Origin of the sequence: Polaribacter sp. Hel1_85 (assembly GCF_000766795.1) — a bacterium.
In the GTDB taxonomy this organism is placed as follows: Bacteria; Bacteroidota; Bacteroidia; order Flavobacteriales; family Flavobacteriaceae; genus Polaribacter.
Genome location: NZ_JPDS01000002.1, coordinates 581,716 through 639,386, shown reverse-complemented (window position 1 = coordinate 639,386; position 57,671 = coordinate 581,716). Strand labels below are relative to the sequence as shown.

General features: G+C 31.4%; 30 protein-coding genes (2 of these 30 only partly in view). 17 read left to right on the top strand and 13 right to left on the bottom strand.

Features of this window, described 5'->3' with window-relative positions; genetic code table 11:
- A protein-coding gene (locus tag PHEL85_RS09930; RefSeq protein ID WP_036824590.1) for a TonB-dependent receptor crosses the window boundary here: on the bottom strand, positions 1-1,614 show its 5' portion. It extends 1,533 nt beyond the left edge of the window; only the first 1,614 of its 3,147 coding nucleotides appear in the window; the start codon lies at positions 1,612-1,614; its stop codon lies off the left edge, out of view.
- A gap of 310 nt (positions 1,615-1,924) precedes the next feature.
- Here PHEL85_RS09930 and PHEL85_RS09925 point away from each other — a divergent pair, with 310 nt between their 5' ends.
- From PHEL85_RS09925 to PHEL85_RS09865, 13 genes are all read left to right on the top strand, one after another.
- Positions 1,925-3,451, top strand: coding sequence for an alpha-L-fucosidase (locus tag PHEL85_RS09925; RefSeq protein WP_081965117.1), 1,527 nt, complete (start codon positions 1,925-1,927; stop codon positions 3,449-3,451).
- Between the two features lie 3 nt (positions 3,452-3,454).
- On the top strand, positions 3,455-4,657 hold the full coding sequence (locus PHEL85_RS09920) for a putative glycoside hydrolase (protein WP_052108531.1): 1,203 nt from the start codon (positions 3,455-3,457) through the stop codon (positions 4,655-4,657).
- Between the two features lie 31 nt (positions 4,658-4,688).
- Positions 4,689-6,626 (top strand): sulfatase, encoded by a 1,938-nt coding sequence (locus PHEL85_RS09915; RefSeq protein ID WP_052108530.1) that lies wholly within the window; start codon positions 4,689-4,691, stop codon positions 6,624-6,626.
- A 17-nt stretch (positions 6,627-6,643) separates the two neighbouring features.
- Positions 6,644-8,584 (top strand): sulfatase, encoded by a 1,941-nt coding sequence (locus PHEL85_RS09910; protein WP_081965116.1) that lies wholly within the window; start codon positions 6,644-6,646, stop codon positions 8,582-8,584.
- A gap of 101 nt (positions 8,585-8,685) precedes the next feature.
- Entirely contained in the window at positions 8,686-10,158 is a 1,473-nt protein-coding gene (locus PHEL85_RS09905; protein WP_036824587.1) for an arylsulfatase, read from the top strand.
- A gap of 124 nt (positions 10,159-10,282) precedes the next feature.
- Positions 10,283-11,467 (top strand): DUF6786 family protein, encoded by a 1,185-nt coding sequence (locus tag PHEL85_RS09900; protein ID WP_036824585.1) that lies wholly within the window; start codon positions 10,283-10,285, stop codon positions 11,465-11,467.
- 2 nt (positions 11,468-11,469) lie between these two features.
- Complete coding sequence (locus tag PHEL85_RS17370; RefSeq protein ID WP_052108528.1) at positions 11,470-13,338, top strand: alpha-L-fucosidase; 1,869 nt, start codon at positions 11,470-11,472, stop codon at positions 13,336-13,338.
- 13 nt (positions 13,339-13,351) lie between these two features.
- Positions 13,352-14,959, top strand: a complete 1,608-nt coding sequence (locus PHEL85_RS09890; RefSeq protein ID WP_156109173.1) for a sulfatase family protein — start codon at positions 13,352-13,354, stop codon at positions 14,957-14,959.
- 33 nt (positions 14,960-14,992) lie between these two features.
- Positions 14,993-16,489: a sulfatase-like hydrolase/transferase gene (locus PHEL85_RS09885; RefSeq protein WP_036824582.1), complete on the top strand. Its 1,497-nt coding sequence runs from the start codon at positions 14,993-14,995 to the stop codon at positions 16,487-16,489.
- Positions 16,490-16,955: 466 nt separating this feature from the next.
- Complete coding sequence (locus tag PHEL85_RS17365; protein WP_052108527.1) at positions 16,956-19,949, top strand: sulfatase-like hydrolase/transferase; 2,994 nt, start codon at positions 16,956-16,958, stop codon at positions 19,947-19,949.
- Between the two features lie 114 nt (positions 19,950-20,063).
- Positions 20,064-21,197 (top strand): alpha/beta hydrolase, encoded by a 1,134-nt coding sequence (locus PHEL85_RS09875; protein WP_052108526.1) that lies wholly within the window; start codon positions 20,064-20,066, stop codon positions 21,195-21,197.
- A 215-nt stretch (positions 21,198-21,412) separates the two neighbouring features.
- Positions 21,413-22,972: a sulfatase family protein gene (locus PHEL85_RS09870; protein ID WP_081965115.1), complete on the top strand. Its 1,560-nt coding sequence runs from the start codon at positions 21,413-21,415 to the stop codon at positions 22,970-22,972.
- 375 nt (positions 22,973-23,347) lie between these two features.
- The gene (locus tag PHEL85_RS09865; protein WP_162179435.1) at positions 23,348-25,351 is read left to right on the top strand and encodes a T9SS type A sorting domain-containing protein; all 2,004 of its coding nucleotides are present in this window, start codon (positions 23,348-23,350) and stop codon (positions 25,349-25,351) included.
- 329 nt (positions 25,352-25,680) lie between these two features.
- On the opposite strand, the gene PHEL85_RS09860 is transcribed toward PHEL85_RS09865, so the two are convergent.
- The 5 genes from PHEL85_RS09860 to PHEL85_RS09840 are packed head-to-tail and all read right to left on the bottom strand — an operon-like array spanning position 25,681 to position 37,132.
- Positions 25,681-28,422, bottom strand: a complete 2,742-nt coding sequence (locus PHEL85_RS09860) for a T9SS type A sorting domain-containing protein (protein WP_036824576.1) — start codon at positions 28,420-28,422, stop codon at positions 25,681-25,683.
- A gap of 58 nt (positions 28,423-28,480) precedes the next feature.
- Positions 28,481-31,303, bottom strand: coding sequence for a chitobiase/beta-hexosaminidase C-terminal domain-containing protein (locus PHEL85_RS09855; RefSeq protein ID WP_036824575.1), 2,823 nt, complete (start codon positions 31,301-31,303; stop codon positions 28,481-28,483).
- A 44-nt stretch (positions 31,304-31,347) separates the two neighbouring features.
- Positions 31,348-32,961, bottom strand: a complete 1,614-nt coding sequence (locus PHEL85_RS09850) for a hypothetical protein (RefSeq protein WP_036824572.1) — start codon at positions 32,959-32,961, stop codon at positions 31,348-31,350.
- Between the two features lie 42 nt (positions 32,962-33,003).
- Positions 33,004-35,562, bottom strand: a complete 2,559-nt coding sequence (locus PHEL85_RS09845) for a right-handed parallel beta-helix repeat-containing protein (RefSeq protein WP_156109171.1) — start codon at positions 35,560-35,562, stop codon at positions 33,004-33,006.
- Positions 35,563-35,608: 46 nt separating this feature from the next.
- Positions 35,609-37,132 carry a sulfatase family protein gene (locus PHEL85_RS09840; protein ID WP_036824570.1) on the bottom strand — a complete coding sequence of 508 codons (1,524 nt, stop codon included), beginning with the start codon at positions 37,130-37,132 and terminating at the stop codon, positions 35,609-35,611.
- Positions 37,133-37,416: 284 nt separating this feature from the next.
- Between PHEL85_RS09840 and PHEL85_RS09835 the strand changes: the two genes are divergently transcribed.
- The 4 genes from PHEL85_RS09835 to PHEL85_RS09820 all read left to right on the top strand — a co-directional run bounded on the left by PHEL85_RS09835 (position 37,417) and on the right by PHEL85_RS09820 (position 45,286).
- Positions 37,417-39,795 (top strand): glycosyl hydrolase family 95 catalytic domain-containing protein, encoded by a 2,379-nt coding sequence (locus tag PHEL85_RS09835; protein WP_052108524.1) that lies wholly within the window; start codon positions 37,417-37,419, stop codon positions 39,793-39,795.
- 8 nt (positions 39,796-39,803) lie between these two features.
- Complete coding sequence (locus PHEL85_RS09830; protein WP_081965114.1) at positions 39,804-41,339, top strand: sulfatase-like hydrolase/transferase; 1,536 nt, start codon at positions 39,804-39,806, stop codon at positions 41,337-41,339.
- Between the two features lie 24 nt (positions 41,340-41,363).
- Positions 41,364-43,202: a sulfatase gene (locus PHEL85_RS09825; RefSeq protein ID WP_052108523.1), complete on the top strand. Its 1,839-nt coding sequence runs from the start codon at positions 41,364-41,366 to the stop codon at positions 43,200-43,202.
- A 98-nt stretch (positions 43,203-43,300) separates the two neighbouring features.
- Positions 43,301-45,286, top strand: coding sequence for a T9SS type A sorting domain-containing protein (locus tag PHEL85_RS09820; RefSeq protein ID WP_036824567.1), 1,986 nt, complete (start codon positions 43,301-43,303; stop codon positions 45,284-45,286).
- A 353-nt stretch (positions 45,287-45,639) separates the two neighbouring features.
- Here PHEL85_RS09820 and PHEL85_RS09815 read toward each other — a convergent pair whose 3' ends face one another.
- The 7 genes from PHEL85_RS09815 to PHEL85_RS09790 all read right to left on the bottom strand — a co-directional run.
- Complete coding sequence (locus PHEL85_RS09815) at positions 45,640-47,553, bottom strand: sulfatase (protein ID WP_081965113.1); 1,914 nt, start codon at positions 47,551-47,553, stop codon at positions 45,640-45,642.
- A gap of 193 nt (positions 47,554-47,746) precedes the next feature.
- Complete coding sequence (locus PHEL85_RS09810) at positions 47,747-49,138, bottom strand: T9SS type A sorting domain-containing protein (RefSeq protein WP_036824565.1); 1,392 nt, start codon at positions 49,136-49,138, stop codon at positions 47,747-47,749.
- 141 nt (positions 49,139-49,279) lie between these two features.
- Positions 49,280-51,415 carry a putative glycoside hydrolase gene (locus tag PHEL85_RS09805; RefSeq protein WP_156109169.1) on the bottom strand — a complete coding sequence of 712 codons (2,136 nt, stop codon included), beginning with the start codon at positions 51,413-51,415 and terminating at the stop codon, positions 49,280-49,282.
- Positions 51,416-51,442: 27 nt separating this feature from the next.
- Complete coding sequence (locus tag PHEL85_RS09800; protein ID WP_036824560.1) at positions 51,443-54,766, bottom strand: T9SS type A sorting domain-containing protein; 3,324 nt, start codon at positions 54,764-54,766, stop codon at positions 51,443-51,445.
- Between the two features lie 379 nt (positions 54,767-55,145).
- On the bottom strand, positions 55,146-55,484 hold the full coding sequence (locus PHEL85_RS09795; RefSeq protein WP_036824557.1) for a hypothetical protein: 339 nt from the start codon (positions 55,482-55,484) through the stop codon (positions 55,146-55,148).
- 89 nt (positions 55,485-55,573) lie between these two features.
- Positions 55,574-55,729 carry a hypothetical protein gene (locus tag PHEL85_RS17960; protein ID WP_200882342.1) on the bottom strand — a complete coding sequence of 52 codons (156 nt, stop codon included), beginning with the start codon at positions 55,727-55,729 and terminating at the stop codon, positions 55,574-55,576.
- A gap of 55 nt (positions 55,730-55,784) precedes the next feature.
- A protein-coding gene (locus tag PHEL85_RS09790) for a T9SS type A sorting domain-containing protein (protein WP_036824555.1) crosses the window boundary here: on the bottom strand, positions 55,785-57,671 show its 3' portion. Its footprint extends 690 nt past the window's final position; 1,887 of the gene's 2,577 nt are visible here — the last part of the coding sequence; its start codon lies beyond the right edge, outside the window; its stop codon occupies positions 55,785-55,787.

Genomic DNA, 57,671 nt, shown 5'->3' with positions numbered 1-57,671 from the left:
ATCATACTCCACATCAAATTTTGTAGCATAATTATATCCTTTAGTTCTAATCAATCTACGTGCTATAGCCTGAATACTGAATTCATTTGGGTCAAAAACATCTGAAGGCAATCCAAAAACTGGAAGTTCTCCTCTTAAGTCAACACTTAAATCTGCTTCATCATAGCTAGCAAACTGAGCTCTTACTTGCGTTAAATTTTGAAAAAAATCTAAGTCAGAATACGAAACATCTGTAATGAATTTCACTTTACCTGATTGGTATGTTGTATTTAAACCTACTATATTGTTGGTTGAGTGATTGTCATAAAATTGATTTGTATTCCTAACGGTAGTTCTAGAATTGGTATTTGAAGAAGGAGATATGAAATTCACATAGTTCACACCATTAGTTTCGTTAAAAAGAAGACTATCTTTTTCAAACTCATGAAAACCTCCTAGCAATTGATTGTCATTTGTATTCCCAAGAAGTACTTGGAATACCTGTCTATCTGAATTAGCTTCTACGTTTGTTCCAGTATAGTCTAATACAAAACTTAATTGTTCTATTGGTTTCCATTGAATAGCTGCAGATATTGCTTTACGTACTTGATTAGTTCTTAACAATCCATTGTTATAAGTTCTTCCTACTGTAACATTATCATATTCATTACCATTATCATCGTTAAGAGTTATACCTAAACCACCAAGATTAGTAACACTTCTTACCCCTGTTTCGTCTTTTATATTGTCTTCATCGGCATAAATAACAGCAAGGGCTACTCCTAGCTTGTCATTTATTTTTGCCCCATAAACACCTGAAAATCTATGACCAAAATCAAGATCTTCAATTGTTGAATTGGATGCACCTCTTACATTTATACTGGCAAAATAATTTTTACCTCCTTTATATCTTATATCTAAAGGTCTTATCGTTTGAAAATCTACAGTACCTCCAATATTTGTTGAAACTTCTTTAGCTTGCGTTGTCTTATGAATTCTAGCTCCAGAAATAATTTCGGTAGGGATCACATTTAAATTAAACTTTCTAAAATCTGATTTACCTTCGTTACCTGCAGATATTGGTGTACGCCCATTCATGGTTACACCAACAAATTGTGGTCCTATTCCTCTAATAGAAACTCTATCTCCAGAAACTCCATCAACATCTCTTTCTATTTGCACCCCTGCAACTCTTTGCAATGCATCTGCTGCGTTGGTGTCTGAAAAATTCCCAATATCTTCTGGTGTAATTGCTTCTATAACAGTAGCGGCATCTCTTTTAGCTTTTACTTCAGATATATTAGAAGCACGTATACCTGTAATCACAATCTCGGTTAAAGATTCTGTATCTGTACTCATTTGAACATTCACCTCTTTTTTACCTGCAGTTGTACTTTCAACTGTTTTATAACCTAAATAAGAAAAAACCAATACAGCATCAGCTTTCTTTACTTCTATTCTATATTCTCCATCCATATCAGAGACTGTACCATTAGTAGTACCTTTAACAAAAATACTTACCCCTGGTAAGGTAACATTGTTTTCATCTGTTACTTTACCATTAATTACTCTTTCTTGTGAAAAAGTAAATGATGACATCAAAACAACAGTAATAATAGCTATGATTTTTTTCATGTTTAATAATTTTAGTTTTGGTCTAATTTCGTGATGCTAATGTCTAACTTATTTAAATAGATAGTATTCTTATTTCAATCATTTCTTTGCTCTTTTTTGTGAAATATTAAATTTTACCGACCTAAACACAACTATATCTATGATATAGATAATTTTACAAAAATTAATCTTATTTAATTATATAATAGATCTTCACCGAATTAAATACGTAATTTTTGAACCCTTACAGCAAAAAATTGATGGAATAGAGAGTCGTTTGTTAAGTAGTAAATAGTTACTTTGTATATCTGATAAAAAGAATTAATATAATATGAAGATATTTACAACAACCCTTTTCTTAACACTAAGTACTTGTTTTATTTTCGGTCAAAAAACAACACACAATAAGGTGTCTAGAAAAATTGATCCTAATTGGGAGTCTATGGCAGAAAACTATCAAGTTCCAGAATGGTTTCAAGATGGTAAAATTGGTGTTTGGATGCATTGGGGAATTCCATCTTCTATTGATGAAAACAGAGCAGATGATGGTTCTCATTATGGAAGAAGAATGTACGGCGATAAAGATTATGATGCCAGAAACGAACCAGACAGAAAAAGAACTGCAAAACTAACAGAATGGCATACAGAAAGATATGGAAAACCATCTGAATTCGGTTATGAAAAATTTATACCCAATTTTAAAGCTGAAAAGTTTAACGCTAATGAAATTGTAAAATTTGTAAAATCTTGTGGTGCTCGTTTTATTATGCCAGTTGCAACTCACCATGATAATTTTGACATGTATGACTCTTTCTTCCCTTACAACTCTGTTAAAATGGGACCAAAAAAAGACATACTTAGAGAATGGAAAGATGCTGCACAAGAACACAATTTAAAATTTGGAGTTTCTACACATTTATATTGGTCTCCACGTTTTTTTAGAACAGCAAGAAAATTTCAAAAAGAAGGAACTCCTGAATGGGAATTTTTTAATATGGATTATGACTCTTTCGAGTTTGCTAGTCAAAAAAGCTGGAACGAACATTGGTACAAACGTTGTTGGGATTTAATAGATAAATATGACCCAGACATGTTTAACAATGATTCTCCTTACCCTACAATTAAAACAGGAGATGGGATTGGAGTAAAACTATTTTCAGATTATTTAAATAGAGATTTAAAAGAAAATAACGGAAATCAAACTACTGTTTTATCATTTAAAAACACAAAAGAAAATAAAGCCGCATTTACTTACAATTTAGAAAGAGGAATGTTTGGAGAACAACAAAAATACCCATGGATTTGGGCTACAGATTTATCTGGAAGTTGGTTCTACAGAAAAAAATCTTTCACAAAAATGTCTTTAGATGTTCTAATTGGCAATGCTATTGATGCAATCAGTAAAAATGGTGTTGTTATGATTAACATTGCTTTAAAAGGAGATGGAACTATCCCAGAAAATCAAGTAAAAATGCTGTCTGATTTTGGAGAATTTGTAAAAATAAACAATGAAGGAATCTACAATACTAGACCTTGGAAAGTTTACGGTGAAGGTCCATTAAAAATAGTTACTAAAAGAGCAGGGGAGAACCTAAAAAAGTTCTCTGAAAAAGATATTCGTATAACTACAAATGAAGGAAACTTGTATGCCTTTGTTTTAGCAACACCAACAGAAGATGTTTTAATTAAAACATTAAACAAAGGAGGTCTTTTAAATAAAAAAATAAAAGAAATTAAATTATTAGGTAGTAATGAAAAAGTGAACTGGTGTCAAGAAAAAGATGGCTTAGTTATTAAAAATAACTTTAAAAAATTACCAAATCAGCCAGCAATTTGTTTTAAAATAGTTCTAAAATAATTTATGTATAAAATGTATTTAAAATCTTCATTTTTATTGGTTGTTTTAGCACTTTGTTTAAGTTCGTGCAAAACACAAAACATAGATACTACTTCAGTGAAGTTAGTAAAAAATAAGTTGCCAGAATTTTCTTGGGATAAAATGCCGCTGTATATGCATTTACGTAAATCAACTGCTTTTTCTAAAAAAGAGATTAAATATTTATCAAAATTTCCTTTAATAACTTTTGAAAAAACAACAGGAAATAAAACTTTTGGATCAACAGAAAAAGGAACTATTAAAGCTGCTAAAGCCGTAAAAAGTATTAATCCAAATGCAAAAATATTATATTATAAGAATGTAGTCATTAATTGGGGCGGTTATTCTGAAGATGAAAATTTTTTATACAAACAGCCAGAAGCGTTATTAGTCAATGCCAAAGGGAAAAAAGCAGTAATGCCAAATGGTAAAACTGGATTCTTTGACATATCAGAAGATTACGTTCGTAATTATTGGTTAAACCATGTAAAAAAAGTTACTGAAAACCCATTTATTGATGGTGTTTTTTTAGATGCTAATATAAAAGTACTCGTTCCAGGTTTTTTTAATAGTCGTGTTGGAGAAGAAAAACAAAAGGCAATTAAGAAAGGGTATTTATCCATGATGTCAGATTTAGAATCACAATTAGGAGATGATAATTTACTCATAGCAAATATAATTCGTGTTCGGCCAGAATTCGAAGATTCTGGTAGAGAATACTTAAAGTTCTTTGACGGTTCTTATTTAGAAGGGTTTGAACATAAAGGTTTTGGCATGACTTATGAAGATTACTTAGCACAAGGAATTGAAGCTGTTCAAAAATCTGCAAGAGAAGGAAAAGTAATTGCTATGTCTCTTGGTATTGGTAAAGAATTAAAAGGCGCAGAAGAAGGTATTGATGATGTTAGAAAAAAAGTAAGCATAAATGAAGATTTTACAAAGCGCTTAGATTATCTATTAGCCATTTTTCTTGTTTGTGCAGAAAAATACAGTTACGTATATCCACATGATGGTTATGGTATTCAAAAATCTGCTGTTTGGTTAAAAACGTTTCCTCAATATGAAAAACCATTAGGAAAACCTTTAAGTTTTGCCAAACGTGAAGGTTACATCTATACTAGATCGTTTGAATATGTAGATGTTTGGCTAGATATAAAAAATAAAACAGCAAAATTAAATTTTAAATAAAACTCCAAGTCTAAATAATAAAACAAAAACAATGAACTATATTTTAAATAAACCTACCATTCTTTTATTTCTGTTGGTTTTTTCCTTGAGCTTTAAAGCTCAAGAAAAAGAGAGTCCAATAAAACCTAATATTATTATTTTTTATGCTGATGATTTAGGTTGGCAGGATACAGAAATAAATAATTTGGACGAACCTAGCCCATGGGAAACTCCTAATATTTCAAAATTAGCAAATGATGCTGTAAACTTTACCAACGGATATTCTCCTGCGCCTACTTGTGCACCATCTAGATGTGCTGTTTTAAGTGGATTACATCCTACCAAAACAGGAGTAACACACGTTGCTGGAGGTCAAATGCCTAATGCAGGACAAAGTGCAAAGTATATATCACCTTTTTTTGAGGGAGGTTTGTTTCCAAAACACTTTACAATTGCAGAAGCTTTAAAACTTAATGGATATACAACAGGACATGTTGGGAAATGGCATGCAGGACATGACGATTCTCAAAAATCAAAAAACCAAGGTTTTGATTTTGTTCATGAATCTAGAGGTGCACATCAAGGACCTAAAAAACCAGACAATAGATTAACAAAGTTTGCAACATATAATAAAAATGATGCATATAGATTGAGTAAAGAAAAGTATCCTCCGTTTACAAAAGAATCTCCAGAAGGAATTTCATACCCATATGATGAAATTACAGAGAATGCTCTTAAATTTATTGGTGAAAGCAAAAACGAACCTTTCTTTTTATATTTAGCACATTGGATGGTTCATTCTCCAATCCATACTAAAAACCGTGAGTTATTACAATACTATTGTGATAAGTTAGGAATTGATTTTCCAACAAAAGATACTCATGTGACTACAGGAGGTCAAACAAATCCTTTTTTCGGGTCTATGGTAACAACTTTAGACTGGAGTTTAGGACGTGTTGTAGATTTACTTAAGAAAACAGACGATCCTAGAAACCCTGGTAAAAAATTATACGAAACTACATACATCTTTTTCTCTTCTGATAATGGAGCTGTAGAACACGTAGGTAAAGAAATTGTAACGGATAACTTTCCATTAGATGAAGGAAAAAAATATGCTCAAGAAGGAGGTATTAGAGTACCATTGCTTATTTCTGGACCAAGTATACCAAAAGGTAAAGTATATGATGGATTGGTAAATCAATTAGATTTTTACCCAACAATTTTAGATTTAACTGATACTAAGATCTCAACGAAATATAAATCTGATTTAGACGGATTAAATATTTCAAACGTATTATTAAATACTAAAAATGTTATTAAAGATGAAAAGGGAGTAGAAAGAAAAGATTTATGGTGGCACTTTCCTCACAATCGCGAACATCAAATGCAATCTGCAATAAGAGCGGGAGATTATAAATTGTATAAAAACCATACAAAAGGTAATTATGAGTTATACCGTTTGTACAAAGATGGTAAAAGAGCAGATTTAGAAGAAAAATTTGATATTGCAGAACAGTCTCCTGAGATTGTTAAAGATTTATCTACAAGATTAGAAAAGTATTTAAAAGATTACGATGCTAAATTTCCTTATAAAAATCCTTTAAAAATAAAAGGAGAACCAGAAAATGTGGCTGCTATTCCACAAATAAAAACAGATTCTTTTGATCCTTCATCACGTAAAATTACAGTTACATTAGAAAAAGGGAACTCTAAAGTTATTGAGTTTTATGGATTAATATCTTACAAAGATTTACATGCCGTTAAGAAAAATGGAAAACATAGAAAAGTACACGAACCTTTTACAAAATTAGAAGGAGAATTTAATAAAAAGAAATCAGAATATACTTTAACGCTTCCAGTTGGAGTAACTGAAGCAGGTATCATTTTTATTGATGAAAACAGATTTATGGTTAAAAGTAAATTTCATACTTTAAAAGCACCTAAAAAATCTAAAAAAGTCAAAAAAAACAGAAAAAATAAAAACAAATAAATTATATAATACTTACGATGAAAAACAAAAGAAATCTTTTAGGTTTATTGTTCTTATCACTATTTGTATGTAATACGATGAATAGTCAAAAGAATTCAAAATTAATAAAACCGAATATCATCATTTTTTATGCGGATGATTTAGGCTGGCAAGACGTACAATTAAATGATTTAGACGAACCTTGTGCTTGGGATACGCCAAACATTACAAAGTTAGCAGAAGATGCTATCAATTTTACAAATGCATATTCTCCAGCACCTACCTGTGCGCCCTCAAGATCTGCTATTTTATCAGGATTACATCCTGCTAGAACTGGGATTACAAATGTAAGTGGAGGAGAAATTCCTAAAGCTAGTAAAGGGAGTAGATTTATTAATCCTTATTTCCCATCAGGATTAATGCCAGAGAATTTTACTATAGCTGAAGCTTTAAAAATGAATGGTTATAAAACAGGGCATGTAGGAAAATGGCATGCAGGACATCTTAAAATTCAAAATTCAAAAAATCAAGGTTTTGATTTTGTACATGAGTCTAGAGGAGCACACCAAGGACCTAGAAAACCTAACACGCGTTTGACTAATTTTGCAACAAATGATGCTAATGACCCATTCCGTTTAAGTAAAGAGAAGTATTTCCCTTTTACAAAGGAGAATCCTAAAGGAATTTCTTACCCAACTGATGCAGTTACAGAAAATGCCCTTAAATTTATAAACGAAAGTAAAGAAGAACCTTTCTTTTTATACTTAGCACATTGGATGGTTCATTATCCAATTCACTCAAAAAACCGTAAATTATTAGACTATTATTGTGATAAATTAGGAGTAGAACTTCCAGAAGTAGATGCAGAATGGACTAAAGAAGGTCAGAACAATCCTTATTTTGGTGCAATGGTTACAACCTTAGACTGGAGTTTAGGACGTGTTGTAGATTTGTTAAAGAAAACAGATGACCCTAGAAATCCTGGTAAAAAATTATACGAAACTACTTATATCTTCTTTTCATCTGATAATGGTGGGGCAGAAACTCGTAAGGCAGAAGTAATGTCTGACAATGCACCTTTAGATAAAGGTAAAAAATATAGTGAAGAAGGTGGTATTAGAGTTCCAATGCTTATTTCTGGACCAAGTATTCCAAAGGAAAAAACAAAAGATGTTTTAATCAATCAATTAGACTTCTATCCAACTATTTTAAACCTTACAAATAGTAAAATACCTTCTAAATACAGTGATGATTTCGATGGATTAGATATTTCTAATGTCTTATTAAGTAACAAAAATGAGGTAAAGGATAACAAAGGTAAACCAAGAGAAGATTTATGGTGGCACTATCCTTATGGAGACGATGTTAAAAACCAATCTGCTATAAGATCTGGAGACTATAAATTATATAAAAACTTTAACTCAGGTAAATATGTTTTACATCGTTTATATAAAGACGGAAAGAGATATGATTTAGAAGAGCAAAATGATATTGCTGCACAATCTCCTAAAATTGTTAAGAAGTTAGCAGCTAAACTAGAAAAGTACCTTAAAGATTACGATGCTAAACTACCTTATAAAAGCATCACGAATGTTAAAGATCCTTCGGATAAAGAAAAGTTAGCATCTATACCAGTTGTAGTAACAGATTCTTTTGATGCTACATCTCGAAAAGTTTCTATTCAATTAGAAAAAGGAAAATCTAAAGTAATTGAAAGCTATGCGCTTATTAAAATTTCTGATAAGCCAAGTGCTACAGGAAAGAAAAAATTACACACAACCTATATAGAAGTGCCTTTAGAAGCTTGTAAAAACAAATTAGAATACACTTTTAATGTGCCAAAAGGCGCTTATGAATGTGGAGTTATTTTTATTGATGAAAATAGATTTATGGTAAAAAGTAAATTTCATGAATTAATAAAGACTCCTAAAAAAGGAAAAAAGAAAAAAGGAAAGAAGAAAAAGAAGAAAAAAAATTAAGCTCTTAAAGGAGGTAAAAATTTATAATAGGTTTTTAATAGAGCTATAATCTTTTTATAGAAAAAATAATTCTATAAAGCCAAATAATAAAAACAGGAAATATGAAAAATATCGTTACTACTTGTTTTTTGTGTTTCCTGTTTTTATCAAAAATAGCGTATTCACAAAAAAAACTTAAAAACAGCAAACCAAACATCATCTTTGTAATGACAGATGATCAAGGTATGGGAGATTTCTCTTGTATGGGAAATCAAGTAGTAAAAACACCAAATATTGATGCTTTTTATCAAAAATCTACACGTTTTACAGAATACCATGTAAGCCCTACTTGCGCACCAACTAGAGCTGCATTAATGAGTGGTAACCATGAATTTAGAGTAGGCGTAACGCATACAATATTAGAACGAGAAAGAATGGCTTTGGACGTTTACACACTTCCACAAGCTTTACAATCTGCAGGTTATAAAACAGGTATTTTTGGCAAATGGCATTTAGGAGATGGAGATGAATATCTCCCTCAAAACAGAGGTTTTGATGAAGTACTTATGCATGGTGCTGGAGGTATTGGCCAAGTAAGTTTAGGAGATTTTCCTGCGAATAAAGAAAACTTATATTTTGATAATATCTTACTTCACAATAAAACGATTGTAAAAACGAAAGGTTTTTGTACAGATGTTTTTTTTGATGCAGGTTTGGCTTGGACAAAAAAACAAATCGATGCTAAAAAACCATATTTTACGTATTTATCATTAAATGCGCCTCATGCTCCATTAATTGCTCCAGAATCTTATAAAAAACGTTTCTTAGAATTGGGTTATGATGAAGGTACTGCTGGAAGATATGGAATGATTGAAAACATTGATGACAATTTTGGAAGGTTGCTAAAAAAACTGAAAGAATGGGATGTTTTAGATAATACGTTAATAATTTTTACAACAGATAATGGTGCAACACATTTAGGAGGAACTTTAAATGGGAAAAAAGTAAAACATTTTAATGCCAATCTTAAAGGTGGAAAAAACTCGCCTAATGAAGGTGGAAACCACGTACCTCTTTTCTTTTACTGGAAAGGTATTTTATCCGAAGGAAAAGATATCAACCAACTTACAGCTCATATAGATTTATACAAAACCTTTACAGAATTGGCTGGCGCTAAATTGCCAGAAACAATGCAATCTTTAAAAGGATTATCGTTAATTCCATTATTAGAAAACACAGCAACAACCTGGGAAGACCGTTTGTTATTTACACATTGTGGAAGATGGAAAACAGGAAAAATAGAAGAAGCTAAATATACTAAAATGGCTATAAGAAGTCAGCAATGGCGTTTTGTAAACAATAAAGAACTGTATGATGTTATTAAAGACCCTGGAGAACGTAAAAATGTTGCGTCAGAAAACCCAGAAGTGATTACTAAATTCGAACAACCTTATAACGAATGGTGGTCTTCCTCTATTCCTTTTATGATAAACGAAAATAGAAAAAGAGTAAAAAAACAGCCACTTCATATAAAATATGAGCAACAATTAAAAGAAATAGGTATTCCTTTTTGGAGCCTAAAATTATCAAACTAAAAAATAAAATAATGTCCTTTTTAAATAATTAAAAGGGATATAGTTTTGATTGAATTAGATATAAGAATAATAAAAAAGAAGTGACAAATTAGTACCCCTAAAAAACATCATTATTCCTAATAAAATGACTAAAAACACAAAAGAACATAAAAGTTTTGCTAAAGACGTATCATTTCTTCAAAAACATACAGATATTGTTGTTTTAAAAAATTACGAAAGCGCTGTTGCCGTTGCCCCTTTATTTCAAGGGCGAGTTATGACAAGTACAACCAATGCTGATGAAGGTGCCGGATTTGGATGGATTAATAAAAAAGTAATTGAAACAGGTTTCTTATCAGAAAAAGAACGTAAAGGAAGAATAGAAAATCAAATTTATGTTTTTGGAGGTGAAGAACGTTTTTGGTTAGGACCAGAAGGAGGACAATTTTCTATTTTCTTTAAAGAAGGAGATACTTTTGATTTTTCTAATTGGAAAACTCCAGCAGTTATAGATACAGATGCTTTTACATTGGTTTCTAAATCAGAAAAAAAAGTAACTTTTAAGCATAGTTGTGAATTGATTAATAAAAGCAATACTGTTTTTAAAATGGGTATTGGACGTTCGGTTACTATTCTAGAAAAAGAAGCAATAGAAGATATTCTTAAAAAAGATATTTCAGAAAAAATTGAATTTGTTGGCTACCAAACAAATAATCAGATTACAAATATAGGAGAGGCTGCATGGATTCCAGAAACAGGATTACCATCTATTTGGATGTTAGGAATGTACAATCCTTCTCCAGAAACAACTGTAGTTATTCCTTTTAAAGAAGGAAGTGAAATTGAATTAGGAGAAAAGGTAAATGACGCATATTTTGGAAAAATATCTAGTGATTATTTAAAAACAAAAGAAGATGTTTTGTTTTTTAAAGGAGATGGAACCAAACGAGGAAAGATTGGAGTTGGTCCAAAGAGAACAAAAGGAATTGCAGGAAGTTACAATGCTGAAGAAAACGTATTGAATATTGTTACTTATAATAAGCAAGAAGCTAAAAGTGGTTATGTAAACTCTGCATGGGAAGAACAAGAAGAACCTTTTGCAGGAGATGTGTTAAATGCTTATAATGATGGTTCTCCAGAACCTGGAGTTCCACCAATGGGACCTTTTTATGAGCTAGAAACTTCATCACCAGCAGCTGCGTTAAAACCAAATGAGACGATGACTCATATTCAAACCACTATTCATTTAAAAGGTGATAAAGAAGAGTTAAATAAGATTGCTAAGCAATTGTTAGGAGTTGAATTAGATGTAATTATAAAATCATTCTAATTATGAAGCAGTTAAAAAGCAACACCATCATTTTTTGTTCTCTTATTACAACCTTAATATTTCTGCATAGCTGTATAACAAAAGAAAAAAAAAATATCTCTCAAAATCAGATTTTTGACCAAACTAATAATTGGATTGTATTAAATAAAATTGATGCAAAAAAAGAAGGCAGCACATATTCTTGGAACTTTAATGTAAAACACCCTTCTGAATATGTACTTCAAATGGTTTCAAGTGGAGAAATATCCGAAGAGAATAATTCTGCAAAAGTTCAGATTGATAAACAAGAGTTCGAAGAATCACTCTCGAAAAACTACGTAATTAACTCTAATGACATCGTTTCAGAATTCAAAAGTAAAATTCAATTTATAAATACTGGAAAACAGAATATTTCAATAACTACCGATGCAAATTTTAAAACGGTAAGAATTATTCCTCATTATAAAAAACCAATTGGTTCTGGTAATTATCATCAAGAATGGTTATCAATGCACAATTCTGATGAAAAACAAAAAGCACTAAAACGTTTTAAAGAAGCAAAGTTAGGAATGTTTATTCACTGGGGATTATATTCTGAAATTGGTGGAATATGGAAAGGAACTAAAATAAATCATTCTCCTTATCCTGGACCAAAAGTTGCAGAATGGTTGATGTATGCTTTTAAAATACCAAGAGAAGAATATAAAGAACTTGCTAAAACGTTTAATCCTGATAAATCATTTGCTCAGAACGTTGCAAAACTTGCAAAAGATGTCGGTATGAAATATATGGTTATCACCTCTAAACACCATGATGGTTTTGCTTTGTTCGACTCTAAAAGTTCAGAATTTGACATAGCTGATGCAACACCATATAAAGCAGATATTATTAAAGAATTGTATGACGCCTGTTTAAAAGAAGGTATCGATTTTGGTGTATACTATTCACATGGAAATGATTGGATGGATGGTGCTGATGGTAATTATGCCAACGTTAAAAAAGTAAACGATTCTTTAGGGATTTACACACATCCAACAGGTAAAAACTTATGGGACCCAAGTAAAAACACACATAAAGAATACCTACATAACAAAGCATATCCTCAAGTAAAAGAACTTTTAAATTTATTGCCAGAATTGCATTTAATTTGGTTTGATGGAACTGGTTTTATCACCGAAGAACAAGCATTTCAGTTTTATAAATTGGTTTATGATACCAATCCAAATGTGGTTGTAAACAGAAGAGTTGGTTATGCGTTTGGAGATTATTTAGATGCTGGAGATAATAAGATTCCTTCTGCATCAGAAAAGCTAGAAAAATATTGGGAAACTTGTGGAACAACAAACAATTCTTGGGGTTACAAATCTTATGATAAAGACTGGAAAAGCCCAAAAGAATTGTTATACTACTTTGTTGATATTTTATCAAAAGGAGGAAATTACTTATTAAATATTGGTCCTGATGGAAAAGGAAATGTACCAGAAACAAGCGCCCAAAATTTACGCGAAATGGGTAAATGGATTCATCAAAATGCAGATGCTGTTTATGGAACATCTCGTTGGAAAACACCCAATGAAGGTCAAGAAGAAACCCTTTTAGATGGTACAGGTCATAGAGCTGCTAAAGGCTTTGAAAGAAAATTCACTTCCAAAGATTTTTGGTTTACAACAAAAGAAAATAAAGTGTATGCTATTTCTTTAACGAATACAGAGGGAGATATTCTTATAAAATCGCTGAAAAAAGGTGAAGGAGATATTGAACAAGTAAAGTTATTAGGAAACGGCAAAATCCTTAAATGGAATCAAAATAAAAACGGATTAAAAACTACTGTAATTGGATTACCAAAAAATGCGCTTGGTTATGTTATAGAAGTCACTTTAAAAAACAATTAAACTAAATTACATTATGAAAAGTAAATTGAATCAAATTCTTCAAATACGATTTCTACTTTTAACAGTATTACTAATTACTACAAATTGTGCTAGTAGCCAATCATCAAAAAAGAAAGATCAAAAAAAACCAAATATTATCTACATTTTAGCTGATGATTTAGGTATTGGTGATGTAAGCCTTTATAATGAAAAAAGTAAAATACAAACGCCCAATTTAGATAAAATGGGAAAAGAAGGTATGAAATTTACAGATGTGCATACCTCTTCTTCCGTTTGTACACCAACCAGATATGGTATTTTAACCGGTAGATACAATTGGAGGACACCTTTAAAAGAATTTGTAACTTGGGGAAACTCACCATCTTTAATAAAGAAAGAACGATTAACAGTTGCGCAATTACTAAAAGATAATGGCTATAAAACAGCAAGTATAGGAAAATGGCATTTAGGTTTAAATTGGTCTATGAAAAATGATAGCCCAGAGTTTGATCATTTTTCAAATAAATCTGAGCGTTTAAATTTCAAAAACATTGATTATAGTAAACCTTTAAAATTTGGACCTAATGATATGGGATTTGATTATTCTTATATGATTGCTGCATCCTTAAACATGCCTCCTTTTGTTTATATAGAAAACAATAAGGCAACTATGATTCCTACAAAAATAACGGAGAGAAGCAGAAAAAAATATCCTTTTAGTAGTTGGATAAAAGGAGATGTTGCTGATGATTTTAAACATGAAGAAGTACTACCAAACGTTGTAAATAAATCAATTTCATTTATTAAAGAGAATGCCAATAAAGAAAAACCTTTTTTTATGTACATTCCACTACCTTCTCCACATAATCCTGTTTTACCAATTGCTCCATGGAAAGGACAAAGTGAAATTGGTAGCCCTTATGCAGATTTTGTAATTATGATTGATGATTTAATGGGTACTATCTTTAAAACATTAAAAGAACAAGGTATAGAAGACAATACATTAGTTGTTTTTACAAGTGATAATGGTTATGCAACTACAAATGATTTAAAAACTCTAAAAAAGGAAAAACACAGTCCAAGTTATATTTATAGCGGTTATAAAGGAAGCTTTTTAGAAGGTGGACATCGCGTTCCATTTTTAGTAAAATGGCCTGGAAAAATTAAACCAAATTCGGTTTCAGATGCTACCTTATGTACTACAGATTTTATAGCAACTTGTGCAGACATTATTAATTATGATTTTAAAGATAATGAAGCAGAAGATAGCTACAGTATGTTACCATTATTAACCAATAAAGGAACCTTTTTAAGAGACGCAACGATTCATCATGACAAATATGGAGTTTTTGCGATTAGAAAAGGTGATTGGAAATTAATTGTATCGCCAAATTCTGGAATTGCAGCATCTGGAAAAACAAAAATACACAAAGATATTTCATCAAAAGAAATACTATACAATCTAAAAACAGACGTTAAAGAGCGAAATAACGTTGCTGCTGATTATCCTGAAAAAGTAAAAGAATTAAAAGATTTGTTAATCAAACAAATTAAAGAAGGTAGAAGTACTTCTGGAAAAGTTCAAGAAAATGATCCTATTGTAGATCCTTGGCCACAAGCAGATTTTGCTTTTGAAAAATAATTTTGCATCTAAATATTAATAGAAACAATACAAATGAAAAATTTAAAATTTCTTTTCATACTAGTTTTAGCAACCTCTTGTAAGTCTAATGCGAATATCAAAAAACAAGATACTATTGTTAAAAAAACACCTCCTAATATTGTTTATATTTTAGCTGATGATATGGGATATGGAGACCTTTCTTCTTTAAATTCAGAGTCAGGAATTCAAACACCTCATATGGATAAAATATTAAAAGAGGGAGTTCATTTTACAGATGCGCATACAAATTCTTCTGTTTGTACACCAACTAGATATGGAATAATAACAGGACGTTATGCTTGGAGAAGTTCTTTAAAGAAAGGAGTTTTAAATGGTTATAAGCCAGCTTTAATAGAAGAAAGCAGACCCACTATTGCTTCTTACCTTAAGGGCAATGGTTATAAAACAGCCTGTATTGGTAAATGGCATATCGGTTTAGATATGCAACCAAAAGATGGAGACAGATCTATAAAAGCTAAAAATGGAGTTAGTAATGTAGATTTTTCTAAAAAAATAAAAGATCCAAGTTATTTAGGGTTTGATTATTCATACATTATTCCTGCTTCTTTAGACATCCCTCCTTATCTTTATATCGAAAATGGAAAAGCTGTAGAACTACCTACAGAATATACAACAGAGAAAAGAAAAGGTAGAGGTCTTAGTTGGAGACCAGGAGAAAAAGCTCCTAATTTTGTATTTGACAAAGTATTAGATAATTTTACAAAAAAATCTGTTTCTTTTATTGATGATCAAAAAAAAACAGATTCACCTTTCTTTCTTTATTTTGCGTTAACAGCACCTCATACTCCTTGGTTACCAATAGGTGATGCCGTTGGTAAATCTAAAGCTGGCGATTATGGTGATTATGTTACTATGGTAGATGATGCTGTAGGTGCAGTTGTTACTGCGTTAGAAAAATCTGGTCAATTAGAAAACACATTAATTATTGTTACTTCAGATAACGGATCTAATTGGACAGAAAGAGATAAACAAAAATTTGAACACCGCGCAAATTACATATACAAAGGGCAAAAAGCAGATATTTATGAAGGAGGACATAGAGTGCCTTATATTGCGCAGTGGCCAGGTGTAATTCCTGCAGGATTAGAATCGAATCAATTAATGTGTACAACTGATTTATTTGCAACTTTATCAGGTATTTTAAATCTACCAAAAGTAGAAAAAGGAGCTGATGATAGTTATAACATGTGGCCTGCTTATACTTCTAATTTAAAAACACCAATTAGAGAAGCGGTTGTACATCATTCAATGTATGGGATGTTTTCTATTAGAAAAGGAAAGTGGAAATACACCCCAAATTTAGGTTCTGGCGGTTTTTCAAAACCAAAATTTACAGAAGTAAAACCTAATGAAGCACCAGGAACTTTATATGATATAATAAATGATCCTGAAGAAAAAAATAATCTTTATAAAGAATATCCTGAAGTAGTTACTGAATTAAGTAGCCTTCTAAAAAAGTATAAAAAGCAAAGTTATAGTAATAAGTAATCCCCTTGTTTTTAATTAAGTGTAACCTGTTGTGCATTATAAATTTATTTCATCACAAAATGTCAGTTCGAGTAATTTTGAGGAACGAAAAATTCACTCGAATTGACAGAATTTTATCATAATGCACAACAGGTTAAGTGTATTAAAAAGTAACTCTACATAAATATGATTGATTTTGATGCAAATTTCATTCATATACAATCCTAAACTTCATTCATTTAAATTTATTTTAATAAAATTTGTAAAATAATTTAAAGACTTACTATGTCTTTTTTTAGTTGACAAAAGTAATTGCACTTAAGTTTGAAGAAATAGTATAGAATTTAACTTTATGGTTTTTTTCTATTTTATCAGCAGGTATTATTCCTCATTTTGTTATTTTTTGAGCTAAATAAGTAATTTTTTGATTGAATACAGATAAATTTCTTTCTCAATAAAATCTATTTTTGACTTAAATAATTTACTTATGAGAAATATTACTTTTTTTTATTTATTTAGTTTCCTGTTTTTGTCACAGATTTATGGTCAAGATCTAGTTAAACCAAATATTGTTTTTATTTATGCTGATGATTTAGGTTGGCAGGATACTCAGTTAAACGATGTTGGAGATGTTGTTCCTTGGGAAACACCAAATATGTTAGCATTGGCAGAAAGTGGAGCTAATTTTTCACAAGCCTATGCTTCAGCACCTAGTTGTTCGCCATCAAGAGGAGGTACCATGAGTGGTAGAATGCCTCTTAAAAATAAAATGACTCACGTAGCTGGAGGGCAAATACCTGAAGGGAAAGCTTCAAATAAAATCATACCTTCATATTTTCCGGGTAGATTACAACTTGATGAAATTACCATAGCTGAAGCGTTAAACCCTTTAGGATATGTATCTGGTCATGTTGGTAAATGGCATATGGCAGCTAATCACAATATTTATCCAGAAGCTGTAGATCAAGGGTTTGATTATCAGGATACTGATAGAGGGATTACTAGAAGTATGGATGACAGATCAGTTGACTTTGCTACAGATGCAGAAGATGATCCTTATCGATTAGATGCAGATGGAAGACCTTATGATGCTGTAACAGAACTTGCATTGGATTTTATGGCTGATAATAAAGAAGAACCCTTTTTTCTTTACATGGCTCACTGGTTAGTTCACTCACCTATACAAACAAGAGATTTAGCATTGCTACAATATTATTGTGATAAACTTGGAATTCCTCTACCAACAACGGATGCAAATATTACGACTCCAGGGCAAACAAATCCCTATTATGGAGCAATGATTGCTAGTTTAGATTGGAGTTTAGGTAGAGTTGTAGATTATTTAAAAGAGACTGATGACCCAAGAAATCCTGGAAAAAAATTATTTGAAACGACATACATTATTTTTTCATCAGATAATGGAGGTGCAGAAGTTCATGGTACAGAAATTATTACAGATAACTATCCTTTAGATTTAGGGAAAACAAATACCAAAGAAGGTGGTTTGCGTACTCCTCTTGTGATTACTGGACCTGGTATTGTAGAAAATCAATTATATGATAATATGGTTTCTCATTTAGATTTTTATCCTACAATTATGGAGTGGACAGGCGCTGATGAACATGCTGATAATACTGATGTAATAAGCAACTTAGATGGTGTAAGTTTATATCCATTTTTAAGTGGAACTGAAACAGAAATAAAAAACAGTGACGATACAGAAAGAACAGATCTTTTTTGGCATTTCCCTCATGGAACAGATGCAAGATCATCGTCAGCTATTAGAAGTGGAAATTATAAATTGTATAAAATCTATGTTGATGGAGGTTATTATGAAGCTTACAAATTATATAATGACGATGGATCTGATAATGATATAGAAGAGATGTTTGATGTTATAGATACGATGGATGCATCTCTTAAAAATGAAATGATCTTAAAATTAGAGACTCTTTTAACAGAGAACAATGCAAGATTCCCAGTGTTTAATCCAGATTATAATGGTGATCCATTAGAAAATCAAGATATTGTTCCGTCTGTTGTTTCAACAGTTTTTGATGATGCTACTGGTGTAGCTACAGCAACGGTAACCACTAATGCTGGAGATGCTGTTATTGAAAAAGCTTATTTACTTTATAGGATAGAAGAAGTAGACTCAAAAGAAATAGAGTGGTTTGAACTTCCTGCAACAATAAATAGTAACGTGATTACAGCCGATGTGCCAGAAGTAGCTACAGGGGTTATATTTACGTTAGTAGATGAAAATAATTTTTTAGTGAAATCGGAAGCGATATCAATATTTAACCCTCATAAAATAACACTTGCTAATTCTGTTGGAGAACAATCTTTTAAAGTAGTAGATGAATATGCTGAATTAATTGGAAATACAACTATAGGTGGTACAGCTTATTTACAAGCTAGAACTGAAGAAGGAGGAGATGGAGCTAAATTTTATGTAAAAGCTCCTGCTGATGTTGAAACTATAACTTGTGATAAAATTACATTAGGAATTATATCTCAATCAGGAGATACTGTAAATGTTGATATAATTATTGATGGAGAAACACAAAGTTTTACATATGTAAGTACAAATAATAATACTGCTGAATTATTTGAATTTAACACTCCAGTGACATTTACACAGTCATCTAAAGAAATTCAGGTTATAACAACCTCACTTTCTAATTCAGAAGAGTTAACACCGAGAGTGAGATTTGTAGATCTCTTCTTTAATGTTTCAGGGGCTACAGAACCACTTCATGAAATAACTCTGAATAGTTCAGATTTGGAACAAACATTTACAGTTGTTGATAATTATTCAGAATTGATTGGAAACACAGCTGCTGGAAGTGATATTTATTTGCAAATGAGAACAGAAATTGACCCAGCAGATGATCTTGAAGGAGACGGAGCTAAATTTCTTGCGAAATCTGCAGAAGGTTATCAAAGTACATTAACTAAAGTAGCATTTGCCGCGAAATCTCAAAAAAATGATATTGTAGACGTTGCAATTACCATTAATGGAGAAACTCAACAGCAAGCTACTTATATAAGTGGTGGGAATAATGAAGGTAATAGTTTCGAGTTTGTATTTGACACTCCACTTACGTTAGTAGACGATGAGGCTACAGAAATAAAATTTGTAACTACTGGTCTTTCTAATTCTGGAGAAGATGTTGTTGGACGATTAAGACTTCAAGATATTATATTTCATTTATCTGATTTTGTTTTAGGGGTTGATGATATTGATAAGGAAACTAATAAAGCATTAAATCTATATCCTAATCCAGTGAAGAATACCTTTAGCCTTTCAAAAGAAGTAGCATCTGGTGTTTTATATAATTTACTTGGAGCAAAAACATACGAATTTAATAATCAGAATAAAGACATTGATATATCAAATCTTGATACAGGTTTATATTTATTGCAGGTAACTTATAAGAACGGTAATAAAGAATATTTAAAATTATTAAAAGAATAAAATAAATTTCACTGTTTTCTAAAACCTAAAACAGTTATTTTATATGGAAATCATTAGAAAATAAGTTCATAGATTTTCTAACTCAACTTTAAAAAATTATATTACAATTTGATTATGAAACAAAAATTCAAATTAAAAGTAATTTTGGCATTCTTATTTATAATAGGTCCTTATTTAAAAGGGTTTACACAAATAGATGATCAATCTAATGGAACGTATCGTAAGCTTTACATAAAAAAATCTTGGCAAAAATTAGATAAGAATAAGGATGGAAAATTTCTTGAAAAAGAAAATAGTAGAAGTTGGAAACATTTAAATCATTTAGATATTAATAAAGACAAGGTAATTAGTAAAGAAGAGTTTTCTAAAACTAAAATTCCTTATTTAAATACGGGAGGAGAAAGAAAATTAAATGTACTATACAAAGAAACTAAAGAAGAAAATTTATATCTCGATATTTATTATCCAAAAAATAAAAAAGTAGGACAAAAATTACCAGTAGTTATTTATACGCATGGTGGTGGATGGGCAGCAGGAAGCAGACATGGAGCAGCAAATGCATCTTTTAAAACCGTACATACAGCACTTTTAGAAAAAGGGTTTTGCGTGGTTTCTGTAAGTTATAGACTTTGGAAAAAAAATGGAACTACTACTATGCGAGATTGTGTAATAGACAGTAAAGATGCTATGCGTTATTTGTCTAAACATAGAGAAACACTAGAAATAGATGCGAATCGTTTTTTCTCTTTTGGAGATTCTGCTGGTGGTCAAATTTCTCAAATGTTATTACTAAGTCCTCCTGAAAGTTTAAAAGGGGAAAAATCGTTAGAAAAATATACTTATAAAATGGTTGCAGGAGTTTCTTGGTATGGACCTTGTGATTTTGAAAAAACAAGTTTATTCAATCATGATGACAGACCAAATTTTAAAGATAGATTTGGCGCTAGAATAATAAACTCAAATACAAACTCTAAAGATAAATTATCGCTTTATAGGGAAATGAGTCCTATTAATTATTTACATAAAAATAGTGCTCCTTTATTAATGATACAAGGTGATAAAGACACCACGATACCAGTAAAGCATGCCTATTATATGGCAGAAAAAGCGAATGAAGTTGAAGCAGATGTTACAACATTAATCATTAAAAATGCAGGTCATAATTGGCGAAAAGTAGGTGCGGATATTAATCCTACTAGAAGAGAAATAGAAAAATCAACTATTGATTATTTAGTTTCTCATTTATAATAGTTAATAAATCAATAATACTTGATTAAAGCAAGTAAACGACAGAATAGAGATACTATTGTTTTTAGTATAACTTTAAATTTGCTTTATAGACTTGTAAAAACTATGATAAATAACATTATTTGGTGTGCCTTTTACAAATACTATTAACAATAGTAATTTAGTGTGTTCGTAAGTATAACTATTAAAAAAGTAAAACATAAAGTAAAATAATCATGAATAAATTTAGTTTTTTTAATGTAAAATTAGTTGTTTTAGTAATGTTGGTATCTGTTTTGTCCTCATGTGCACAAAATAAATCAGCAATTGAACAAAAAAAGTCAAAAAAACCTAACATAGTTTTTATACTGTGTGATGATTTAGGATATGGAGATGTACAAAGTCTAGCTCCAGAAACAAGTAAAATTAAAACACCTCATGTTGATAAATTAACCCAAGAAGGAATGGTCTTTACAGACGCGCATGCTGGTGCATCTGTTTGTACACCTACACGTTATGGAATTATGACAGGTCGTTATAGTTGGCGAACAAAATTACAAAGCGGAGTAGTGTCTGGTTTTGCTCCAAACTTAATTAAAGAAGATCGCCCAACCGTTGGTAACTTTTTAGGAACCGAAGGTTATAATACTGCAATCATTGGTAAATGGCACATGAATTTTCAATACATTGATCCTATTTCGAAAGAAGTAATTAGAAAAAAAGGAAGAAACTTACCACCTGTGGGTGCTACAATACCAGATGGACCAATTAATAGAGGATTTGATTATTACCATGGTTTTCATCACGCTGGAAGTATGAAAGCAGTTCTAGAGAATGATAAAGTGATTCTTCATGAAGATGAAATTAATATGCTGCCTCGTTTAACAAGTAAGTCTGTAGATTATATTAATAACCAAGCAAAGAATAAAGATGGTAAACCATTTTTTCTATATGTTCCTTTAGGTTCGCCACATACACCAATATTGCCTTCTAAAGAATGGCAAGGTAAAAGTGGGCTTGGAGCTTATGCAGATTTTGTAATGCAAACAGATGCAACAGTAGGAGCAATTACAAAAGCACTAAAAGATAATGGATTTTCTGAAAACACATTGCTGATTTTTAGTAGTGATAATGGTACTTCTAAAGCAGCAAATATAAAAGGACTTGCTAAAAAAGGACATATTGTAAGTGCTGGATATCGTGGTTCAAAATCTGATTTATGGGATGGTGGACATCGCGTGCCTTTTATTGTAAAATGGCCTGGACAAGTAGAAGCCGGTTCTGTAAATAATGATTTAATCTGTTTAACAGATATATTTGCTACTTTTTCAGATATAATAAATGTTGCTGTACCAAGCAAAAGTGGTGAAGACAGTGTAAGTTTTTTACCTGCCTTAAATGGAAAAAAAATAAAGAGTACTAGAAATGGTGTTATACACCATTCAATTAGTGGACATTTTGGATATAGACAAGGAAAATGGAAGTTGTTATTAGCTAGAGGATCAGGAGGTTGGAGTTCACCACAAGAAGATAATACTACATTAGATAATATGCCTATTGCTCAGTTATATGACATGGAAAACGATACTTCCGAAACAAATAACTTATATTTGGAGCGCCCAGAAATTGCAGAAAAGTTATTACAACTTTTAGAAAATGATATTAAAAACGGAAGAAGTACTACAGGGGAATTTTCTCAAAACGATATTGATAATATCATTTTATGGAAAAAAAGAACTGTTAAAAGAAGCAAGAAAGCGAAAAACAAAAAGAAAAAGAAGAAATCTAAAAAATAACTTATTTAGAACTTTTTAAATTTAATTTTTCACTAATACAAGCTGAGCGATACATAATACCTATTATGTATCGCTCAGTTTTTTTTATGAAAAAGAGGAATTCTAAGACAAGTAAAATTTACCCACACTTTTCAAAAAAAAACATAAAAAACTAAAAACAAGTACTTTAACGAATTCATGTTAATTATTTTTGTAGTCATTTAATTGAAAAGAGAAAATAAAAGACCTAAAAAAGCACGAATTATAAGAAATAAAAGACAAAATTGTAAAACCATATATCAAGAAGGAATATTTTATTTTACAAATTGATTTTTATTGCTGTGATAAGTGAAAAAATTAAAAATGAATGTTACTTCTTATAGTAAAAAAATAAAAATGTCAGAAATAAAAATTTTATTAATATCGTCATTTTTCCTTTTGTTAGGAAACAAAATTCATGCACAACATCTTTGGTATGAAAACCAAACAGAAACGGAAAATATTACATTTACAAGAACAGTAGATGGAACTTTTACTACAGATGAAAGCAATCCAGATGTTAGCGGTATAAATACAAACACAACAAGTTCTAAATTTGTTAGAGATGCAAATGTTACTAGAGGGTTTACCTATTTTGATTTATATACGCCCTTAACAACTGCTTCAAAATACACCGTAAAATTAAAAGCCTATACAGATGTTGCCACTTCAGACTTATCATCTGAACCAAATCGTTTACGTATCTATTTACAAAATACAACTACTGGAGATTTTAAACAGATAACAAAAACATTTACAGTAGGTCAAGCATGGGAAGATTTCTCTTTTGTTTTTGAAGCTACTGATTTCACAACAGAAGGTTTAGGAAGCGGAGGTTATAATAAAATGTATATTGGATATGGCAATGGACAAGAATCTACATCTGAGATAAATTATTATATCGATCAAATTCACGGATCCATACCACAAGTACCCCTTGATGAGGTTCTTAAAGGTTCTTGGGGAGGTCGTTTTTACGTAAGAGCAGGTGAGGATTTAGATGAATATGTAGATAATAAAGGCTATGATTATATAGCAGGAGCACAAGAAATTGCTGATAGTTACCCTACAATGGGGCATGTAATTACCAATGGTACCAATAACGCAAATGCGCAATTGTGGTCTTTAAGAACAAATCCTAATGTAGATGCTGTAATGGGAGCTACAGGTTCTGTTGTAGATGAAGAATTTGTACCTAGCTTAGCTAATGAACAAATCATTATTGATGTTATTGATATCTTTAAAAACTCAGGTAAAAAAGTTATTCTATATGTAAATACGCAAAGTCCAGCAAATAGAGCTACAGCAGCAGGAGCAGTAGCTTGGAATAATTATGTAGATACTTATTTTGCTGGAGATGGTCATGCAGCATGGATGAACTATTGTGAAGGTTATGTAAAACGTTTTACAGAAATAGGAGTTGATGGATATTGGTTTGATTCATTTGGAAGTTATAATATAAATAATAGTCTTGGAAATGCTGATGTTGCTAGTACTACTGAACAAAGAGCTGAATTTGTAGAAATGATTCGTAATGCAGCCTCTAATGCTACCATAACAACCAATATTGATAAAGATTCTTTTGTAGATGAAAATGGAGATTTTATATTAGTAGATACTGATGGAATTGATGAATCGGTAGGTATTGATGGGGTTGATGATGATCCTAATAGAGATTATGCTATTATAAAGATGACAGCAACTAACCCTTGGTCAGACTTTACAGCAGGACATATTACACCTTTAGGACAAGGAGCTCCTCCTAATTCTTGGGCTTATGAAGAGTTTACAGTAACAGATATTGAAGAGTCATCAATATCTATTTATGAAAATGAAAAACAAGCATTAAAACATTTATTTTTACCAATAAGATCTACTTGGTCTAGCGAAAGGTCTGACTTAATGTTTGATAATGAACAAGCGTACCGTTTTGCTAAAAGAATTACAGATGCAGGAGGATCCGTTACATTTTCAAACACAACAGCTACAGATGGTACCACATCAGAAGATGAAGTAGAAATATTAACATTTATGGATCAACAATTTGCCATCAATGCAGATGCAACCGTTTATGAACGTCCTGAGGGAGCATTTCTTGTTGGAGAAGAAGTTCTTTCTACAGCGACTAACGTGCTTGAAGATTTCTCTCTTAAAGTATTTCCTAATCCAGTAAAAGATGTTTTTAGTCTTACAGAAGAGGTAGTATCTGGTATTTTGTATAATACATTTGGTGCTAAATCGTACGAATTTAATAATCAATATGAAAACATTGATATATCAAATCTAAGTTCTGGTTTGTATTTATTACAGGTAAATTATAAGGATGGCCGTAAAGAACATCTGAAACTATTAAAAGAATAATTTTTACTGTTTTCATCAACAGATACTAAATCCTGTAGGGCCCCATATTTAAAGAAATAAATATAAAAGGACAGACAGTTATATTACATTCTAGTCAATTCTCAAAACCTAAATACATTCGTTACGCCTTTACTGCTAATCCAGAATTAAATTTGGTTAATGAGATCGACTTGCCTGTATACCCATTTCGTACAGATATATTTAAGGCTTTTATTTAATCTAAAAGGACAAGTTGTATAAAGTGTTGATTCTTATTAAATCTACAAAGAGAAACAGAATTAATAACACTATATATTTTATGAAATTATTTATTTCAAAATTCACTTTGTCTATTGAATAATTACTCTTTGAGATTTTAACACTCTATTTTCTGAATAAATTTTCAAGATATATACGCCACTTGAAGCTTCTAATTTTATTTGTTTTGTATTAGAGGTCTTTAATTCTAAATTATGAACATCATATATTTTGGCTCCTTGTAAATTATAAATTTCTACAGAAGTATTGTAATCTTCTTCTGTTGTTTTTATATTGAAAACACCGTCATTTGATATTGTTGGATATACAACTAAAGAATTATTAGTTAGTTCATTATCATTTATAGATAAAGCTTCATCTGTTGTAAAAGTACTTGTAAACAAACCTCTACCATAAGTAGACGCTAATACTGTATTATCGGCTTCTCTTAATTCAAACGAAGTTACTTTTACACTTGACATTCCGTTTTGAGAATGTACCCACTCTGGGCTTTCATCCGTAAAATTATCTGTTTGCCAAACTCCATAATTTGTTCCTATAATTACTTCATCTTTATCCATAGGATTCATCATTATAGCTTTTACAGGAATGTCTGCAAAATTTCCCTCTTTTTCAGCCCAATTAGCTCCACCATCAGAAGTGTAATAAATATTATTTACACCATAATTATGAAATGTAACCAATATCTCGTCTTCATTCTCTCCAAATGCAATACTAGAAATTGCACCAGTATTTAAAACACCATCAACATCTAAATTTGTATAAGTAAGACTAGTACTACCAAAACTATCGTCATTAGCATTTTCTATCTTTACAATTGATCCTGTTTCCGTACCGACAAATAATGTAGTACTACCTGTAGTATATGGAGAAACTTTGATTGCAGTAGGCTCACTGTCTATAAAATTAGTATTAGCAAAACTACCTGCCCCTGCATCACCTGAAGTCAAATCTGTAAATCGTGAAACTCTATAAGTACCATCTGATGAACCATTCACATATAAAATATCTAAATTATCATCTAAATCTGCAACGTTTGCAAAAGAACCTCTAGAAGTATCGTCTCTAATTTCTATAGATCTACTATTGGCAGTTATTGGTAATAAATAAGATTCATAAACATTATACACAAAAGAAACTATTAAATATTCTTCATCTTTATCTATAAAAGTAGCAATTCCATCACCTGATAAAATTTTAAGAAATGAATTAGTACCACTTGTAACATTATCAGCATATAAACAACCATTGTCTTGTGCCCCACCTAATAACATTTCATTATCAGGATCCGGACCAATAGCTCCTGAATAAAATTGCGTTATATTGTAATTGTTATTTCTGGCAACTATTGCCGTTTTGCTTAATGAAGCACTTGACAAATTAGATGAATAGTAAACACCCCCATCATTGGCAAATATTCCTTTATTAGAGTTAGAAGGATCAAAAACAAGTGCATGTTGATCTGAATGTACAAATGATACATCTAAATCTGCTAAATCATTATTATTAGACCATTTAGAAATTTGATCCCAAGAAGTACCTCCATCATTAGATCTAAATAAATCTATTCCTCCTACATAAACAATATCATCATCCGTAGGATCTACCTCGATCATTAAATTAAAGAAAGCCTGACCTCTTGTAAAATCATCTGGATCAATACCAGTATCTACATCTGATGGTTCTGCAAGCACCGTAAAGTTTTCTCCGTCTGTGGTTTTAACAATTCTAACACCTGTAGAATTTCCTTCTTCTACCAAGGCATATACTACATTAGCATCAGTTTTAGATACAGAAAGTTCTACTCTATCTCCTGTAGATAAAGAATATTTCTGTGTAAAATTTTCTCCATCAGTTGTTCTATAGATTTCTCCACCACCTTTACTCCATCTATTTTTTTTTGTAGCGCACCACAAAGAATTATCTGCAGCCACCTCTACGTCACTGAAAACATAGGCTCTTCCATCAACTTCAAATTCTATTTTATTGATATCTCCATTAGTATCCATTTTATACCATCCAGCGGCAATATGACCAACGTAATCATAATCTAACCAACCATCTAATGCGAAAAAAACTTCGGTTGTACCATTATTATCCCATGCTACAATTTCATTAAAAAAGTAAGGGCGTCTAGCTTTATTTTGATTCAGATTGATTGACCATAATATAGACCAAGTATTCCCTCCATCTGTAGTATACCATGCTCCATTTCCTGTACCATCATTATGCGTATATGCTTCTCCAGTACCTACATACCAAGTATTAGAATCATTTGGATCTATAGCAAAACAAGTAATCGCTAAGTTTTCATCTATCCCTACTTGAGTCCAAGAAGAAGATGCATCACTAATATCATCGTTTACCCATAAACCTCCACTTACTCCTCCTGCAAACACTCTTGTTCCATTTACATCATTAGGATCATAAAAAATAACTCTAGTTCTACCTCCAATATTATTTGGTCCTCTTTCTACCCAAGCATTGTCGGAAGTTTCACCTGGAGCAATTGTAGATTTACTGAAAACATTAGAAGCTCTTTCTTCTTCTATTATTGCTTGAATATTTTCAGGATTTGTTTTTCCTGTAACAGGATTCATCTCTAATAAATATTGATCATCGAAATACCTATTTGGTGGAATCCCAGATTTCTTTCTCTCTGCTTTTGAAAGTTTTAATCTTTCTTGAATTGGATGATGATCTATCATCGCCCTAAATTCTTCTTTACTAACACCTTTATTTTCTTTTAAAAAGAGCGTTAATAAAACAACAAAAGCTGTTGAAATGATTAAAAAAGTATTAATCTTTTTCATGAAAGTATATTTTAATTTTTTGAGTTCATTATCTTAGAATAAAACACATATAATTCACTTAAGGAATTGTTACCTCAAATACCTTAGAACCATAATCTCTTACGGCAGTAATCTTTACTGTTTGTCCTGAATATTTTTTAAGGAACTTTTGTAAATGTGCAATATTTGAAATTTTATGCTTGTTTAATTTTTGAATTACCCAATCTTTTTTCAATCCAGCATCCAACCACATTTGCCCTTTTTTAGGATTTAATGACTCAATATAACAACCAAAATTATATCCACCTGTAGCATCTATTAAATCTGGATCATCTGCAATGTTAATTAACAAAGCTCCTTTTACTTCTTTCTGAAGTGCTTTTTTTGTTTTTGCAGTCTTTCCTTCAACAACAGTTTCTCCATTATATTTACCAGCTAATAGCGTTGCTAACCAACTTGGGTAGGTAACTTTTTTAACTTTTGTGAATTCAACCTCGTTTGTAAAACCAACTGGAACACCTTTAGAAGTAAATGTTCTAGCTCTCAACAAAATTGATTCATTAATTGTAAATGGCTCTGAATATTTTAACGAACTCATTGTTGGTTCTGATCCATCTATTGTATAATATACTTTGGCTTTTTTACCTGCATTATCATCTGCTTTTAAACATACAGTAGTTTCGTTTTCGAAATCACCTCCAAATGGTAAAATACGTGTCATTTTATGACCAAACTCATCCATAGGGAAATTTTTAAAACCTGTCTTTAATGCTGGAGAGTTTTCTTTTATTTGATAATTTCCATTAATAGGATCTACAAAATTAGGATTTGCTGAAACAGCGTTTAAATCATATCCTTCCTTATTCCAAGCTTCTATTTTCTGATTTGGTGACATCTCAAAATTATCAGGGAAATTTACATTCCAATACGTGTTATTGTCATAATTTTCACTCCATTTAACTTTTTTAGACAATCCTACACCACGAATAAAGTTTTTAGTAGATACATTTTTTCCAGGTAATGTACCAGCAATCACAAAAATATTTTTATAAATTTCATCTTCTGAATTTTCTGGCCATACGTGCCATCCAGAAGGAACTGCACTTACTGTAATATTATTATACACTTTACGCCCCATACCATCTCTTAACTTAATTGTAGAACCTAAGTTTAAGTTGTTATAGATTTCATAATAACTAGAACCATCATCTAAATCAATCGTCCAGTTTCCTGCACTAATAGATTTTCTGTAATTGGCTATTTTGTTATTTCGTAAAACTGTGTTGTCAATAGCATCCAATCTTGTTAATTCCTTTATAAAATGCTCATTCGTTCCTCTACCTCCTTTCCATTGTCTTTCTCGTCCCCAAGAATTAAAAGGTCCATGCTCTCCAGTTTCTCTAACCGTTTCCCAAATATCATTAAATTCTATAAGGTGTCCTCCCCAAGTACCATCGTTAATACATATTCCTGCACGCGGACAGTTATAAATGGTGTTATGAGACGCTGTAATTTTATGACTCATAGAAATGTAAACTCCTGCAACTTGCTTACCAACATCTCCAAAATCGTGCATAATACTATTTTCAACGGTACATTCTTTTGGATAATCAGGTGTTTTAGGTCCAGGCTCTAAATCCATGTTTTCACGCATGTGATTCCAGTTCTTCCCAAGAAGTAATCTGTCATCCCAAGTTTGGTAAAAACGAACTGCTTTAGGAGAACCAACAAAGCAAACAGCACTTTCTCCAGTATGTACAAATCTACAACCGCTTACTTTATTCTTACGATTGTAAGCACTCATAAAAACACCATTTCCACCTACATATTCAAAATTACAATCTTCAATTAACAGGTTTTCTGTACCTTCCATAAAAATGGTTCCACCTCTATGTATTGCCCAGTCTCCACGAGCAACTGGCTCATAAGAGTCCATAAATGTATAATTGGTTTGTGTAAAATTGAATCCTTTAAATTGAATGTTTTTTACAGGAGATTCCTTCGTTCCTTTTAATTGGATAATATCTGCTATAACGGGTACTTCAATTTTAACGTCACTTAATTTTACGTTTTGCATCGGGTAATAGTAAAGCGTGCTAGTTTTGGTATCTAAAAACCATTCACCAGGAACATCCAATTCCTCAAAAATATTTTCTACGAAATAATAAGAAGCATGACTTTTTTTCCCTCCAATACCATGTGTTCTCTGTAGTTGCCAACCACCTTCGTTCAGAAAAATTTTATTTTGTTCTCTATTAATTGATTTAAGTCTATACTGCATATTTCCCCAGTTATGACTTTGGAAACCGTGTACAATTCCTGTTTCTGGATGCTCCCATGTTTTATCAGAAAAAGTTTTAGGATCAAATGAAAACCATTTGTCATATCGTTTATCTGTACCACCTGTTACTTGAAGGTATCCTTTTCCGTCACGAAGTGGGTTTTCGTAATCATAATTAGGAAAACGCGCTCTTACCTGACGAACATCATCAACAAATAATTGATCCATAGACAATCCACTAGGAACTTGAGTTTTATAAATACCTCCTTTATGTTTTTTCCATTTTAAAGATTCTAATTGACGAGAACCTTTAATAATTACTTTTTCTCCTGGGATTGCAGAAAACACAACTGGTTTTTTTGTTGTTCCTGAGTACTCGTTACCTAATGTAAGCGTTTCATTAATATAATATTCACCAGCAAAAAACCATACGGTTACAGCTTCTTTACCAGCACATTTTTTAACTTCTTGTAAAGCTCTTTTAAAGCTTAAAAAAGGACTGTTTTTTTTCCCTGAGTTAACATCATTTCCTTTGGGCGAAACATAGATGTCTTTCGCAAAAGAGTTTACAATCACTAACAATGCGATAAGAACCGTTAATAGTTTTTTGTTTTTTATCATTTTATTTAATTTTTGTTTTAAATACTAGTGTTGATTTTTAAATCTTATTTATCAAACGAAACAACCACCTTATCTAAAATTGGTTTTGATTCATTTTCTGTTGTATCAATCATTTTAACCTCAAATTGAAAACCGTATCCTTTAGGTAAATCAGAAAAATTCAACTGTGCTGGTGTTTTTTCAATTTGCTTAGAGAAGCCTTTGATATAATCATATTGTTCTTTTACAACTTGCCAGTCACTCCACTCATTAACCAATCCATCATTTGTTGTATCAACACCCATTCTTACTTCTACAGTTTCAACCCAAGGGCCAGAACTTACATAATCATTTCTTGTTTGCGTAAGTAGGTAATACTTACCTTCTGCAAACATGATATCTGGATCAGGATGTCCTTGACCTATATTCCCACAAAATTCAAATTGTTTATTGATATTATCAGATGTAAACCAAGCCACACTCATATGTTTACCTCCTGTCTTACCTGCTGGATCATAATCTGCGAATAAATAATATTGACCACCAATAGAAATAGAAGCCCAATCTCCAAAAGAATTTTGTTCTCCTTCATGGATTTCGTATTTACCAAAAGAAACGACGTCTCCTTTTTTGATTCTTTGTCTCGGAATATCAACTGGTGACGCTTTTCCAGGATAGTTATCTGGATCTTCCTTAAACCAATGTGGATGTGCATATTCAGCAAATTTACCAGTTGGTTTTGTACGCTCATCTACAGGAGGGTTTAAAATTTTAAAATCATTAAAACCATCTTTACTAACAGCATGAATTGCTAAAGGAGAATCCCAAGCATGCGTAGAAGCATCAATAGGTGACCAATCTTCACCTATAATATGAAAATTACCATCGAAATCTCTAATGACTGCACAATCAGAACCATCTGAAGGATCCTTAAAAGCCATTCCCATTTTTTTACCAACAATACCATCTGTTAAGTTTTCATCGATAAGTAAATGTGGATCTTGATCGTTTGGAAAATCGTAATAAAAATAAAATTTTCCATCAATATATTCTGCAGAAGTTACCCAACGAGAAGACATGTCTGATATAGGTCCATAATGCACCCAGTTTTTCATATCGATACTATGCCAAGCATGGTAACCCTTTTTAGTTTTCTTTAATCCTGCTGGTGCATCAAATTGATTTTTAAGATGTGTTGTTTTTAATACAACATCATAACCTATTAAGGTTGTATCCTTACTCTTAAAATCTTTTGGGCGTTTATTCTTTTTTCTAGTATCATATTTACCAAACATCCAATAGTTTCCATCACCTAACTGTAATGCTACAGGGGCATCACCTAAATTGGCTGGTGCTGCAGTAGGAATTTGTTCCCAATTTAACCATTCTGCTGATTGAGAAAAAGTAATGGATTTTGCAGATTTCTTTTTCGTAAACTTTTTCATTGAGCTTTTGAAAACAGCCTCTTTCTCAGTAGGAATTACTTTTCCTTCGGTGATTTCTAAATTTGATTTCTCAGCAATATTTGCTTGCCAGTCTTCTTGTGACTCAATTGTCCAAGTGTTACCTTTTGAAGAATCAATGTTTTGGGCTTGTTGGACTCCACAAGCTGCGAAAAGTAAAGTTGTAAATGCTAGTAAAAAGGCATTACTTATTTGTATTCTATTCTTTGTTTTCATTAAATTATTTTTTAATTGTAAATACTGAATTTTGTATATTATTTATTTTGTAAAAGAAAAAGTAATTGGACTCTGATGTCTCCATACTTTTACGGTGTGTTTACCACCAGTTAAGCTTTTCATATTTTTAATAAAAGTTTGTTCTTCTTTTATTTTATCGGAATTTAATTCTATCACAACATCATCAACTTTAAATCCCATTTTAGCCAATTTACTATTCTTAGGAACAGAAACTAATAACACGCCATATTTCTGAAACATTCCGGTTGCAGAAAGTTCTGCTTCTGTATTTAATGTTTTAAATTTAGCTCCAAACAGTCCTTTCATTTTTTTCTTAACAAAAACATTAGACGCTACTTCTTTAGGTGAAAGAATTTTAGGTTTCATTGCCAAACACTTCAATTCATTTGAAGTAACACCGAAACCAGACATTGGGAAATTTTTAAATCCAAGTTTTAAAGCTTCTGATTTATTTGAGACTGTAAAATCGCCATTTTTAAGTTTAGATTCTTTAAAAAGAACATTACCATATAGACTTTCTGCATCATCTTGTGTTTGCTGTTGTGCTCCATAAGCAGGTACCACTTTTTTAGAATCTGGATTGTGAGCGAAATTGAAATTTCTAGTTCCTCCCCAAAGCGTTGGATTGCTAGAACGATATATTGGCGAACCCCAAAGAATGTTTCTTTCAAAAACATCTTGAGTTGGTTTAGGGTATGGTACATTACAAGTGTATCCTCTTCCAAGAATTACATTATTAGTTACAACACGATGATATCCTTCACGTGTTTTTATACCTCCAGATAGGCTTATATTATTGTAGATCTCATAATTGGTAGAACCGTCATCTAAATCAATATCCCAACCATGATCACATTGCATTCTATTATTTCGAATAATAGTTGTCTGATAAGCATCCCACAAAGGAGCATTTGGATACTTTTCTATATAATTACTAATCATTGGCTTTCCATTTTTATCTTTTAAATCTGGTCCTGATGGTCCTGCTCTAAACCAGTAACGATCTCTTCCCCATGAATTAAATGCGCCATGATCATGTGTTTCTAGTACAGTTTCAAAACAATCGTTCCATTCAATAATATGACCACCCCAAGTTCCATCACAAACGTTAATGGCAGCTCTTGGTGTATGACTGATTGTGTTGTGACGAAGTGTAATTCTTGACGACATAGATAGATTAATTCCTGATGCTTGTTTTTCAAAACGCCCACAAAGCATCATTAAATTATTTTCTACAATACAATCCGCTGGATAATCTTCTGATTTTGGACCAATTGTAGTATCTATTTCATCTAATGCTGGAGGAAGATGGTGAAAACTAAATGAAGGATCACGAACTGCTGAAAAAGCCCCTACAAAGTTAACATCCGTAGAACCGTTATTCTTAAAAAGGTTTTCTTTTATCTGTATGTTACGACTATAACTATCAACAAATACAGCATTTCCACCTAATTCTTTAAAAGAACAATGATCTATTAAAATATTTTCTGTTCCTCTCATGTGAATTGCTCCACCACGATATACACACCAATCACTTCTTAGTAAAGGTTCAATGGTTTCTCTTAAGGTTCTTTTAGTACCTGTAAAATGAATCCCTGTAACACGAACGTTTTTAACAGCTTTGGTTGTTTCGTAATTTTTAACAACGGTCTCTTTTTGTGCATTACCACTTTTGCGAATTACCATTTCTGCAACAGGTAATTTATGCGTTCCGTAAATTTCAATAAGGTGTTTAATTTGAAGGACGGCTTCAATTTTTGTGTCGTTAAGATTTACATGGGCTTCTGGCATATAATACAACCAACCATCCTTAGTATTATGGTACCATTCTCCTGGAACATCTAATTCTTCAAAAACGTTTTCTATCATTCGATACCCTTTGTGAGGTGGAGCAGAACGATTGTTTTGCCAACCACCTTCATAAACCAATTCTCCTTTAGCATCTTTACCAGTCACAAAATAATGCTGACTTCCCCATAACCCTCTATGCATACCATTTAAAATTGCTCCAGTAGGATCTTTCCATTCTGCCGCTTTTTTAGCATCCCAAGCATCTGGAGCTGCTCCTGAAAAAGGAACTGTTCCTGCTTTTTTTCCACGTACAGAAGGGTCACCATCAGTAGGTATAAAACCAGCATTAAAATTAGGATATCTTGCCATGTGTTGTCTTTTCTGATCTACAAAAAGTTGATCAATTGCATTTAAATCTCCCACATTGGTACGATAAATACCATCTTTAAATTCTTCCCATTTAGAAGTAATTAATTGTGCTCCTGTAATAACTACGTTTTCATTTTTAGCTGCAGCATAAACAACAGGATATTTTTCATTACCACTATCTGCTGTGGTAATTTGTAAAGGCGTTATTAATCTATAAACTCCCTCATGTATAATAATTTTACATGCTTCTTTTCCTAAAAGTCCACTAGCTCTTAATTTAGCTTGTGCTGCTTTTATGGTAAGTAAAGGTTTGGATTTTGTTCCATCATTAGAATCCGAGCCATTAGTTGCCACATGGATATCTATTGCATACACTGGCATAATGCACAGTGCTAATAATAAGACGATTAATTTCTTCATTAACTTATATATTAATTTTTATTTTTTTTCCTTTTTAAACAGTAAATTATTTAGCTTTATCTTCTGCATATATATTTACTTCTCTATCATTTTTTTGATTTTCTCCAGATGTACTTCTTCCTTTATCTACATAAGATTGAAGTAATTTTGTCAATTCTTTTACTTTTTCAGGATATTTATCATACAGATTCGTGGTTTCAGCAATATCGTCTGATAGATTGAATAACTGCAAACTAGGAGATCCTACTGGAGTTTTACCAGCTCTTGGAGTACTCCAACCACCAGACCCAGGACAAAGTGCTAGTTTCCAATCTCCTTTTCTGATAGAAAAAGAACCATTAATACTATGACTAATAATGTCTTCTCTATTTGTTTTCTTTGGATTTTTTAATGTTGATAAAAAAGAAATAGCATCTACACCTGATGCAGCATCTAATTTTACACCTGTAATATCAGAACAAGTAGCTATAAAATCAGTCATACATGTTAGTCTATCTGTTTGCGTTCCAGGTTCTATAACTTCTGGCCAACGAATGATAAAAGGAACGCGATGTCCACCTTCATAAATATCTGCTTTATTCCCTCTTAAATTTCCACTTGGTGAGTGTCCTTTCTTTTTTAAAGCAGGAATTTTTGCTGCAGGCGAACATCCATTATCTGTAGAAAATAAAACAATGGTGTTTTCAGCTAAATTATGTTTGTCAAGTGCTTTTAAAACTTCACCTACAACCCAATCTGTTTCCATTAAGAAATCTCCATAAGGTCCTAATTCAGACTTACCTCTCCATTTTTCACTAGGTACAATAGGTGTATGTGGTGAGGTTAATGGCAAGTATAAAAAGAAAGGTTCTTTTTCTTCAGCTCTCTCGTTTATATAATCAACAGATTTTTCTGCAAAAACTTGCAAACATTCACCCGATTTAAAACTTGGAGCAGAAGGCCCTTTTCTAGAACGTATTTTTGGATCATTCATAACAGAAGGAAGTTCTGTCACCTTTTCATTTTCAATATATACATATGGTGGCATATCTAAAGAAGCTCCTATTCCATAAAAGTAGTCAAAACCATTACTCGTAGGTGTTATAGCAGGTTTTGTATAATCGATATTCCATCCACCACCTATTTGCCATTTTTCTTTTTTGTAATTAGGTAACAATTCCCAACCAATACCTAAATGCCATTTCCCAACCATAGCTGTATGATAATCTGCTTGCTTTAACAAACTTGCTACAGTGGTTTCACCTTTTTTAAGCAACGGTTTCGTAGTTGGTTTATGGATTACACCTTTAGATAAACTTGTACGCCAATTATAACGTCCTGTTAAAAGTGAATATCGAGAAGGTGTACAAACAGAAGATGAGGTATGCGCATCTGTAAAACGAATACCTTCTGCAGCCAAACGATCTAAGTTTGGTGTTGCAGCTTTCCCTGTGGTATGAGAAACGTCACCTATTCCCATATCATCAGCATAAATAAAAATGATATTAGGACGACTTATATCTGCCTTTTTTTGCGCCCAAAAATTTTGACTCAAAATTAAAACAACAACAGCAATTATAGATTTGTACATTTTTAATAAGATTATATTGTTAAGGTAAAATTATTATTTATCATTAATATAAGCTTACTCTAATCTCTCTTTTTGTTGCTCTTATTGAATAGAGTTAAACATCCATACTTGATGACAAGAATTCTCATCATACACACTTATCACCTTATAGTAAGTTGTTTAGATTTCAGCTTTATCAACTAAATGTTAGCGAAATGTTGAATTACAGAAAGGAATTGAATGATTAGAGTAAAGCTTTTTTTAATATAAAAATTAACTTTGTCTTTTGTAAATAATAATTATCTATGTTTAACTTAAAAGTTTTATTTATTGGTATTTTAATTTTATTTTCAATTCCGTTTTCTTCTCAAGAAAAACAGGTTGATTTTAAAGTTGACTACAAATCATTTTTATCTAAACACGATATGCTTTGGGATTTAGTTCCAGACAAATGGCAAACTGCACCTTACACAGGTAATGGAAATATTGGTTTTTTATTTTATCAAGCACAAGAATCAGAAAAAAATGTAATCTCTCTTCACATAGGAAGACATGATTATTACGATCATAGAGAGGCAAAAACAAAGGCTGATGAAATGCTTTGGATAAAAAGAAGTAGATTGCCTCTTGGTCATTTTCAGTTAAAATCTAAAGGAAAAATAACGGGAGTTGATATGCGCTTGGATTTATGGAATGCTGAATTAACAGGTTCTGTAACTACTTCTAAAGGAACTTATAAAATTAAGGGTTTTACGCACAGCACAAAAGATGTTATCTTTTTTGAAACAGACACAACTGATGAAAATGTAGAAATTACTTGGCATGCAGAAGATCCTATTCCTCCTGTTTATGAAGTTTTAAAAAGTGGCGGTGGTCCAAAAGGTGGCACTTGGGATAAAATGAGAGCGGTAACTTTAGAGATGGCTCCAAAACCAACATTTAGCGAGAAAAACGGCTATAATTTTTGTTATCAACCTTTGTTTGATCATAGAGGAGAAACTACTACAGCTTGGAAAATTTCAGGAAATCCTTCTGGGAAACAACAATTAATAACGAGCGTTCATCATAGCTATCCAAAAAGAAATTCGCTAGAAATAGTTACTGAAAATTTAGAAATCGGAGAAAAACTAATCAAAGAAAATAGCTTTATTTCATCACATAAACAATGGTGGCATGAGTATTATCCGTTGAGTTTTTTAACCTTAAATGATGCAGAAAAAGAATCTTTCTATTGGATACAAATGTATAAACTAGGTTCCGCTTCTAGAGGAAATGGACCTATTTTAGATCTGATGGGACCTTGGTACAATAGAACTTTTTGGCCAATGGTTTGGGGAGATTTAAATGTGCAACTAATTTATTGGACACATTTAACTGCAAATAGAATGTTTATTGGTGAATCTTTACCAAATAATATTGATAAATACACTGCCAATTTAGAAGGAAACACACCAAAACATTGGAAAAATAGTGCTGCAGTTGCTGCCTTAATGCCTCAAGATTTAATCGCTTTTAATGGTGGGAAAGTGCCAGATATGTTAGCTTGGATATTAAATGATTATTGGTTGCATTGTGAATTTGCTGGAGATGATATTCGCATGCGAGATAAATTATTTCCTATTTTAAAAAAGACAGTGAATAGTTATTTAAATTACATTAAAGAGAATCCTGTAGATGCTAAAGATGGAAAAATTCATATAAAATATAGCTGGTCTCCAGAATACAAACCAGGTCGTGGTCAAGATATTAATTTTACGCTGGCATTAATTCGTTGGAGTTGTCAAACTTTAATAGACATTGATAAGCAACACAATTTAAATGATCCTTTGGTAAAAGAATGGGAAAATTTACTAACTAATTTGGTTGATTTTCAAATTGATGAAAACGGATTGATGATAGGAAAAGATAGACCTTTCGAAAATCCACATAGACATTATTCGCACTTACTGGCTTTTTATCCATTAATGGTTATTACTCCAGAAAAAGAAGCTGATAAAAAACTATTACGCACTTCATTAGACCATTGGTTAGATGTTACTTTTAATAGTGGTAAAAAAATTAAAGCAATGCCTGTAACAGGTTATACAGCTACTGGAGCTTCATCTATGTACGCTAATTTAGGAGACGCAGAAAAGGCTTATTATTATCTTGATTTTTTAATCAAACATAAAAATATTTCATCAACAACAATGTATTCCGAAGGTAAAATCAATCCGGTAATTGAAAGTCCTTTATCATTTGCTACAAGTTTACATGATATGATGCTGCAAAGTTGGGGAGGTAAAATAAATGTATTTCCTGCAAGTCCAAAAAACTGGAAAGATGTTTCGTTTCACAACTTAAGAACACAAGGAGCCTTTTTAGTGAGCGCAAAAAAAGTAGATGGAACAACAGAATTTGTATCCGTAAAAAGTTTGAAAGGAAACGAATGTAACATCCAGGTTGATTTTAAAAATCCAAAATTTTATATCAACGGAAAATGTGTTTCAATAAAACAAAATGCAAATGGTTCTTATCCTATAAATTTAAAGAAAAATGAATCGGTAATAATTACTGCTAAAACTTTAAACAAAACCGATTTAAGTATTAAAGAGTTACCAAAATCTAAAAAAGAACAGAATCTTTTTGGATATGGAAGTAAAACAAAAAGATTACCTGGTCATAAATATTATAATTCTTATTAAACCTAGTTATGAAAGCATTTTTATATCATCTATTTATTATTTCTTCTTTTTTATCATGCACTGCAGTTACACAAACTGTGCAAGCGCAAGAGAAGAAACCGAATGTTATTTTTATCTTTTCTGATGATCAAAGATTCAATTCTTTAAGTATGACAGGAGATCCGATTATTCAAACTCCAAATATTGATGGATTGGCTAAAGAAGGTGTGTTTTTTAACAACGCTTATATAACAAGTCCTATTTGTGGACCAAGTAGAGCAAATATTTTTACAGCACAATGGGAACGAAGAAATAAAATTGGCTTTACTAATGTTTCTAAAAATCTTATTTCTGAAACTACCTATAAAAATAGCTGGCTAGCGCAATTAAAAAAAGCAGGATATTCAACGGCTTTTATAGGGAAACATCATACAAAAATTGGAGATAGGAGTAATACACCTTTAAGAAAAGATGTTGACTTCTGTTATTATGGTAATGGTCATTTAGGATTTTATCCTGCAAAAAAACACAAAGTATTTAGAAACTTAAAAAACGAAACACAAGTTGAAGGAATGTTAGAAGCAACTAAAGCTTTTTTAACACAAGGAGATGCTTATGATTATTTTTATAAAAATGCGGATGCATCAATTAAAAATCAAATTAAAAAAAGAGATCCTAAGAAACCTTTTTCTGCTTGGATTAACTTAAACCTTCCACATGCATCTAGTATTGGTGGAATGGGTACAAGAACATCTGATCCTGAATATTACAAAACAGGTTATGATGATGTAAAACATAAAATTGAATTGCCAGAAGGATATCCACAGAAAATCAGTTTACCTGAAGATGTATATGCTACTAAAGATTTAATGAAATATTACGTTACTGCAAAAAAAGGTAAATTATTAAATGAGAAACTAAAAATGACCAGAGCAATTCATGCTATTGATGTAATGGTAGGTAATTTGCGTTCATTTTTAAAGGAAATTGGCGAAGATGAAAACACAATTATTGTATTTACTTCAGACAATGGTTTATTTTTAGGAGAACATGGTTTAGGTGGAAAAACTATTTTATACGATGAATCTGTACATGTACCTATGATTGTGTATTCACCTTTTTTTACTGATAAAACAAAAGGAAAGGTAGTAGATAATTTAGTTGTTGGTCAAGATATTCCTGCTACTCTTTTAGAAATGTGTGGTGTAACTATTCCTAAATCTTATCAAGGAGAAAATGTACTTCCTTTAATTGAAAAAAATAATGTAAAATGGAGAGATGAAATCTTTTTAGAAAACTTATTTACAGATCAAGGATATCCACGTCAAGAAGGAGTAAGATCTAAACAATACAAATACATTCGTTCTTTTAGTAAATTAAATGACCGAAATAAATATGTTCCTAATCAATCTTCAAAAAATAATGAACAACCTATTTACGAGGAATTATTCGATATTATTAAAGACCCAAAAGAACAGAATAATTTAGCAGGAGATAAAAAATATATCAAAATATTAAACGAATACAGACAAAAATGTAAAACCTTAGTGTCTGAACTAAATTAGTTTTATAATTAAGTAATTAGCATCATGAAAAAAGTATTTCTATTAGTAATGGCTTGTTTAGTTACATCAAGCAGTTTTGCACAAGAAAGACCAAAAAAACCAAATGTAGTATTAATTTTAACCGATGATTTAGGTTGGCAAGATGTAAAGTGTTACGATATTGACGAACCTTCTCCATTCGAAACACCAAATATTGATAAATTAGCTACAGAAGGCGTTCTTTTTTGGCAAGCTTATTCTGCTGCAACTGTTTGTTCTCCTTCTAGAGGAGCTATTTTATCAGGTAAACATCCTGTTCGTCTAGAAAGAACTAGCGTTAGAGGAGGTCATCCACCATTGCCTTTTAATTATGGATCTTTATTAATAAGTCCTTGGATGAGAGGTGCTTTAGACACATCAGAAGTTACCATTGCAGAGTCTCTTAAAACCAATGGTTACAAAACAGGTCATTCTGGTAAATGGCATGTAGGTATTGCAGTAACAGACTATCCTGAACCGAAAGATCAAGGTTTTGATTTCTCAAAGCATGGTTTTGGATCTCATAAAAGAATGAAAGACCGCACAAAAGGGTTCTCAACTGCCTACAAATCTGATCCATTTTATTTAGATGAAGAAGGTTTTCCTTTTGATGATATTACTCAAGATGGTATTGATTTTATGGATGGAAACAAAAAGGACCCATTTTTTCTTTTTTATGCTTCTCGTTTAGTGCATACACCAATTCATACAAGAAGTGAAGCTTTATTAAAAAAATACTACCAGAAATTAGGAATAGATTATCCTAAAGAAAAGGATCTTTGGGAAGAAAAAGGGCAAAGAAATGCCTATTATGCTGCAATGGTAGAAACGATTGACCATTATACAGGTTTATTGATTAAGTACCTTGAGCAAACAGAAGATCCTAGATGGCCTGGACATATGTTAATTGAAAACACCTATGTGGTTTTTACTTCTGATAATGGTGGTATGGAGCAACATACTGGTGAAATTATTACAGACAACTATCCATTAGATAAAGGGAAAATCAATGCTAAAGAAGGAGGTACTAGAGTTCCATTTATAATAACAGGACCTACAATCTCTTCAAACATTCAGTCTAATGTTATGGTAAATGGTCTTGATATTTATCCTACAATACTTAGTTGGACAGGTGTCAAAAAACAAAAAAATAAAATCTTAGATGGTGCTGATTTGTCTGTTTTACTAGACAAAGACCCTACAGATTCAAAATTAGTAATAGATACTGAGACTGGAGAACCAAGAAACACAATGATGTGGCATTTCCCTAACAGCTCTATGCAATCCACCTTACGTATTGATGGATACAAACTTGTTCGTCAATATGTTGATACTGATGAAAAAGCAAAATTAGAGTTATATCATTTATACGAAGATGGTTCAAAACGTGTAGATATTGAAGAAGCTAAAAATATTGCTTCTGCAATGCCTAAAAAAGCAAAAGAAATGGATCGCCTTTTAGATAAAAGATTGGAGAAATTAAATGCTAGATACCCATTTTTAAACCCAACTAGTAAAAAATCATTACCTAACAAAGCTAAAATACCTACTGTTGTTAAAAATGGTGTGGATGGAAAAGAAGTTTGGTTAGAATACAAAAACAATGGTGCAAAAGTTGTAAAAGCAGAGTTAATATATACTAAAAATGGAGGTGTAAAAGGTGAAATTTGGTTTCCTATTACCATGAAGCTTATTGGTAATAAAGTTTGCGTAAAATTACCTAAAGGAACCACACATTATGTCTTTAATTTGGTTGACGAAAACAATTTTTTAATTAGTTATCCAGATGCCGGTTACCAAAAAACTACAAAAATATTTGCAACGAAAGCAATACAAGTTAAATAATAAATTTCAATCAAAGAAAAAGGGATATTTTACAATGTACCAAACATTGAAAACTATGTTTCTAATTTAAGTAATGAACCAACCTTATCACTAACATCATGATCAAAAAAATTACGTTTTTAATAGTATTCCTTTTTTCTGTACAAGTTTCTAACGCACAATTTTTGTGGTTAGAAGATGAAACAAATACGCGTAAAATTGAGTTTACAGCCGAAGAAGATATACCTACAAATTTAACAGGAAACATTCCAAACCCTAATACATCAGGAATTAACACACACACTATTGTCTCTAAATATAATAGACCTGAAGGGACTAGTGATTTTTTATCTTTTAACTTATTCAATTATGTAACAGATTTAGCCGATTATACAGTTACTCTCAAAGCATATATTGACATACCTACTGATGAGCTTACTTCAAACAACTCAAAACTTAGAATATTTTTTCAAAGTTCAGATGAAGGAGGACGTGTTTTTGAACAATTGAATTTCACAGTTGGGCAACAATGGGAAACTTTTACATTTCATTTTCAAGATGTTGCTATTCCACAAAATGTATTAGATGTTGGAGGATATGATCTTATGGTTATTGGTTTAGCTAATGGTAGTATAGAAGAACCAGCTACAACTTACTATTTTGATGAAATATATGGAGCAACAGATCAAACTGCAACAACAGTAGATCATCCAGCGGCTTGGTTAGCAGGTTCATGGGGAGCTACATTTCCTGTTTTTGGTGGTGAAAGATTAGACGCAGAAATAGCTACAGGCCATGACCCTTTGGGAGGTGTACAAGAATTAGTTACCGAACTTCCAGCTGTAGGACATGTAATTACAAACCTTAGTTATTTTGCACATTCACACTATTTTACTATCAGAGATAACACAAATGTAGATGTAGCTACTGAAATACATGAAAGCTTAATTCCTAGTGCTGAGAATCAAGAATTAATGCTTGAAGTTTTACAAACCCTAAAAGATTCTGGAAAGAAGATTATTTTGTACATATCTACAAATTATTTAGACAGATCAAGTGATGAAACACAAGCTGCATGGACAGCATATTACACAGCTAATTTTGATGGAGATGAATATTTAGCTTACAAAGATTTAGTGCAAGGTTTTATTCCGGCCGTAGCAGAATATGCTGATGGTTATTGGTTTGACACAACCTCAACACTTCGTGACGATGGATATCTAGAAGATTTTGTGCAAATGTTTAAAGATGCTGATCCCGGAGCTGCTATGTCTGTTTCTGAGTTTGGGCATTTACATTATATAGACGGAGAGGCAGTTATGGTTGATTCTGATGGAGTTGATGATGAAGACGATAGAGACTATAATGTATCAAACTTTAGAGGAAATAACTCTTATTCAGATTTTACAAGAGGACATGTATCTGCACTAGGTGGCGGCGCTCCTCCAAATTCATGGGGATATGAAGAATTTACATTACCGGCTATGGTTGGCAATCCATGGTCTATTTATGAAAAAAAACAAGTATTAAAACATGCATGGTTTCCTATTAGAGACAAATGGCATGTTTCTAGTGCAAATTTAATATTCGGGATAGAAGATGCATACAGGTTTTCTAAAATTCTTATCAATGCTAAAGCTGGTGTTACATTTGCTAATACGATATCTAATAATAATGGTGTTGATGCTGGACATATGATGGCTGACGAAATGGTGATAATGAAAACAATTAATGACAGACTATTATCTAATCCTATTCCAGATTATGATCCCTATGTAAGACCTGAAGGCGCTTTTCTAGTAGGAGAAATTGATGATATTCTTTTATCAACTGATGATTTTATAGATCCAATATACAATCCATTTCAAATTAACTTATACCCTAATCCTGTTGTTGATGAATTAACAATTACTAGGACAACTACTGAAGTAAACTACATTACAGTTTATAATATACTAGGAACTAAAGTGATAACAAAAGAATGGAACAATGGAACCTCAACTAAAAAACTAGATGTTTCTAACTTAAAATCAGGATTTTATTTTGTAAAGCTTATAAACAGTAATAATCAAAGTATTACAAGAAAAATAATTATATCAAAATAGAATAATTTAAAACTAACAAACATTAAGGACTATAAAATCATTTAAAACAAAACTATTGCTGTGAAATAATTAATTATAGTTAACGCTAAAAAGCATCATAGAGTTTTACTTTATGGTGTTTTTTTGGTCTTAAAATGTCCGTTTTTAATTATTGAACTCCTTATTTTGTGTTTTCTTAAATTAGTTTAACAATTTATGATAACAAGAAAGAGTGAGCTTCTCTCCCTAAAATTAAAAGTAAGTTTTAATTATAATTATTAATAAAGTTATACAGTCATGCATCAATTTATAAAACAAAAAAAACGGACAAAGCCCGTTTTTTTTGTTTTATAGATTATACTATAAATAATTATCTAGTTATTCTTCAAAGCGTATTTAGAATATTGCTTTTTATAAGTTCTAAGAGATTTTTTAGTAGGCATTTCTGGGTAACTTACTAAAAAATTATGCTCATCGATTAAATTAATTAAATAGTGAGTTGTTCCTTTTGGTAAAACAGCCGTTATCGTAAAATCTTCTTCTATTTTTGCATCTGCCTTAAACCACTCTTCATATTTATGTCCGCCATTTGTAGTATAAATAAGATTAGCTTTCACCACTTTTGCTCCATTTTCTTTGTACTTAAATGTAACCTTACCTTTCTTTTTAGATTCAGAAATCACTGTTGGAACAGTTTCTTTATGCTCCATCTTTTTTAAGTAAAAAGGATTGTAAGATGGGTAACTCGCTTTCATCTCTGTTAAGATCGATGTAAGCTTATCATTCATCTCTTTTGTTCTTTTAACATCTACTTTTGCTAAGTTGTTTGCTTCTTCGATATCAACACGTTGAGCAGTTCCGTTAGAGGTATCATACAATCTGTAAAGTTCAAATTCTGGAGTTTTAGGATTGTTTTTATAATCATAATTCCTAATAATTTTATAATCTCCTACACGTAATGTACTTTGATATGATGAATGTGGAAAGTGCCACATCATTGTATTTCTCTCATTTCCTTCTTTGTTTAAAACTAATTTAGAATCTGTAGGATCTTTAAGTAATAAAGTTGATAAATCATCTCCATCTAAATGTTTGTTTTTTGGTTTCTCAACATTTAATAATGATAGAATTGTAGGGTAAAAATCAAGTCCGTTTACAACAACATCAGATTGTATTCTTTTTTTAATTCCAGGTCCAGCAATAATTAAAGGAACTCTTGTACCACCTTCTTTAGCGTTTATTTTTCCTTTATCTAAAGGATAATTATCCGTAAAAACTTCACCAGGGTGACCTTCCATTCCTCCGTTATCAGAAGTAAAAATAATATAAGTATTTTCACTTAATTTATGACCAGGCCAACGAGGATCATCTGTAGTTTCTAAATAATTAAAAACTTGTCCTACATAATAATCTAACATTTCTACCATTGCTGCATAATATGGATTATTTTGTCCTTTTACATCCCAATGACTTGGGTCTGTAGGGTATTTTAAACCTAATTTTTTACAGTATTTTTCTAATAGTGCTTTACTTCTAGTATGTATTGGTGCATGTACTAAAAAAGTAGCGTAATACAAGAAAAAAGGATCTTCTTTGTTCTCTTTTAAGAACTTTAACGCATTTTCGTTATTTTGATGAAAAGGAAACCCTTTTTCATCTAAACGATAAGGATCTGATGCTTTATTAGTTGCAAAATCTGTAAGTCTATGTGGTTTTTGAGGACTTGTAACTCCGCGATCATGCGTAGTAACATCAAAACCTTGGTCTTCTGGTTGGGGATAAGCAAAGTGGTTTATAGCCATATGCCATTTTCCTGCATGCCCTGTTGTATATCCTTTTTGTTGTAAGACTCTCGCTAATGTCATTTCGTTTTCTGGCATACGTCCACTATACCAAGGCTCTATAATTCTTTGTGAACTTTTACCAGCATAAACTGTAGGAGGTCCACCACCTACAACATGTGTTTTTTGTGCTCTAGCAGGATGATTTCCACTCATTATTGCACATCTACTTGGTGCACAAGTGGGAGCAGGAGAATACGCTTGCCAAAACTGAACACCTTCTTTAGCAAAAGCATCAATATTTGGTGTTTCGTAAGGAGATGGATTATCTATATCATAAACTTTTAGATCTTGCCAACCTAAATCATCTGTAAGTAAGAGCACCACATTAGGTTCTGGTCTATCTATATTTTGCTTTTTATTATTGTGCACTTTTTGTGTATTACAACTATATAGTAATGCAGTTATTAAAAGTAATGGGAGGAAGTTTTTGTATTGTGTATTCATTAAATTAATAATTTAATTCTTGTATGAGAATAATACTTATAAATAAAGTAAAAAAGTTATTTGTCTTTCATAAAAAAAGGCAGTAATATAAAATTACTACCTTTTTTTTAAAATTTTATAGAATATTGATTTAAAAAATAAATCATATCTCAAGAGTGTTTTAATACTTTTGAGATATTTTAATATAAATAATTTACTCTTTTACAATTTTTAAAGTTTTTAAACCTTTTAGAGTCTTAATATCTACAATGTAAATTCCTTTTGCTAAGTTACTAACATCATAATTAGCGTTCGCTTCAAATGTTTTTACTAAACGTCCATTAATATTATATAATTTTACATTTTCAATATCTAAACTAGAATCTATTTGAAAACTGTTTGTTACAGGGTTAGGATACGCAACAATAGAAGCGTTACTTAATTCTAATCTATCTACAGATAATACATCTGCAGCTGGTCCTTGAAAAGCATCAAAATAATATACATTCCCTGTAGCAAGAAGATCACCATCTGGTTGATCAATTAATAAATTTGCAGTAGTATAAGATACACCTTCTGTAAGGTTTGCTTCTGTAAAATCAAAAGTATATTCTTGCCAAGCATCAAAAACAGTAACATCAATTGTTACGTTTTTTTGCCCTGCTGTTTCAATTCCATCTCGCAAATACAATCTTAATCTTCTACCAGAAGTTCCATCTACATTTGTTGACGGTGCATAGGCTCTTATTTTAAAAATAGCAGATGATTGATAGTCTGTATTAATTACACCTGGTAATTGAAACCTTAATTGGGAGTGTGCATCTTCTTCTTTTGTAAACTTAGCAACTAATGCACTGCTGTTTCCAGTAGTTGTTGGTGTAGCTACTGCATCTCCTTGTTCTAAAAACACACCACCTTGTACTTCATTAACTGTTACGCCAAATGTATCTGGGCTATAATTATGATACCAAGCATTTCCAGTATCTAAAACTGCTTCATCATCTAAAACGTCTACTTCCTCTTCTAATTCGCTTAAAGCTACTGAACTTGTAATTGTATCAAAATGAAAGTCAATATCGTTATCTAAATTTGTAAATCTTGCAGCTTGACCAATGATTCTAATAGAACCTTCAGTTACGTTTTCTGTATATGTTTTTCCACTAAAATCATAGGTTAAAGTGTACCAACCATCTACATCTGTACCTGCTAAATCTGTAAGTTTTAATTGTACTGTTTGGCCTCCTAAATAAAATCTAAAACGAGTATTACTATCAAAATTAGAATAATTAGTTAAATCTGGCAGATATAAACGTACGGTTACAACCAAACTAGCAAAATCAGTAGGTGTAAGTCCATAACCGTCAGGAAAACTAAAAACAATTTCCTTGTTTTGTAAACTTGAATCTGCTGCAATTTTCCATAATAATACATTTGTAGCTTCTGTATCGGAGGCGTCAGGATTGGCAACTGTTGAAACGGAACATCCATCACAAGTAGTTGAAAATGTTAAATCTGTAATTCCATTATCAACGTCATACCAAGTTTGTGCAACCGAAGTTATTGATGCTAATAAAAATAAAAGGCTAGTAAGTAATTGTTTTTTCATAATTTAAAATTTATTCAATTATTAATTGAATGTAAAAGTAGTAAAATTCAACGATTAAAAGTTGCTTAAATCAATCATTTACTTGCTCAGTATAACATACATGTGACTGATACAGAGTATTTTAGGTGATTTTATGAAATATTATGGTTTGTTTTTTACAAAACGAATAATCTTTGTTTCACTATTCTCTAGAACAACTTTTACAATAAAAAATCCGTTTTTAAGACTGGAAATATCATATTGATTTCTGTTGTTAGAAAACTGCATCATTTCTTGTCCTAACATATTATAAACAATTGCAGATGTAATTTTTTTAGATAAACGAAAGGTACTATTTACAGGATTTGGGTATAAATCAATTGTATTATTAAAGCTTGGAATATCTGTAGATAAAATCGTTTTATCTTTCCAATTAAAAACAGTCTCTTTGGTTTCAATATTTACCCAAAGATCTAAGTTTTCAAAAGATCGCTCATAAATATATCCATTTTTTACAGGATCGGCTAAAGGTTCTCCTAAGAAATAATGAAACTCATCTATAAAACTTGTGTCCCATAAATCTGAACTAGAACTTAAAGCATTTACACCTGTGGTATAACTAAAATAGGCGTTTTCTTCTGCAATTATTAAAAAAACTGCCAAAGGAAAGTGTATATTTTCTTTTGTATAGGCCATCAGCTCATCATCATCTGTAGGCTCTTCTTCATCTGTATTGTAACTTGGGTTTGTTTGTAAATTAATCATTTTACCCTTTTGCAAAGCTTCTCTCATTAATTGAATAGATACAGCAATTGCATCCGCAGTAGATTGTTCGCTACTTGCTATATCCCATCGTTCTAAATAAGAACCGTCCATGATTTCCATAAGTGCTCTAGCTCCTCCTTCACGTTCATTTCTTAGCGTGTTACCAACAAGTAATTTATTAGCAGGTAATTCATCATTTAAATCACTCAACATTTTAACATAATTATTTGCTAAGTTTTCATCTGTATCATATAAATCACCATTAGCGTCTGGATTTGTAATTTTATCTACAAAAACACCATCAATTACATCTAAATTCGCCATTGTTACACAGGTATCAACCCACCAGTTTCTCATGGCTTCTACATCATGGTTATACCAATAATATAGGTCTTTAAAAAGATATATTTCTCCATCTTCATAAGTGCTCCAATCTGCAGCATTTTCATTATATTCTATGTTTGCTTCATAATTAAAGTAATTTATACGTGTATTGTAATAAAACAGCGTTGTTAAATCTGGATTTATAGCTTTAATTCTTGTTGCTGCATTTTCAACACCATCTTCAATATATTGAAAACCTTGTTGATTCGCTTTTTCTAACATCACTAGCTGGTAATTGTTTGCTATACTTGTAACATCTTCTTCAGTAAAAGAAGCACTATTTCTTACTGCAACCCATCTAGGAATCTTATTCCATGAAAATTTAGGTAATGTTGTTTTCTTTTCTGTTTGTGTAGGATAATTATGATATAAAGTAGGTCCTTTTTCAAAAGTAGCATAATCTGTTACATCCCAAAAAGTAGTATCTTGCCCATTTATTTCAATCTTAATTTTTAATGATGAAATTGCAATTTCTCTAGAAGTTGTAGTAAGACTTCCAGCTCCTGTTAAAGAAAAAACAGTATTAATACCTAATGGAGAAACACTTTTATCAACATCTATTTCAAAAGATTCTAAATCATTACCAAAACCAAAAACCATGGTATGATCTCTACCTCCATTTGTTTCAATTAAATTAAAAATTGAGAACCGAATATTACTACTAAAATCAGAACTGACTCCATTAATTGTAAAGTTTTCTATTTCATAAACTAATGATTCACCAGCATCAATATCGAAATCACCAAAAACTCCCCAAGTATTGTTTATAATTGTTACATCAGATTGTAGTCCGTAATCTGTTACGGAAGAAGCATTTGTTTCTGTACTATAATTGTATGTTGCTTCTCTGTAACCTTTTATTTTTAAGTCAAAAGATACTTGATTTTCTATACCATTATTATCAAAATCACTATCTGTGTATGTAATTGAATATCTTAACTCATCATTTATAGTGGCTTGTGATACACTTATATTTCCTGAAGAAATATCGTTAATAAGAACCCCATTGTTAATGGTAATATCTTCATTAATTTGATAGACACTACCTGCATTGGGTTTTAAAGTAATCCATAAATTCGAAGATTGGGCATATGAAATACCAGAAACCACAAACATCAAAATAATAAAAAAGTACTTATAAGTTCTCAACTTTAAATTTTAGGGATTATACTAAATTTATTCTAAAAATATTTTCTTTTTCAGTACACCAGAGGTCGTTTTTAACTGAACTATATATATTCCTGTAGCTAAATTTGGTAAAGAAATAGCATCATCAGCAGCACCATTTGAATCAAAATAAACATTCATTAATTGTTTACCTAGAGTATTAAATAGCGTAATATTTGCCTTAGTTTTAGACAAACCCTTTATTTTTAAGGTAGAATTATTAACTTTATAAATAGCTAGATTCTCTGAAATTTGAGTTTCTGTACTTAATACTTGTGCTGAAGTATGAAGATAAAAACGTCCTTTTCCATTTAAAGCTTCTTCTGTAGTGAAGCTAAAAGTATTATCATTTAATAATGTAAAAGAACCTTTATTCCTATCTTCTAAATACGCATAACTATCTGATAGAAAATTATCGAATTCTGCATTTATGGTGATGCTTATACTAGCATCTACCTTTAAACCTAAAGGGATAATAGCAGATTGTTTTAACGATGTTGGTAAAGTTTGTACTTGATAATTTTTACCATTGTCATCTAATAATTCTGAGTATAAAGCTAAAGACTGAGAAACACCCCCAAATAACTCTCCATCATAACCATTATCAAAACCTATAGTTGCTTCTTCATTAAAATAGATTTTTGCCATTCTAGTATTACTATTTTCATCAGTAATAGAAATATTTATTGAAGATTTTGTACTTGTAGATTTTTGAAAAGTATCTGTTCCTTGGTGAGAAACATCATTGATATCAAAAGTTAAATTATCATCCGTATTCGCAGCGGTTCCTGCTTCTACAAAAAATGCTTGACCATGGGCAATTTCATAATCACCATCATTTCCAGATGTTTTTACATCATAAGTAGCATTAGTAGCATTCCAAACCCAAATTGAATTTTGACCTAATAAATTAGATGTAGCATTATCTTGAAAAAAGTCTCCTAAATTTAGATATGCAGTAAAAGGATTACTTACTAAGTTATAATTACTTGTACTTTGTGAAATAGTAGTGGTTTGACTATCTGAATAAAACTCAGAACCTGTAAAAGAAATTGTACCTGTTGTTGCACGAATAACTCCATAACCTTGTCCTACATTAAAAGAAGTGACAGCTCCATCTGTTTGGAAATATCTCCAATGACCAGTTGTATCATCTAAAGAAGTATTGTCAAAAATACTTACACCTCTATTACTACTTGTACCAGAAGCAATATCGTTATCAGCAATCCAAATGTTATCATAACTTTCTCCAATTACTGGCGATGACATTTGATACCATTTGTTAGCATCTATTATTCTTTTGTAAACTACATTTGTAGTAGCAGTTAAAGTTCCTCCAGCATTAAATACTAAAGAAGCATTGTCTTCTATAGAAATACTGTTTATAGAAACTGCTGTGGTTATTGTAGGGTAATTTGGCGCATCTGAAGGTATTATAATATTGTCTGTAAGCACTGGTACTGTAGCTTTACTCCAATTTGTATCAGTAAGCCAAGTTGAATCTGAAAATCCATTCCAAGTATTTAATGTATGATCTTCTCCAACAAGAAAGGCACCTGCAGGACGTTGATAAACGGTTGCATCTGCATTGATGGTAAATTGTTGATCTATAAATGTTAATATTTCTACCTCATCATCTGAGGTAGTACCATCTGTAGATGTTGTGTTTGAAAATGTAACGGATCCTCCTGCATCTGTAATTCTTTTAGCAAAACGATACGCTTGTTCTTTATCAAACATTAAGTCAGACCTTTCGCTAGACCAAGTAGATCTTATAGGTAAAAATAAATGTTTTAATGTTTGTTTAGAATTTTCTTCATATATCGTTATATGATTTTCTTCAATATCTGGTACTGTGAATTCTTCATACGCCCAAGAATTAGGAGGAGCTCCTTGTCCTAAAGGTGTAATATGTCCTGCTGTAAAGTCTGACCAAGGGTTTGTTGCTTGCATTTTTATGATAGCATAATCTCTTTCATCTTCCTCAAAAGGTATATCATCATCATCTTCACCTTCAGCTAGATCATTATAATCAATACCTACCGTTTCATTAACCCCATCAGTATCAACAAGTATTAGTTCGCCGTCTTCATCTAGAAACTGATGTTTATCTTTATTATTTGCTATAATAGCATTAGGAGCTGTATTACGAATCATTTCTACAAACTCATTTTTTTCTTCATCAGTCGTATCAACACCAGCACTTCCAAGACTATTATTTCTAGCATATTGTCCAAATGTATCAAACCAGTAACCATCAACTCCTAATTCTGTAAAACGTTTGATATAACCTTCACAATAATTCATCCATGCTTCATGATTATTACCATCAAAATAAGTATCTACATAGTTATTCCAGGATGCTGCCCCTTCATCTGATGCTCTATCTCCTGGGCTTAAAGAGTTTATATATAAGATTACTTTTTTACCTGAATTTTTAAAGATATCAATAACATCAATAATGATTTGTTCATTCTCTAAACTCGGTACAAATTCTTCATCTACAACAGAACCTGTAGCTCCCATTACAGCATCTACATTAGGATTTGTTCTTAAAGTCCACAAATGTGAATTTGCATTATTAGTACCATTGGTAATTACATGCCCCATTGTAGGGTAACTATCAGCAATTTCTTGCGCACCTGCAATATAATCATAGCCTTTACCACCATCAGCTTCTGAAGCAACATATACATCTAAATCTTCACCAGCCCTCACGTAAAAACGACCTCCCCAAGAACCTTTAAGAACTTCTTCAAGGGGTACTTGTGGTATTGATCCTTTAATTTGATCTATATAATAGGTTATCTCAGATGTTGATTCTTGTCCATTTCCATAACCTATATATACTTGATTGTAACCTCCACTTTCTAAACCATCTGTGATTTCACTAGCTTCAAAAACAAAAGAGAACTCTTCCCAAGTTTCTCCTTCAGTAAATTTTTTTTGTTTATATATTTGCTCATTCGTATTAGTATTTCGTAAATACAGACGCAAACGATTTGGTTCTGATGATAAGTCTGAAGTGGCAACATCTGTATAGGCTTTTAATTTTACGGTGTATTTTGAAGCAGTTGTTAAAGGTGTGAATAAATCAAAATAAGCGAATCCCTTTGAAACATTGGCTTCTCTAACAAACTTAGAAGTTACTGCGTTTGTGTTTATACCACTGGTATCTGGATTGGTTTCGTTAATAGAAAAAGTACCGTTTCCAGTGTTTGAAAATATAATATTCTCTGTGTCTGTTTCATTTTCGTACCAAAGATGTTGTGCTTGTATAGAGTATGTAAATATGCATGAAAATATAGCTATTAAATAAACCTTTTTAATCATTTTTTTGATGTTATTTTTTTTGAAAATATTGCTGAAATAGGAATATTGTACTTTCTCTAATTAAACAATTTCTTACTGAAATCAGTATAAATTTGATGATACTCAATATTTTGAAAACAAATTAAAGATTAATTGCCGCTAAGTGTTTACTCTATTTCATCTTTTTGTTGCTCTTAATAGAATAAAAATATTGTTTTTCAAATCAACATACTCCCTCTAACATACTAACTATTATAAGAACAATTAGGTTTTACAATCTTTTACTTATATTTTAAAATAGAACATCCTTTTGGCTAATTTTCATAAAATATTTAGGGGGAATATTTAAAAAAATCAGAAACACAAAAGGATGTTCTATATGTATACTATATACTGAAAGCTAGTTTTTCTTTTTCTTCTTTTTAGATGCTTTTTTAATTTCTAAAGCTCTCTCTTTTCCAAAAGCATTTATAAGTGCTTTAGAAAAATTTTTACTACTGGCTTTTCTTTGTTCTTTTAATTCTGGCGTACCTTTTTCATACTTTTTATTAATTTCAAAAGCAGATTGCATCTGTGCCACCTTTAAGGTTTTTAAGGTTTCTTTTTCTTTACTAGAAAGTGTTATTTTACTTGCAACAGTTTCTACATATGTATTTACCTTTTTTTCTATATTTTTTTGAGCAAATAATGAGCTACTCATTGTTACTGTAAAAACTAAAAATAATATTACTTTTTTCATGATTTCGATTTGTTATTAAAATACAAGCATTTAAAATATTATTTCTTTTAAATGCTTGTAATATGTTATGCTAATTATAATTAATTTTATTAAAATCCTGTACCTGATGCATCAGGTGGCATAGATTGTGCTTGTGCTTTTTGTGGGTTTAATATCATAAATGTACCTAATGCTGTAAGTGCAGCATACTTACCCATTTTTTTAACAGCTTCTTTTCTGGTGATATCTTCTTGATTGTTTTTCATTTTATGTGTTTTAAATAATTTTATTAAAGGTTTTAAAAATTTAAATAGTTATCTTCTATTTGATAATAACTTTTTGAACTTTATCTTCTAACTGTACCATGTATATTCCTGTTTTTAATGCGTTTGCATTAACAACATTTGATATACTAGAATTATCTAATTTTTGTTCTAACACTTCTCTACCTTGAATATCGAAAACTTTAGCAGTAGCAGCTGTTTTTAAAACTCCTTTAATAATTATTGATTTTGATTCTTGGTTTGTATAAATTAACAATTCATTTACAGCAAACTCATCTGTAGATAATACTGCTTTAGCAGAGAACTCTATAAAGAAACGTCCTGCACCACTTAATGCAGTATCTGGTGTAAATACATAATCTGTATCATTTAACAAAGTAGTAGTATTTAATACATTGTCTTTAAGATATACATATGTATTAGAAGGAATTGTTAAAGAAACTTTATCTAAACTAATTGTTAATTCTGCACCAGCCTCACCGTTAATACTAACTGGCACAACTACATCATTAAAGTCTTCATAAGGTAAAGCTTGTATAGAAAGTGCTACACCTGTATTGTCTTCTACTAAATTTGTATAAATACCATCTTTGCTTTCATCAAAAGCACCTGCATCGTAACCAGAATCTATACCTTTTGTTTGGTTGTCTATGAAATAGATATCTGTAGCAAATGTTTTTGTAGCACTACTTAAATTTATTTTTGCTAAAGCATTATTTACGTTACTCGCCGATTTTGAAAAACCAACAAAATCTTCACTATTTCCAGTAACTCTCATTGCTGGTGTAAATGTTACTGTACCTTCTGTAGATTCTATTGTTTTTACAAAGAAACCTTGACCAGGTGCTATTTTATTACCAGGACTACTAAGAGAAGTTGCAGCATTCCAAATTGTATATCCACCACCATTCCAGCCATAAACAGCGTTGTTAGTACCTGCTTCAAATTGACCTGTATTATTTGTAAAGAAAGTATCAAAATCTAAATAAGAAGGGTAAGGGTTTCCAATTAAATTCCATTGACCATACGTTGCTGGGTCACCTCCATCTGTAATAGAAACAGTTACATCAGCTACTGGTGATGTAATAGCGTCTTTAAATTGAACCGTACTTCCAGCATCAGTAGCTGCTCTATATCCTTTTCCAACAACTAAATTACCGTTACTGTCATCTGTATCCCAATTGGTAAATGCACCTGTTGTATTATCAAATGGGCCAAATAAAATTTGAGTTGCATCTGATGGGTTAGCGTAAAAATTACCTTGAATAGTAGCAAACGATTCAAGAATTGGTGGAGCAATAAGGTCGTTACCATTTGCGTTTGAATTAATATATCTATTGTACCCAATATTTTGTGAAGTACTACCAGTAGTACTCATAATTAAACTAGCAAAACTAGCATCTGTTGAATTAGCTATAAGCTGATGTTTTGTAATTGCATCACCATTAACAGTAAGTGAATACCCAGCCTCAACTGTTACTCTTTCTGTATTACCCCCCATATTAATGATTGAAAAATCATTTACAACTATGTCTGAGTTAATAGTTATATTATGGTTTATTATTATATTGTCTGTAGCTGCAGAAGGAGCAACTCCACCTACCCAAGTAGCGCCAGCTTCCCAAGTACCATTAGCTGTTGTGGTATATGTTGGAATATTAATATAACCAGATACATCTTGAGTAATAGCACCATTATCAGGTTCTACACCATTAATAAGCCATGTATCTAAGATGGTTTGAGAAACAGTACCAGAGCTTCCAATCTTAAGCACACCAGACTCATAGCTTTGTAAGTTTACAGCACCAGTCATTGTTCCAATTCCTGTAAATTCTACAGCTGTTACATCATCATGAAAATCCATAGTTAAATTTTGTGTATCTACTGTAAGGGTAGTTAAAGCGGTTTGATTCGTATTAAACAT

Coding starts and splice junctions, on each gene's coding strand:
- PHEL85_RS09925 (WP_081965117.1), top strand. CDS start 1,925: ATGAAGATATTTACAACAACCCTTTTCTTAACACTAAGTACTTGTTTT.
- PHEL85_RS09920 (WP_052108531.1), top strand. CDS start 3,455: ATGTATAAAATGTATTTAAAATCTTCATTTTTATTGGTTGTTTTAGCA.
- PHEL85_RS09915 (WP_052108530.1), top strand. CDS start 4,689: ATGAACTATATTTTAAATAAACCTACCATTCTTTTATTTCTGTTGGTT.
- PHEL85_RS09910 (WP_081965116.1), top strand. CDS start 6,644: ATGAAAAACAAAAGAAATCTTTTAGGTTTATTGTTCTTATCACTATTT.
- PHEL85_RS09905 (WP_036824587.1), top strand. CDS start 8,686: ATGAAAAATATCGTTACTACTTGTTTTTTGTGTTTCCTGTTTTTATCA.
- PHEL85_RS09900 (WP_036824585.1), top strand. CDS start 10,283: ATGACTAAAAACACAAAAGAACATAAAAGTTTTGCTAAAGACGTATCA.
- PHEL85_RS17370 (WP_052108528.1), top strand. CDS start 11,470: ATGAAGCAGTTAAAAAGCAACACCATCATTTTTTGTTCTCTTATTACA.
- PHEL85_RS09890 (WP_156109173.1), top strand. CDS start 13,352: ATGAAAAGTAAATTGAATCAAATTCTTCAAATACGATTTCTACTTTTA.
- PHEL85_RS09885 (WP_036824582.1), top strand. CDS start 14,993: ATGAAAAATTTAAAATTTCTTTTCATACTAGTTTTAGCAACCTCTTGT.
- PHEL85_RS17365 (WP_052108527.1), top strand. CDS start 16,956: ATGAGAAATATTACTTTTTTTTATTTATTTAGTTTCCTGTTTTTGTCA.
- PHEL85_RS09875 (WP_052108526.1), top strand. CDS start 20,064: ATGAAACAAAAATTCAAATTAAAAGTAATTTTGGCATTCTTATTTATA.
- PHEL85_RS09870 (WP_081965115.1), top strand. CDS start 21,413: ATGAATAAATTTAGTTTTTTTAATGTAAAATTAGTTGTTTTAGTAATG.
- PHEL85_RS09865 (WP_162179435.1), top strand. CDS start 23,348: ATGTCAGAAATAAAAATTTTATTAATATCGTCATTTTTCCTTTTGTTA.
- PHEL85_RS09860 (WP_036824576.1), bottom strand. CDS start 28,422: ATGAAAAAGATTAATACTTTTTTAATCATTTCAACAGCTTTTGTTGTT.
- PHEL85_RS09855 (WP_036824575.1), bottom strand. CDS start 31,303: ATGATAAAAAACAAAAAACTATTAACGGTTCTTATCGCATTGTTAGTG.
- PHEL85_RS09850 (WP_036824572.1), bottom strand. CDS start 32,961: ATGAAAACAAAGAATAGAATACAAATAAGTAATGCCTTTTTACTAGCA.
- PHEL85_RS09845 (WP_156109171.1), bottom strand. CDS start 35,562: ATGAAGAAATTAATCGTCTTATTATTAGCACTGTGCATTATGCCAGTG.
- PHEL85_RS09840 (WP_036824570.1), bottom strand. CDS start 37,132: ATGTACAAATCTATAATTGCTGTTGTTGTTTTAATTTTGAGTCAAAAT.
- PHEL85_RS09835 (WP_052108524.1), top strand. CDS start 37,417: ATGTTTAACTTAAAAGTTTTATTTATTGGTATTTTAATTTTATTTTCA.
- PHEL85_RS09830 (WP_081965114.1), top strand. CDS start 39,804: ATGAAAGCATTTTTATATCATCTATTTATTATTTCTTCTTTTTTATCA.
- PHEL85_RS09825 (WP_052108523.1), top strand. CDS start 41,364: ATGAAAAAAGTATTTCTATTAGTAATGGCTTGTTTAGTTACATCAAGC.
- PHEL85_RS09820 (WP_036824567.1), top strand. CDS start 43,301: ATGATCAAAAAAATTACGTTTTTAATAGTATTCCTTTTTTCTGTACAA.
- PHEL85_RS09815 (WP_081965113.1), bottom strand. CDS start 47,553: ATGAATACACAATACAAAAACTTCCTCCCATTACTTTTAATAACTGCA.
- PHEL85_RS09810 (WP_036824565.1), bottom strand. CDS start 49,138: ATGAAAAAACAATTACTTACTAGCCTTTTATTTTTATTAGCATCAATA.
- PHEL85_RS09800 (WP_036824560.1), bottom strand. CDS start 54,766: ATGATTAAAAAGGTTTATTTAATAGCTATATTTTCATGCATATTTACA.
- PHEL85_RS09795 (WP_036824557.1), bottom strand. CDS start 55,484: ATGAAAAAAGTAATATTATTTTTAGTTTTTACAGTAACAATGAGTAGC.
- PHEL85_RS17960 (WP_200882342.1), bottom strand. CDS start 55,729: ATGAAAAACAATCAAGAAGATATCACCAGAAAAGAAGCTGTTAAAAAA.